Genomic DNA, 56809 nt, shown 5'->3' with positions numbered 1-56809 from the left:
GGCTGTCGCTGAAATTCCGGCCGGTCAATGCCGTGGTCCGCTCCGACCGGACGCTGCTGCGCCGTATCCTGCAGAATATTCTGTCCAACGCGCTGGGCTACACACGTTCGGGGGGCGTCCTTGTCGGCACACGCCATCGCGGCGATACGATCCGCATCGATGTCGCCGATACAGGCTGCGGCATTCCCGAGGATCAGCGCGAGGCGGTGTTCGAGGAATTCCATCGCGGCACCTCGCAGGCCGGTGCCGAATTCGACGGCGGCGGGCTTGGGCTCGGCCTGGCCATCGTGCGCCGCATGGCCAGCGCGCTTGGCCACCCCGTGACATTTTCATCGAAGGTCGGACGCGGCACCATCTTCCATATCGATGTCCCCGTCGGCATCGGCGCGCCGGCCGACGCCATCGCCAGCGCCGCCGGCCTGGAGCGGCCCCGCGGCTACGGCCTGTTCGGGACCAAGGTGCTGCTGGTCGAAAACGACACCGAGGTACTGGAGGCGATGACCTTCCTGCTCGAGCGCTGGCAATGCCTGGTGCGATCCGCGACCTCGACCGATGACGCGCTCGACCTGCTCGGCGACACCGACTGGGTTCCGGACATCATCATCGCCGACCAGCATCTCGACGGCGGCGATCTCGGCACCGCCACCATATCGGAGGTCCGCGACTATCTTGGCCGCGCCGTGCCGGCGCTGATCGTCACCGCCGACAGTTCCGAGGACGTTGCGAAGGCGGCCAAGGCAGGCGGCATCGAATTGATGCGCAAGCCGCTGAAGCCGGCACAGCTCAGGGCGCTTCTGGCGCATCTGCTGGCTTAGCTCCCTACTCACCCTCGATGGGAGGATCGGCGCATAGCTCCGGGGGATGACGACATTGCGCCGCGTGGCACTCCCACCCCGCTCTGCTTCCCGGATCGGCCCTCCCCATGAGTGGAAGGGTGAAGACTAAAACCCCGCCTGATCGCGAAACAACTCCGCATTGTCGAGCTTCGACACTTCGATCACCGCTTGCGTGCGGCTATAGACATTGAGCTTGCGCAATATCTCCGAGACGTGCGCCTTGACCGTGGTCTCGCCGACCTGCAGCTCGTAGGCGATCTGCTTGTTGAGCAGGCCCTGGCGCAGCATCTGCAGCACCCTCAACTGCTGCGGCGTCAGCGTCGACAGGCGCTGGACCATGTCGGCGCGGTTGCTGCTGTCGGCGTCCCGCGGCTGGCCCTCATAGGTTTCCGGCACATAGATCGCGCCGTCCATCACCGAGCGGATAGCATTGGCCAGGTCGCTCTTGCGCGCCGACTTCGGAATGAAGCCGGCGGCGCCGTAGGAGAGTGCCTCCGAAATGATCTTCGGCTCCTCATAGCCCGATACGATCACCACCGGCAGGCGCGGATGGCGGGTCCTGAGTTGCAACAGCCCGTCGAACCCGTGCACGTCGGGCATGCTGAGGTCGAGCAGCGCCAGATCGAACGGCTTTGCGTCGGCCAGAAGATCGAGCGCTTCCGAGATCGAGCGCGCCTCCACCGTGTCGACCTCGGGATAAGCCATCTGCACGGCGCTGTGCAGCGCCTCGCGAAACAGCGGATGATCGTCGATGATCAGAAATCGGGCGCGATCAGTGGCTGACGTCATGGCGTTGGTTTCGAGCCCCGTTCAGTTTGCGGCATAAGGTAGCCCCGCGATCGCGAGCGGATTATTGCCAAATAGTATACCGCCGCCATCTGGATTCCTTGTACGACCTTTTGCGAAGTGCTGCCGCGCCAAATGCGGCGCTTGCCCGGCTCTCGAAATCGGCCGAAGGTGCCGCCTTCCTACATCTATTTTAGAGTTCAACATGACCGCATTCGTTCTACCCGTGCCGCCAACGCCTTCTGTCGCCGTCAGTGGCTCAGCCCAGCGTTTTGCCGTGCGGCGCATCTTTTGCGTCGGCCGCAACTACGCCGCGCACGCCCGCGAGTTCGGCAATGACGAGCGCGATCCGCCCTTCTTCTTCACCAAGCCCGGCGATGCGGTCGTTGATTCCGGCACCGAGATCCCTTACCCGCCGCTGACCGAAAACCTGCATTTCGAGATCGAATTGGTTGTCGCGATCGGTGTAGCTGGTTCTTGGATCGCCCGCGACAAGGCGCTGGACCATGTCTGGGGCTATGGCGTCGGCATCGACCTCACCCGCCGCGATCTGCAGGATGCCGCCAAGAAGGCAGCGCGGCCATGGGACTGGTCGAAGGCCTTCGACCGCTCCGCGCCCTGCGGCCCGCTGGTTCCGGCGCAGAAATCCGGACACCCGGCGAAGGGTCGTATCTGGCTCGCTGTCGACGGCACGGTGAAACAGGATGCCGATCTCGCCGAACTGATCTGGCCGGTGACCGACATCGTCTCGATCTGCAGCGAGGCAGTCGAGCTGCAACCGGGCGACCTGATCTTCACCGGCACGCCCGCCGGTGTCGGCGAGGTCAAGCCGGGAGAGACAATGACCGGCGGCGTCGACGGCATCAGCACGATCGAGATAACCATCGGCCAGCCGAGATCATGAGCGACATCGTCCTGCACAATTACTATCGCTCTTCCACCTCCCACCGGGTGCGGATCGCGCTGGAGATGAAGGGGCTGAGCTATGACTACGTCCCGCATCACCTGCGCCACGGCGAGCATCTGGAGCCCGCCTATCTCGCGCTCAATCCGCAGGGGCTGGTCCCGACAATCGTATGGAACGACGGCATGATGCTGACGCAATCGCTGGCGATCATCGAATTCCTCGACGAAACGCAGCCCCATCCGCCATTGCTGCCGAAGGATCCGTCGGGCCGGGCGCGTGTCAGGATGCTGGCGCAGATGATCGCCTGCGACATCCACCCGGTGAACAATCTGCGCGTGCTGACCTCGCTGCGCACCCTGTTCGGCGCAGGCGACCAGGACATCACCAACTGGTTCCGCCACTGGGTCAACGAAGGCTTCCAGCCGCTTGAAAAGATTCTGGCTTCCTCGCCGTGGACCGGAACATTCTGCCATGGCGAAGCGCCGGGGCTGGCCGACATCTGCCTGGCGGCACAGGTCACCAGCAATGCGCGCTTCGGCGTCGACCTGGCGCCCTACCCGACGATCGCGCGCATCAACGCCGCCTGCATGGCGCTGCCCGCGTTCCAGAAGGCTGCGCCGCAGAACCAGATCGATGCCGAATAGGCAAGCCTGAGGAATTTGCTGCCGCTCTGGCGGAATCGATTTCCGCTTGACCGGCCAGGGAATCGGCTATCGGTTCTGAAGTACGATCCGTGCGAGAGGTTGCCAATGAAAGCCGTCGTCTTCGAGAAATTCGGCGAAGCACCGACGATCCAGACCGTTCCCGATCCGAAGCCGACAGCCGACGGCGTCGTCATCAAGGTCGAGGCGACCGGGCTCTGCCGCAGCGACTGGCATGGCTGGATGGGTCATGACGCCGATATCCGCCTACCGCATGTACCGGGCCACGAATTGGCCGGGGTCGTGGTTGCCGCCGGCAAGCATGTCACCCGCTGGAAGGCGGGCGAGCGCGTCACGGTGCCGTTCGCCGTCGGTTGCGGCCATTGCTTCGAATGCACGTCGGGCAATCACCAGGTCTGCGAGCATCAATCGCAGCCCGGCTTCAACGCGTGGGGTTCCTTCGCCGAATATGTCGCCATCGAGCATGCCGACACCAACCTAGTGCGCCTGCCCGACGAGATGGAATTCACCACCGCCGCCAGCCTCGGCTGCCGCTTCGTTACCTCGTTCCGCGCCATCGTCGATCAGGGCCGGGTGAAACCGGGCGAATGGGTGGCCGTGCACGGCTGCGGCGGCGTCGGCCTATCGGCGATCATGATCGCCAGTTCGATGGGCGCCAATGTCATTGGCATCGATCTCTCCGACGAGAAGCTGGACTTCGCCAGGAAGATCGGCGCGGTCGCCACCATCAACGCCTCGACGACGCCGAATGTGGTCAAGGCCGTCAAGCAGATCACCAATGGCGGCGCGCATATGTCGATGGACGCGCTCGGCCACTCGACCACCTCGTTCAACTCGATCGCCAATCTGCGCCGGCGCGGCCGCCACGTGCAGGTCGGCCTGATGCTGGGCGAGCACGCCCGCCCGCAAGTGCCGATGGACAAGGTAATCGCCTTCGAGCTCGAGATCCTCGGCAGCCACGGCATCCAGGCCTATCGCTACCCAGCACTGATGGAGATGATCCGCACCGGCAAGCTCAAGCCCGAACTTCTGGTCGGCAAGAAGATCAGCCTTGACGAAGCCCCGGCGGCGTTGATGGCGATGGGCGGCTTCGAGGGTATTGGGATTGGGGTGGTGACGAAGTTCTAGTCTAGGTGCGGGAATCTCTTCCCGAACTACCGCGCAAATTTCTTCGCCCCGAACACACACGCCACGACGCCGAGCGTGACGACGATCATCAGCGGGCTGACCTTCTCGTGCAGCAGGGTCGCCGCCAGCGCAAGGCCGAAGAAAGGCTGCAGCAGCTGCAACTGGCCGACCGCCGCGATGCCGCCTTGCGCCAGGCCGCGATACCAGAACACGAAGCCGATCAGCATACTGAACAGCGAGACATAGGCGAGACCAATCCAGGCGTTAGAGCCGACACCGGCGAAGGATGGCGGCAGGGTCACAAAGGTCAGCAGCAGCATGATCGGCAGTGACAGCGCCAACGCCCAGCAGATCACCTGCCAGCCGCCAAGCCGGCGCGAAAGTGCGGCCCCTTCGGCATAGCCCAGCCCGCAGACGATGATGGCGGCCAGCATCAAACTGTCGCCGACCGGTGAAGCGGTCACACCCTGCACCAGGGCGAAACCCGCGACCAGCGCGCTGCCCAGACATGAAAACAGCCAGAAGGCCGGGTGGGGACGGTCGCCGCCGCGCAACACACCGAAGATCGCGGTCGCCAACGGCAGCAGGCCGACGAAGATGATGGAATGCGCGGAGGTGACGTGCTTCAGCGCCAGCGCGGTCAAGAGGGGAAAACCGACGACCACACCGAACGCGACGATCGCCAGGGACAGCAAGTCGCCCCGCTCGGGTCGCTTCTCGCGAAACAAGAGCAGAAGCGCCAGACCGAGCAGGCCGGCTATGGCGGCACGAGACGAGGTCAGGAAGATCGGATCGAAATCCATCACCGCCACGCGTGTCGCCGGCAAGGATCCGCTGAAGATCAACACGCCGATGAAACCGCTCACCCAGCCGCTCGCAGCCTTGTCCATGAAAAGCTCCTTCTGTTGTGCCTTCTATCGGGCTCACCCGATGGCGCCACCAGAGACAATGCAGTACAATTCCACAAAACTGTAATGGCCACACGAGGAGTACAGATGGACGAGCAGACCACAAGACTCGATGGCGGCGCGACGCTGGTCGAAAGCGTCATGGCGACCATCCGTCAGCGGATCGCCGCGCGCAGTCTGACACCGGGAGCCAGACTGCCCTCGATCCGGGCCTTCGCAAAGTCCATGCAGGTGTCAAAGTCCACCGTCGTCGAAGCCTATGAGCGGCTCGCCGCCGAGGGCGCGATCCGCTCCCAGCCGGGCTCCGGCTTCTACGCCGCCGGATCGCTGGCGCCGCTGTCGCTGGCCGAGATCGGCCCTCGGCTCGACCGCGCCGTCGATCCGCTCTGGGTCTCGCGCCAGTCGCTGGATGCCAGCGGCGAAACCCTGAAACCCGGCTGCGGCTGGCTGCCAGCCTCCTGGATGCCCCAGGCCGGCTTGCGCCGCGCCCTGCGCACGGTTGCGCGTGCCGAAGATGTCGCGCTTGCCGATTACAGCACCCCGCTTGGCCTGCCGCCGCTGCGGCAACTGCTGGCGCGGCGCATGGCCGGGCATGGCATCGAAGCCTCCCCCGAACAGATCATGCTGACGGAATCGGGCACGCAGTCCATCGACCTCCTGTGCCGGTTCCTGATCGAACCTGGCGACACGGTGCTGGTCGACGATCCCTGCTATTTCAATTTCCACGCTTTGCTGCGCGCCCATCGCGCCAAGGTCGTCAGCGTTCCCTATACGCCGTCAGGACCAGATATCGAGCTGTTCGCGCAGGCGCTGGCCGAACACCGGCCGCGCCTCTACATCACCAACTCCGCCATCCACAACCCGACCGGTGCGATCCTGTCGCCAGTCACCGCGCATCGTTTGCTCAAGCTCGCCGACCAGTCGGACCTGACCATCGTCGAGGACGACATTTTCGCCGATTTCGAACACACCCCTGCCCCGAAGCTGGCGGCGTTCGATGGTCTCAGCCGCGTCGTCCACATCGGCAGTTTCTCCAAGACGCTGTCGGCGTCGATCCGCTGCGGTTTCATCGCCGCGCCCCGCGACTGGATCGAGGGCCTGACCGACCTCAAGATCGCCACGACCTTCGGCGGCGGACGGCTGGCGGCCGAACTGGTGCTGACCCTGCTGAAGGATGGCAGCTACCGCAAGCATATGGATTTGCTGCGCGCGAAGCTTGCGCGCGCCATGGTCGAGACCGGCGCCCGGCTGAAGGCAATCGGCATCACGCCCTGGATCGACCAGCCGGCCGGCCTGTTCCTGTGGTGCGGCCTGCCCGATGGCGTTGACGCAGCCGAAGTCGCACGCCGCGCCCTGGCCGACAATGTCGTGCTGGCGCCAGGCAATGCGTTCAGCCTGTCGCAGACAGCGAGCCGTTTCCTGCGCTTCAACGTCGCCCAGTGCGGAGACGAGCGGATTTTCAAAGTGCTTGAAAGGGCGATGGCGCACTGACCTGGCTGCTTCGCTCAGCGGCCGGCGCAGACCTCCCGCACGCACTCACGCAACCAGCGTTGCGCCGGATCGGCATCGAGACGCGGGTGCCAGAGCATGGAGATGGTGACTTCCACGGTGGCGACCGGCAGCGCAAAACTGTGCATCCCGGCCCGCGCGCCGGCAGTGTGCCGCTCGGGCACGCTGGCGATCAGGTCCGAGGCGCGTGCCATCGCAAGTGCCGCCGAGAAACCCGAGACCATGCACACGACCGTCCGCTGCAATCCAAGTACGCCCAGGGCCTCATCGATCGGCCCCTTCTCGCGGCCACGCCGCGAAACGCTGATGTGCCGGCCAGCCGCATAGCGCTCGGGCGTCACCGTGCCCTCGCCCAGGGGATGGCCCGCTCGGACGGCACCAATGAAGCGGTCGCGAAACAGCGCCTGGATGCGCACTTCGGGTCCGGTTTCGCCGGCAACACCGATTTCCAGGTCGATCGCCGCGTCGCGCAGCGACATTGCATCCTTGTCGGACTTCGCAGCGAAACGCAACCGCACCCCAGGCGCATCGGCTTCGACGCGGGCGACGAGACGAGGCCCGAACTCCTCGACGAAACCCTCATTGGTACGCAGCGTGAAAACCCTGTCCAGGCGCGGGAGATCAAGCAACTCGGCAGGACGCAGCAGCGCCTCCGCGTCCTGGACGGCACGGCCGACCTGCCGCCGCAACTCCTCCGCCCGCGGCGTCGCCACCAGGCCGCGCCCGGCGCGGACCAGAAGAGGATCGGCCGTTGCCGCCCGCAACCGCGCCAGCGTCCGGCTCATCGCCGAGGGACTGAGCCGCAGACGGCGCGCGGCCCGCGCCACGCTGCCTTCCGCCAGCAAGGCGTCGAGGGCGAAGAGCAGATTGAGATCGGGCGACGTCATCAATGGCGCATAACATGATGTGGCGTCTCATGCACGAATATCATGCAAGTGCTGCGCCTTCCGCCATATCAGCCACAAGACTAGATCTCCAACAGCTCCGGTTCGGAGCGAGCACAAAGGAGATCGCCATGACAGTCGCGGAGCAAAATCGGGATGGGCCGATATCAACTTCACAAAAATCCGCCGGCTGGGCGCTGGCAAGCCTGTCGCTCGCCACGCTGCTGTCATCGTTGGGAACAAGCATTGCCAGCGTCGGGCTGCCCTCGCTGATGCAGGTGTTCGGCGCGCCATTTCAGGCCGTCCAATGGGTGGTTCTCGCCTATCTGCTTGCCATCACCACGCTGATCGTCAGCGCCGGGCGGCTGGCCGACATGTTCGGGCCCCGGCCGTTGCTGCTTGGCGGCATTGCGCTGTTCACATCGGCATCGGTGCTCTGCGGGCTCGCGCCGACGCTCTGGCTGCTGATCGCCGCCCGTGCCGTGCAGGGACTTGGCGCGGCGCTGATGATGGCGCTCACGCTGGCCTTCGTCGCGGAGACCGTGAGCAGGGAAAGGACCGGCAGTGCCATGGGCCTGCTTGGCGCCATGTCCGCGATCGGCACCACACTCGGCCCGTCGCTCGGCGGTCTGCTGATCGCCGGCCTCGGCTGGCGGGCGATCTTCCTGGTCAATGTCCCGCTGGGCCTGCTGACCTTCGCCCTCGCCTGGCGCGCGCTGCCTGCCGGCAACAAGGCAGCCCAACAAGGCAAGTTCGACGCGACAGGCACCGTCCTGCTGGGCTTGACGCTGGCCGCCTATGCGATGGCCATGACGCTTGGCCGGGGTAATTTCGGCGTGCTCAATGTCGGCCTGCTGGCTGTCACCGCCCTCGGTATCGTGCTGTTCGCTGTCGCACAGAGGAGCGTGAAGAACCCTCTGGTCCAGCTTGCCAGCTTCCGGGATCTGCGGCTCAGCGCCAGCCTGGCCATGGGCTTCATCGTCGCCACGGTGATGATGGCGACCCTGGTCGTCGGCCCGTTCTATCTGTCGCGGGGGCTGGGACTTGATGCCGCGACGGTCGGCGTGGTGCTGTCGACCGGGCCGCTCGTCTCGACCCTGTCGGCGCTGCTGGCCGGGCGCCTTTCGGATCGGCTTGGCGCCCACAGGATGATGGTCGCCGGCCTGATCAGCCTCGCCACGGGTACAGCCCTTCTGTCGCTCGCCATGACGACGCTCGGCATTGCCAGCTATGTCGGTCCGATCACCGTCACCTGCTTCGGCTACGCCCTGTTCCAGACATCCAACAACGCGGCTGTCATGAGCGGTGTCGGCGCCGGCGAGCGTGGTGTCATATCGGGGTTGCTCAACCTGTCGCGCAATCTAGGCCTCATCACCGGCGCTTCCCTGATGGGCGCAATATTCGCGGTCGCATCGGCCGGTGCTCGGCAAGGAACAGGTCAGGACGTGGTGAATTCCGCCTCGGCCGCCCGGGGAATGCAGGTCACCTTCGAGACGGCAACCGCCCTGGCGCTGGCTGCACTGTTGCTTGCGCTCTTATCGTTGCGCATTTCCGGCCGTCCGCAGCCCGGGATTGCGTGACCTGCGGGGGGCTTTGGGCGGACACCGCTCAGGCCCCTGCCCGTTTACGGCGCTCATAGAGCATGACCAGCGTCTCCGCCGTCAAGGCGGGCTTCTCCTCACCCTCGATCTCGACCGTGTTGGCGGCCTTCATCAGGTATTGGCCAGGCCCCCTGTCTTCCATGGAAAGCAGCGTGGTGCGCAGCCGGATGCGCGCACCGACCTTGACCGGTGCCAGGAAGCGCACCTTGTCGAAGCCGTAATTGAAAGCGGCCTGCGTATTTTCCGGCACGATGCCCATACCGAGCGCCAGCGCGCCAATGATCGACAGCGTCAGATAGCCGTGCGCGATCGTCGTGCGAAACGGGCTTTGCCGCCGCGCGCGTTCGGGGTCGACATGGATCCATTGATGGTCGCCGGTGCATTCGGCGAACTGGTTGATACGGTTCTGGTCGACCGTGGTCCATTCCGAGACGCCGAGCTCCTGCCCGGACATCGTCCTCAACTGCTCGTAGGTCGGCGGCGTTTTAGGCCGTATTTCAGTCATTCCTGCTTTCCCGATAGCTTGCAGCGCCTCCGGACCACGAACTGACTGCTTCTGTCAATTCGTCGCGCATGATTCCGTTCCGCTGAATTCCGGCCGATTCGTGCCATGGCTTGCCTTGCAATGGCAGGTCGAATTCGGATTTTCTGACTGTCAAGAACGGGCGTGAGCGATAGCGTTGCGCTGGTGCAACTATGCGCAAGGTTGCGGGATTGCGAACCGGCGCCCCCGGCCGAAGGCAGAACCGCAGCCCATCGAAGCCTTACTTCTGCCCATAGCCGGCGCGGATTTCCTCCATCGCCTCCTTGATGCGCGCACGCAGGATATCGATCGATTCGGTGCCCGATTCCCTCGCCAATTCGGCCACTTCACCGGCATTTTTCAGGGCGGCCTCGAAGGATTTCCTGGCGAACTCCGTCTGCTTGGCCAGGAGTTCTTGGGGGTTCCCCGGCGCCCGGTAGCTCTGCGCCATGTCGGCAACCTCGCGCAGCGTGTCCTGCAGCATCTCGCGTTGTCTTGACAGCAGCGAGGACGCTCCGGCGGCACTGACGCGCGCCGATTTCTCCAAGGCTTCGAGGTTCTTGCGGTGATGGGCGAGGATCGCCTCGACATCGACATTGGGCACCTTCAGGTCACGGCCGAATCTGCCGAACATGTCCATGAAGGAATCGGATTCCGGTTGCTTTGCCATGAGTGTCTTCTCCCCTGTTGCCGCGGATGCGGTGCCCTCGTCGGGAGAATAGCACTGGGCTGCCGTATGTCCATTTCGAACACAGGCCTGGCGAGCGAGGCGCATCAATTGACCGGGAGCAGCAGCTCGATCGTGTAGAGCACGATGCCCGCCAGTCCGCCGATGATCATGCCGTTAAAGCGGATATATTGCAGGTCCCTGCCGATGTTCATCTCGATCAGCCGCGTCAGTTGCGCCAGGTCCCAGCGCTTGACCTGATCGGCGATGAATTTCGACACGCCGCTCTTCTGGCTCTCGACGAAGGAGGCCAGCGCCACGACGAACCCCTGGTTCATGTCGGCCCGGATCTGCGCATCGCCGGCAAGGTGCCGCCCGACCTCGACGAACATGTTGGCGAGATGCGCGCGGATCACCGAATTCGGCGCCTTGGCGTCCTGTTCGATGAACAGGCTGAGGCTCTCCCACATATCGCCGGCCAGCGCCCTGACTTCCGGTCTGGCGAGGAAATCGTGCTTCATCTTCTCGGCACGCCTGGCATACTGCTTCGACGTCCGCAGCCGCTCGACGAAGCCTTGCGCGAATCGGTCGAACTCGGCGCGCATTGGATGGTTGGGATCGGCCCGGACCTCGTCGAGCAGGGAGCCCGCGGAGGCGACGATCTTCTTCAGCAGATAGGCGTCGGCCCTGAACAGGTTGAACAGCGATGGCAGTTCCTCGCGGATCTTCTCGCGCATCGTCGCCAGCGCCTGCTCATCGTTGAGGAAACGGCCGATCACCTTGATGAATTCGTCGAACAGCTTCTGGTGTCGGCGGTCATCGGTGAGTGCCGACAACAGTTCGGCGGCCAGTGGCGCCAACGGCACCTTTTCGATCTGCTCGAGCATGCGGCTGGTGACGAAGCCGCGCAATCCGGATTGCTCGACGGCGGCAAGCGTCTGCGGCACCAGCCGCACGACGAAGCGCGACAGGCCGGCGGCGCGCTCGGCGTCGGCCAGCCAGTCGGCGACCAGCGCTGAAAAATCGACCTCGGCCAGCTTTTCCCGCACCGGTTCCGGCGCCAGGAAGTTGACCTCGATGAAGCGGCCGAGATTATCGGCGATGCGGTTCTGGTTTTCCGGAATGATGGCGGTGTGCGGGATCGGCAGCCCGAGCGGCCGCCTGAACAGCGCCACCACCGCGTACCAGTCGGCGAGGCCGCCAATGGTCGCCGCCTCGGCGAAGGCAGCGACGAACCCCAGCCACGGATAGGTGCCCTGGAACGACTTGGCCAGCGCAAACACCAGCACGCAAAGCGCCAGAGCGGCCGTGGCGATGAATTTGGTTCGCCGCAGCGCGGAGAGTTTGGCGGCCGCGTCGGTGTCGAAACGGACGGGCGCCAGGGACTGGGCCGATTGAGACATGATGAACCGCTCCTCGTCGATCCCAGCCTATCTAGTGCTTCGGCCGCCAAAATGCCCGCGACGACCGTTTTCCTAAGCTTTTCGCTCCACTGCGCACATAAAGTTGACGAGAATATTCATCTATCAAACGATGCCAGTCTGGAATTATTCCAAGGTATAAGCCATATTCGGATCGAGGCCAGCGTGGCGAATTCGAATTCCGGATGGGAGCCGCGCGGCAAAGTTTTGGAATCTGGCGTGGGTTGCGCCAGCGCCTAGCGAGGACAAGATGCGGCTAACGCGCCAAACCAACTATGCCATGCGCATCCTGATGTACTGTGCCGCCAACAATGACCGGTTGAGTCGCATTCCAGAGATCGCGGCCGCCTATTCCGTATCGGAGCTTTTCCTGTTCAAGATCCTGCAGCCGCTGGTCGAGAACGGCCTTGTCGAGACCGTGCGCGGCAGGAATGGCGGGGTCCGGCTTGGCCGGGCTGCCGAGGCGATCAGCCTGTTCGACGTCGTGCGCGTCACCGAGGAAAGCTTCGCCATGGCAGAATGCTTCGAGAACGACGCCGCCGAATGCCCGCTGGTCGACAGCTGCGCGCTGAATTCGGCGCTGCGCGAGGCGCTCAACGCCTTCTTCGCCGTGCTGGCCCGCTACACGATCGCCGACCTCGTGGCGGCGCGGCCGAATGTGCGCAACCTGCTCGGCATCGACATGCTGGAGCGCCGCGCGCCGGCCGCGTAGTCCACAACGCGGCCTTAGCGGCTCGATTCTTCGTCATTCCAGGGCGGAGCAAGGAGCGAAGCGACGCGCGTAGACCCTAGAATCCATGCCGTAACGTTCGAGCGCCGCTACGATGAAAAACTAGCGACACAGCGCCAGCTCTTCTTCCGGACCGCTGCATTCTTCGTTTGATGTAGCGGCATGGATCCTCGGGTCTCCGCGTCCGCTACGCTCCCGCTCCGCCCGTGGATGACGAGTGAGAGGGTTGGCAAATGTTTCCTCAGGCCGAGCCTAAACCGCCGATTGCGGCAATACGAAAGGCACGCTTCCCGCAGGCAACGCGCCGGTATCCAGTTCTACGGCACCTATGCGGAGGGCTATCGCTCACCTTCGATGACGGAGACATTGATCAGCGGCAACCATCCCGCAGGAGTGAGCTTTCCGTTCCTGCCCAACCCAAATCTGCGCCCCGAAACCGGCAAGACGACCGAGTTCGGCGTCAACTACAAGCAGAACGACATCATCGAGGCCGGCGACGCGCTTCGTCTCAAGGCGGCCTATTTCAACAACAATGTCGACGACTATATCGACGGCGTGACGCTGTCGCCGTTCGCTCCGGGCAGCGGCTGCCCGTTCGGCCCCGGTATCCCGATCTGCTTCAGTATCAGAACTTCGCCAAGGCCGGGATCGACGGCTTCGAACTGGAAAGTGTCTATGACCCGGCCTGGGGCTATGCCGGGCTCTCGGCATCGTTCGTCGATGGTCACACCATATCCTACATGGGCGCCGAGGCCGATCTTGCGACGATCCCGTCCTCGCAGGTGACAGCCCAGCTAGGGCTGCGCTTCCTCGAGGACAAGCTCACCGTCGGCGTCGAAGTGCAGTACAATGGCAAGCCGAAGGGCAATGTGGTGACCAGGGATTATACGCCGGTCAATGCCTTCGTCAGCTATCAGGCGACCGACGCTCTGAAGGTCGATTTCCGCGCCGACAATCTGTTCGACGTCAAATACGCCAACCCGCTGAACGGCAGCACGACAGCCGCGGTCTATGAACCGGGCATCACGCTGAAGCTGGCCGCAACGATGCGGTTCGGTGGTTGATGATCGTGACGCGCTTGACGGCACCCCTTGGTTTGCTGACCTCGACGCTGGGACTTTCCGTCGTCGAAGGCGCCTGACCACGGCAATGCCATGGAGGCCAGCCGCGCCGGCTCAGGCCGCGGCGAGCAGGCTCGCATTGCCGCCCGCCGCCGTGGTGTCGACGCAGACAGCCCGCTCATGCGCATAGGCCGCCGGATTGAGCACCTCGCTGACCAGCGGCACGATCGGCCCGCCGCGCTCGGCAATCACCTTGCGCACGATGCGCGCCGCCTCGGGCGTTCCGGAAAAGGCGACGACATCGACGCGTAACGAGCGTGCCTCGACCGGATCGGGCCGGCCATCGATCGCCGCCAAAGGCAAGCCCTTCCCGGTCAATGCGGACAGTGCGGCGGGAGCTCCCGGCGCCACGGCCAACACCGCATTGCCGGCGGCAAGCGCCTGGATGGTCTGGGCGAGCAGCGTATCGCCATCTGGACCGAGGCACAGCACCCGCCCGCGCGGCGACAGCGACAGCGTGTTGGCCTCACCGGTCGGCCCCGGCAGATCGACCTGGCCGAAGTCGATGCTGGCGGCGGCAGCGATCGCCGCCGCTCCCTTACCGCGCAGATGCTTGCGCAGGATGGCGATGCGGTCCGGCCGGGTCGACCAGCCGCCAAGCGCCGAATCCGGCAGATTGTCGGCCAGTTCGGTCGCCGTCACCTTGTGGCCGTCCTGCACATGCGTGCCGGCCTCGGGGCCTTTGCGGAAGCGTCGGAGATAGTGCGGCCCGCCGGCCTTTGGTCCCGTACCGGACAGCCCCTCGCCGCCGAACGGCTGCGATCCCACCACGGCGCCGATCTGGTTGCGGTTGACATAGATGTTGCCGGCATGGATGCCGTCGACGAAATGCTGCACGCGGCCTTCGATACGGGTGTGCAGGCCGAAGGTCAGGCCATAGCCCTTGCGATTGATCGCCGCGATCACCGCATCGATCTCGTCGGCGTCGAACGTCGAAACGTGCAGCACCGGCCCGAACACCTCGCGCTCCATCTCCTCGATGCCCTTGACCCGAAAGACGTGCGGCGCCACGAAGCGGCCGTCCTTCGGAGCTTCGAGCTTGGCGATCAGCCTGCCCTCGAGGCCCTTCTTGGTACAATAATCGCTGATCGAGGCCTGGGCCTCGTCATCGATGACCGGACCGACATCGGTCGAGATCAGCCAGGGATCGCCGACGTTGAGCGCTTCCATCGCGCCCTTCAGCATCTGCAGCATCTTCTTCTCGACGTCCTTCTGCACATAGAGCACGCGCAGCGCCGAACAGCGCTGGCCCGCACTCTGGAAGGCCGAGGCCAGAATATCGCGCACCGCCTGTTCCGGCAGGGCCGTGGAATCGACGATCATGGCGTTGAGGCCGCCGGTCTCGGCGATCAGCATGGCATCTGGCGCGGCGGTCTCGGCCAGCTGCTTTTCGATCAGCTTGGCGACCTCGGTCGACCCGGTGAAGCAGACGCCGGCAATGCGCGGGTCGGCGGTCAGCGGTCCGCCGACCGACGGGCCATCGCCGGGCAGAAGCTGGATGACATCCTCCGGCACGCCGGCCTCGCGCAGCAATTCGACGGCGCGGAAAGCGATCAGCGGCGTCTGCTCGGCCGGCTTGGCGATGACCGAATTGCCGGTGACGAGTGCGGCCGCGATCTGACCGGTGAAAATGGCGAGCGGGAAATTCCACGGCGAAATGCAGACGATGGCGCCCCGCGCCTCGGTGCCCGCCTCGGCATTGGCCGCCTCAGTGGCGTAGTAGCGCAGGAAGTCTACGGCCTCGCGCACCTCGGCGATCCCGTCGGCCAACGATTTGCCGGCTTCGCGGGTGGCCAGCGCGAAAAATTCGACCGCATTGGCTTCATAGAGATCGGCGGCGCGGTTGAGGATGGCGGCACGTTCGGCGACTGGACGTCTGGCCCAGGCCGGTTGCGCTTCCACCGCGATGCGCACGGTGGCCGCGACCTGCTCGGCGGTGGCCTCATGAACCGTGCCGACCACCTCGTCAGGCTTCGCCGGATTGACGATCGGACGCTGCTTGCCGTCGCCGGCGGCGCGCGTGATCGGCTTGGCGTGCCAGCGGTCCGGCCCGGCAAAGGCCGCCCTGGCCTTGTCGATTGCCGCGAGCGTCACCGTGTCGGTGATGTCGAATCCCTTCGAATTGCGGCGGCCGGTTCCGAATATCTGGGAAGGCCGGGCAATCGCCGGATTGGCGGCCGGCCCTTGGTGCTCGATCGTCTCGAGCGGATCGCGGGCAATGTCCTCCGGCTCGACATCCTCGTCGGTGAGTTGATGCACGAACGAGGAATTGGCGCCGTTCTCCAGCAGCCGGCGCACCAGATAGGCCAGCAGGTCGGAATGCGCGCCGACCGGCGCATAGATGCGGCAGCGCGTGCCTTCGGCCTTGCGCACCGTCTCGTGCAGTGCCTCGCCCATGCCATGCAGGCGCTGGAACTCGAAGGAATCGCGATCTCCTGCCATGGACAGGATGGCCGCGACGGTGTGGGCGTTGTGCGTGGCGAATTGCGGATAGATGCGGTCGGTCATGCCAAGCAGCTTCTTGGCGCAGGCTATGTAGGAGACGTCGGTGTTGGCCTTGCGGGTGAAGACGGGATAGCCCGACAGTCCCAGCGTCTGCGCCCGCTTGATCTCGGTGTCCCAATAGGCGCCCTTGACCAGCCGCACCATGATGGTGCGGTCGTACTTCTTCGCCAGCGCGTAGAGCCAGTCGATGGCAAACGCGGCGCGCGGCCCATAGGCCTGGACGACGACGCCGAAACCATTCCAGCCGGCGAGTTCCGGCTCGGCCAGCACCCGCTCGATCACGTCGAGCGACAAATCGAGGCGGTCGGCCTCCTCGGCATCGATGTTGAGGCCCATTCGCGAATGGCGCGCTGCGAGCGCCAGCGACAGCAGCCGCTCGGCCATGATGGGCAGCATCTCTTCCCTCTGCGCCACTTCGTAGCGCGGATGCAGCGCCGAGAGCTTGACCGAGATGCCGTGGTTCTGGCGGATGTCGGGGCCGTTGGAGCCGGAGTCGAGCGAGGAAATGGCATCGGCATAGGCCCTGTGGTAGCGCAGGGCGTCGGCCTCGGTGCGGGCGGCCTCGCCCAGCATGTCGAAGGAATAGAGATAGCCCTTCTGGATCATCGGCCGGCCGCGCTTGACGGCTTCCGCTATGCTACGGCCGAGCACGAACTGCTCGCCCATCTCGCGCATGGCGGCGGCCACCGCCTTGCGGATGACCGGCTCGCCCAATCGCCGCACCATCGAACGCAGCGTGCCTTCGATGCCGCCCTCGCCCTCGTCGAGGACACGGCCGGTCAGCATCAGCGCCCAGGTCGAGGCGTTGACGAAGATCGAGCTCGAACCGCCGGAATGCGCCGACCAGTCGTGCGGCGCGATCTTGTCGGCGATGAGATCGTCCATCGTCTCGGTATCAGGCACGCGCAGCAGCGCCTCGGCCAGGCACATCAGCGCCACGCCTTCCTTGGTGGAGAGGCCATAGGCGGAGAGGAAGACCTCCATGAGCCGTGGATCCGACGAGCCGCGCACCGCCCGCACCAGGTCGGCGGCGCGGGCCGAAATCGCCCTGCGGTTCTCGGCCGAGAGCCCCGTCGTCTCCGCCAGACGCTTCAGCGCCTCGTCTTCGTCGGGCAGGTAGTTGGCGCGGATCTGCTGGCGGATAGCGTCGAGTGGCATGGCGGTCCTATGAGCAAGCATAAGGGAGCGGCCCGGCGGTCACCGGACCGAATGGCGCAAGCTAGCACAGGCGCGAATTTTCGTCGGTCCAAAGAAATCGACATTTTAGCCCATCTGATCTATCATAGCGCCATAAATTCATTAAATGGACTATGCTTTTCATGACAGAAGACCAATTGGACCGGATCGACAGGAACATCCTGTCGGCGCTGGCGAGCAACGGCCGGCTTTCCATGTCCGAACTGGCGGCAAAGGTCGGTCTTTCCAAGACACCCGTGCAGGCGCGGGTGAAGCGGCTGGAGAAGGATGGCTATATCAGGGGCTACCAGGCGATCATCGATCGGGAGCGCATGGGCGAAGGCCACGTCGCCTTCGTCCAGGTGAAATTGTCGGACACCCGCTCCGCCGCGCTCGACGCTTTCAACCGCGCCGTTCAGGGCGTGCCGGAGATCGAGCAGTGCCACATGATGGCATCGAGCTTCGATTATCTGCTGAAGGTGCGCACCAGGGACATTGCCGCCTATCGCCGCGTGCTCGGCGAGCGCATCTCCGCCCTGCCCCATGTCGCCCAGACCTCCACCTTCGTGGCGATGGAGACGGTGAAGGATCGATGACCATGATCCCGAAAAGCGGACGCCGGTTTTCGGACGAGATCATGGTCAAACAAGAAAACAGAGCCTATTCCGAAAGCGTCTTCAGGAACGCCACCAGCGCGGCGCGCTCGCGATCCGATAGCTGCAGCGGATGGATTTCGGATACGCCTTCGACGCTCGGTGCAGCCTTCGCGTAGTGCGCAACCACATCGTCCAGCGACGAGAACTGCCCCGCATGCATGTAGGGCGGCCGCGTGGCTGCGCCGCGCAAGGACGGTGTCTTGTAGGCGCGGATCAGTTCCGGTGCATCCTTGACCATGAAGCGCAACTCGCCGCAGGCGCTGACGTCGCCATCCCGATACGCGCCGAAGCAGTTGAACGGGTCAGCCTCCACCTGCGCCACGGCGTCGATGCGCCCGCGATCCGGCGGCAGGCCTGCGACAGGCGGCACGCCGGTGTTGTGGAAACCATTGTCGGTGAAGCGCGGGCCGTTGTGACAGGTCACGCAATTGGCTTTGCCGATGAACAGTTTCAGCCCAAGGATCTCCTCCCTGGAAAAGGCTGCGTCGTCTTTCGGCTCGGCGCCGGTGACGAGGTCCAGCGCGAAGCGGTCGAAGCGCGTCTGTGCCGGTTCGATCGAGCGTTCGAAGGCCGCGATCGCCTTGCCTATGTTGGCATAGACGCGGTTGACGGCGTCGCGCTGCGCGTCGCTCATCGCATTCCAGGCAGCCTTCTCGGAATCAGTTCCAAGCGGGCTGGCATTGAGCGGTATGCCGGAGAAATCGGGCAGCGGCCCGAAGATGCGCTCATAACGTTCGCCGAAGCGCGCCTTGATGTAGTGCGCATAGGCGGCGCGGTTTCCCGCCTGCTCCAGCGGGTTTTCCAGTGGCGTCAACGCTTGCGCCCACAGGCTGTCGCGACGGCCGTCCCAGAAGAACCAGGGGTCGCGCGCCACGCCGGCCAGAGGCATTGTGCGGCGGTTGGTGCGGCCGACGCCCACCGCCTGCGGCAGGTCGTCCTGGAACTGCCGGTCGATCTTGTGGCAGGTCGAGCAGGACACCGTGCCGTCGCGGCTCATCCCGACGTCGAAGAACAGCGTCGAGCCAAAAGCCGCGGCCGCCGGCACGTCGGCAAAGCGGTTGGTGGTGTCTGGCTTCAGAAGCGGCAGCGTGTTCAACGCCAGGGAGGCGATGGTCTTTTTCTCGGCGTCGGAGAAATCCGGTTTGCCGCAACCGGCGAGGATGACCGCCACCGTTAACGCCAGGAAGCAGAGAAGGCGCTTCATCGGTCGCTCACAGCACCACGTTGAACAGCACCGTGTCGGATCCGGCGGTGGCCGAGATGGCAAAGTGCAGCTGCCACCAGCCGCTCATGGTGAATTTCACCCCTTCGATGCGATAGCGCCCGTCGCCGAGATAGTCGGTCGCCTGGGGGCTGGTCGGCAGCCCGTGATTGTGCTGCGGCATGCCTCCGGAGATGGCGATCGCAGCCCCCTCCACCGGCTCGCCAGCCTTCGTCTTCAGGGTCAGCAGCCACGATTCCAGCTCGCCCTGCCGCACGACGCCCCTCTCCGGCGCGAAGCTCACCACGAACAGCCCGTTGTCCGTGGTCTTTGTCCGCGAGACATCCGGGCCGACGGGCTGTGCCGATTGCGGCGCGGTCAGATAGACGATCGCGAGAACGCCGACCAGCAGAGCAGCCAGACCAAGACCTGCCAGGAGATAACGCCATAACGATGCCAAACCGGTTCCTCTTCTGCGGACAACGTTCTGCCGGATGGATCGCATCCCGCCGGCCTGTGGGAAAACGCTGTGGCGGAAAAAAGCCTCCTTGCCAAGCATGGCGCTGTCGCCGGCAAAAAGCTACAGCACCAAAATCACTGGAGGATTGCAGATGGCGGGAAACGGCGTCGCCTCGATCGGCGAATGCATGCTCGAACTATCGGGTCAAACCGGCCCCAACTGGCGCATGGGTTTTGCCGGCGACACGTTCAACACACTGTGGGCGCTGCATGCGTTGAGCGGGGACCGGCCGGCAACTTATGTCTCGGCCTTCGGCGACGATCCCTTCTCGCAGGGCCAGATCGGCTTCTTCGCCGAAAACGGCATCGGCATCGGCTCCAGCCCAGTGATACCGGGAGCGCGCCCCGGCCTCTATGCGATCACGTTGACCGGCGCCGAGCGTTCCTTCACCTACTGGCGCGGCGATGCCGCCGCACGGCAGCTCGCGTCGGACGCTGAGGCACTGTCGAAAAGCCTGAAAAATCAGTCGCTCGTTTACTTCAGCGGAATCACTTTGGCAATTCTGGACGAGGCCGCGCGCAAAACACTGCTGTCGGCCGTGGCCAGGGCGCGGGCGGCTGGCTCGCTGATCGCCTTCGATCCCAATTACCGGCCACGGCTCTGGCGCAACCGCCAGGACGCGCAGGCGGCGATCATCGAAGCGCTTGATGTCACCGATATCGCGTTGCCGACCTTCCCCGACGAGCAAATGCTGTTTGATGATGCATCGCCACGGGCGACCGCCGAACGGCTCGGGCGGCAGGTCGGCGAAATTGTCGTCAAGAATGGCGAGCAGCCGGCATTGGTTGCCGAAAACGCGACAGTGGAGGATGTGCCCGCGATTCATGTCGCAGCCCCCACCGACACCACCGGCGCCGGCGATTCCTTCAATGGCGGCTATCTCGCGGCGCGTCTTGCCGGTCATGGCCCTCGGGAAGCCGCCCGCCGGGCCCATCGTGTCGCCGCCGCCGTGGTGCAGGTTAGCGGCGCGCTGGCGCCATTCGAGACTCTGCAAACTGCGTTCGACGGCCTAGGTCCAGCCTGATTCTCGGAGATTTAAGGCAGGTGGAAACGGTATTCCGTCACATGGTGGTAGATCGCCCCGGGCCACAGCGTCGCCTGCGGGAAATACGGCCGGTTCGGTGCATCCGGCCATGTCTGCGGCTCCAGGCAGAAGCCGCAGAAAGGCTTGTAGCCGCGCCCCTCCAGCCCGGTGCGCGGCGTCACGTACTGACCAGTGTAGAGCTGAATACCGGGCTCCGTGGTCCAGACCTCCATTTCGACACCTGAACTCGCCCCTTGCGTCCATGACGCCTGCTTCAGCGGCCCGCGCGTCGAGGCAAGGCAGAAATTCCGGTCGTAGGGAAGCTGCTCGCCCTCGGTTTCCATGCGCAACGGCCGTGCCTGACGGAAATCATAGGGCGTGCCGTCGACCGGCTTGACCACGCCGGTCGGGATCATGTCGCCATCGACCGGCAGATAGGCGCCGGCATTGAGCATCATCCGGTGGTCGAGGATGTCGCCGGCGCCGCCATCATCCAGGTTGAAATAGGAGTGCTGGGAGAGATTGCACAGCGTCGGCTCCTCGCAGGTCGCCGTCAGTTCGACGCTAAGCGTGCCGGGGATCTTCAACCGGTAGGTGCAAGTGACGTCGAGCGCGCCGGGAAAACCCATCGCACCGTCCGGATCATGCAGCGTCAGCGTGACGAAGTCCCTGCCATGCAGCGAAACCGCCCACGGCCGATGCGAATAGCCTTGCGAGCCGCCATGCAGCGTATGCTTGCCGAGGAAGTTGCGTTCCGTCTGGTAACGGTTGCCGCCAATCGTGAAGCGGCCGTCGGCGATGCGATTGGCATAGCGGCCAACCACCGCGCCGAAGAAGGCAGTATCGGTTTCATAGGCTTCCAGATTGCCGTAGCCGAGCACCAGCGGTGCATCGTGCCCGGTCAGGCGCAAATCCTGGACGATGGCGCCAAATCCGATGATGTTGGCGGTGAGGCCGCCGCCTCTGATCGTGAAGCGGCGCACCGGCTCGCCTGCCTGAGTCCTGCCGAAAACCTCGCCGTCCTTCATCGCCATGCCCGCAAACGCCAGTTGATCCAGAAAAGTTCGGCTGGTCTTCCATGAGAGATGGGAAGGCCAACGGCCTTCCCATCCGGGAAGCTCTATCAGAGGCCGAGGCCGCCGATGCAGACATATTTGGTATCGAGGTAATCCTCGATGCCCTGGTGTCCGCCTTCCTTGCCCAGGCCCGATTCCTTGACGCCGCCGAACGGCGCCTCCGGCGTGGTGATGAGACCTTCGTTGACGCCGACCATACCGTATTTCAGGCCTTCCATGACCCGGAAAGCGCGGCCGAGATCGCCGGTGTAGAAATAGCAGGCAAGGCCGAACTCGGTGTCGTTGGCGAGCGCGACCGCCTCTTCCTCGGTCTCGAATTTGAACACCGGCGCGATCGGGCCAAAAATCTCTTCCTTCATGAAGCGCATCTTGGGCGTGGCATCGGCGATCACCGTCGGCTGGAAGAACGAACCGCCAAGCGCATGGCGCTTGCCGCCGGCAACAACCTTACCGCCCTTGGAGGTGGCGTCGGCGATGAATTCCTCGACCTTCTCGACCGCCTTCTCGTCGATCAGCGGTCCCTGCTGCACGCCCTCCTCAAGGCCGGAACCGACCTTCAGTCCGTTGCTGGCCGCGGCCAGCTTCTCGACGAACCTGTCATAAACGCCCGCCTGGACGAGGAAGCGGTTGGTGCAGACGCAGGTCTGGCCGGAGTTACGGTACTTGGCAGTGATGGCGCCCGTGACGGCACGGTCGATGTCGGCATCGTCGAAGACGATGAACGGCGCGTTGCCGCCAAGCTCCATCGACACCTTCTTGACCGTGGTCGACGATTTCTGGATCAGGATCTTGCCGACCTCTGTCGAGCCGGTGAAGGTGATCTTCTTGACCAGCGGATTGGCGCAAATCTCATCGCCGATCTCGCCGGCGGCGCCGGTCAGGATGTTGACAACGCCCTTGGGGAAGCCGACTTCCTCGACGAGCGCCCCCCAGGCGAGACCCGAATACGGCGTCTGCGAGGCCGGCTTGACGACGGCGGTGCAGCCGGCGGCCAGGGCCGGACCGAGCTTGCGGGCCAGCATCGAGGACGGAAAATTCCACGGCGTGATAGCGGCGATGACGCCGACTGGTTCCTTGGTCACCAGGATGCGGCGGTCCGCCCACGGCGACGGTACGATGTCGCCATACGCGCGGCGGCCTTCTTCGGCAAACCACAGGATATAAGCAGCGGCCGAACCGATCTCGCCCTTCGATTCGAATAGCGACTTGCCCTGCTCGATGGTCAAGAGTTCAGCCAGCACGTCCTGATTGTCCATCATCGCGTCATGCAGCTTGCGCAGCAGCTTCGAGCGCTCGAGAGCGGTGGTCTTGCGCCAGGTCTTGAATGCCTCATCGGCGGCTTCGATGGCGCGGCGCGTTTCGGCCTTGCCCGACTTCGGCACCGTGCCGATCTTGAGACCGGTGGCCGGGTTGGTGACGTCGACCGTCTGCCCGCTGTCGGCCGGGACCCATTCGCCATTGATGAGATTGGCCTGCCGCATGAAATGGCTGGTTTTCTGAAGCATGGTCTATCCTCCGTTCGGCGCGCTAACGGGCCGGTCTGTGAATTCTGCGTGAAGCGTGCGCATGACTGGAACCTGCTCTTTACCTAGGGCAAGGCCCGCAAGCAATCGCAAGATGGCATATAGGGCTTGGGCCAGCCCATAACGAGAGCAACCGTGGTTCGCTGTGTGTATCGACACATCCTACCCAAAGACATGCAAAACAATCGTCAGCCAGAAGGCCGCGGTAACGGCGGCAAAGGCGGTGGCGATCGTCATCTGGTTCGATGCCAGCGCCTGGCCGGTGTTGAACTGCACGGCGATAAGATAGGAATTGATGCCGGACGGCAGTGCCGCCACCACGACGGCCACCTTGGCCGTCAAGGGCGGCAGGCCGAGCAGCCAGACGAAGCCCAGAACCAGCGCCGGCATCAGGAACAGTTTCAGCGCCGAAAGCGCCAGTGCCGGCCGCACATTGCCCGATATGCCGAAGCGGCGCAGGCCAAGCCCCATGGCGAACAGCGCCACCGGCCCGGCGGTGTTTGCCAGGGCCTCGACCAGCCGCGTCACGAGGGCCGGCAATGGCACGCCGCCGAGCCGCCATGCCAGCCCCAGGAGAATGCCGATGATCAGCGGGTTGATGAACAGCCGCTTCAGGAAACTGTGCAGGACCCGCAGCGGATGCACATGCTCGCCACTGCCGCGGCCGAACATTTCGAACAGCACGATCGACGCCATCATCATCATCGGCAGGTGCACGCAAACCAGCAACGACAGAACTTCGAAGCCACTCGGGCCGAATATGCCGAGGATGAAGGGAGCGCCGAGCAGCACGATGTTGGAAAAGGCTGACGAGACGCCTCCGACGACGCCGGCGCGGGCATCGCGTCCGAATATCCGCGTGATGACGACATGGCCGGCGGTCCAGGTGATCGCCGCCGCTGTGAAGTAGGCGCCCCACAGCGGCCAGGGCGCCACGCCGTGGAAATCCGCCTTCACCATGGTCTGGAACAAAAGCAGCGGCATCGCCACCGAAACCGCGAAATCGGATATGCCCTCGCCGCTCGCCGGCCTGAGATAGCCGGTAAGCCCGGCGAGATAGCCGAGCGCGACCAGGCTGAAGACGAAGAGGACGGTTTCTGTGAGCGGAGACATTTTTCAGGGATAGGCGAGCCATGCCCGGGGCGCAATCGCGGCAATATCCACAGTAGCTGCCCCAGCGATGACCACCGGAATATCTGAAAGTCGGCGAACTCTTCTGGAAACGCAACGTGTGGTTTGTCATCTTGCCGGCCAGAAGATCGATCTGGTTAGGAAGCAACTCGCTAAAAAGTGAGGCTCGGAACGCGGCCGGTTCTTGGCTTGTCTTTGTGTCTGCCTTCCAATGCCTATATGCGAATCGTCGGAGGCCGATGCCGGGCTCCTGGAAGGTGACGATGTTCCGATTGGCCTTGGCGTTGTTCCTGCTTGTTGTGCCTGTGGCGGCCCACGCAACGGATGCCGGGTGGGCGCTGCTGCGTGACGGCGGCCATGTGGTTCTGCTTCGCCACGCCATGGTCACCGGCACCAGTGACCCCGCCAATTTCGACATCGACAACTGCGGCACCCAGGTCAACCTGTCGGCGCGCGGCAAGCAGCAGGCGAGCAGGATAGGCGCCCTGTTTGCCGCCCGCGCGGCGCCCGTTGAGCGCGTGCTCTCCAGCCGCTACTGCCGCTGCCTCGACACAGCGCGCATCGCCTTCGAGGCCGAGCCGAAACTGTTCGCGCCGCTCGACCTCTTGAAGGGCGACGATGGGCAGAAGGCCGCGCAGATCGCCGGCATCCTGAAGGAAATCCGCGCTTATTCCGGCTCCGACAATCTGGTCATGGTCACCCACCTGGAAAACATCGTCGCGCTCACCGGCATCTCGCCGCGCGAGGGCGAGGCCGTGGTCGTCGAGCCGCAGGGCGACGGCCTGCGCGTGCTCGGCCGCGTCACTTTCTGAGGACCGGCCCGAGGACCGGCAAGACGGCGGCGATTTGCCATCGCCGGCAGCTGCCGGAACGTCAACCGGCGGAACTGCCGCTTGACCGGCGGACCTTCTTGCGTTTCTTGGGCATGCTTCCCATCTGCGCCCGGCTCATCAGGCCTTTTCCTGCCGGGAAAAACCGATTAGACAGCGCCCAAACCAAGCTGCGGACAGATTCCGCCCGCAAAGAAGGAAAAGCCCTTGTCCACCACGTTCGACAAAGTCGCCAAGATCATTGCCGACACCAGCGAGATCGATATCGACACCATCACGCCCGAAAGCCACACGATCGACGATCTCGGTATCGACAGTCTCGACTTCCTCGACATCGTCTTCGCCATCGACAAGGAATTCGGCATCAAGGTGCCGCTGGAAAAGTGGACCCAGGAAGTCAATGACGGCAAGGCTTCCACCGACGATTACTTCGTCATGAAGAACCTGTGCGCCAAGATCGACGCGCTGGTTGCCGCCAAGACCGCCTGACGTCAGTTGAGCGCCGCGACCTTGACGCGCTCCGCCGCCTGACCCACAAAGCCGCTCATGAGCAGCCCCCGCGACGTCGTCATCACTGGAATCGGCCTTGTCTCCTCATTGGGAGAAGGCCCGGAAGCCCATTGGCAGAAGCTCGCGCAACCAGGCCTGCAGCCGGTGCTCGAAGCGGCGCGCTTTGCGCCCTACACCATCCATCCGCTGCCGGAGGTCGACTGGAACCTCCAGATCGCCAAGCGCGGCGACCAGCGGCAGATGGAAACCTGGCAGCGGCTCGGCACCTATGCGGCCGGGCTTGCGCTCGACGATGCCGGCATCAAGGGCAATGATGATCTCTGCGCCACCATGGACATGGTTGTCGCCGCCGGCGGCGGCGAGCGCGACGAGGCGGTCGATGCCGCCATTCTCGCCGCTTCGGAAAGCCGCAACGACCGCGATGTGCTGCTCAATGAGAAGCTGACTACCGAATTGCGGCCTACCCTGTTCCTGGCCCAGCTTTCCAACCTGCTCGCAGGTAACATCTCCATCGTCCATAAGGTGACCGGCTCGTCCAGAACCTTCATGGGCGAGGAAGGCGCCGGCGTCGCCGCCGTCGAGACGGCCGCCGCGCGCATCCGCTCCGGCCAGTCGACACACATCCTGGTCGGCGGCGCTTTCCAGACCGAGCATTCCGACATGTTGCTCGGCTACGAATTGGCCGGCTATCTGCATCGCGGCCCGTGGATGCCTGTCTGGCAAAGGCAAGGGGCCGAGGGCGGCGGCGTGGTGTCTGGCTCCGGCGGTGCCTTCCTGGTGCTGGAGCAGCGCGAACACGCGATGAGCCGGGGGCGCAAGATCTATGCCGAGCTCGGACCGGTCGTTTCCGGCCGCGCCAGGCGGTCGCGCGGAGAGCTCGACGCCGAGATCGCCGCACTGCTCGCCCGGGCGAAGCTGCCGAACGGCGAGTTGCTCGCCATGTCGGGCGCGTCCGGCGCGCATGCGGCAACCACCGCCGAAAAAGCCGCTCTCGATGCCAATCCGGCAATCGCCGCGCGCGGCTTCTCAACGCTGACCGGGCACATGAAGGAAGCGCAGTTTCCGTTCGCCGTCGCGCTGGCCGCATTGGCCGTCGACCGCAAGGCCGCCTACCCTGTCTTTGATGCCGCCGCCGAGAAGCCGTTCGAAGGCATTCCCGGAACCGTCCTTGCAACGGCGATCGGCTATCACCAATTCGAGGGCATGGCACTGGTCAACGCTGCGTAAGGCGGCATTGTTCGGCGATGCTGTAACGATAAAAGGTTGAGGGCTTCCGATGGCCAATCTCAGAGATCACATGGGCAGGCCGATCGTCGCCGTCACCGGCATCGGCGTGGTGACCTCGCTTGGCGTCGGCAAGGCCCATAATTGGGCGGCGCTGACCTCGGGCAAATCAGGCATCCACCCGATCACCCGCTTTCCGATCGACCACCTCAACACCCGCATCTCCGGCATGGTCGATTTCCTGCCGTCGAGTTCGAAGGGCGCCAGCCCCCTCACCTACGAACTGGCCGAGACCGCCGCGCAGGAAGCCGTGGGCGAAGCTGGCCTGAATTCCGGCGATTTCGGCGGGCCGCTGTTCCTCGCCTCGCCGCCGGTCGAGCTCGACTGGCACGAACGCTTCTCGCTCTACAATTCCGACAAGGACGACGTCGGCGCCGAAAGGCTGCTGCGGGTGGCGCGCGGCCTGAAGGAACTCGACATTTTCGAAACCACCCAGTTCGGCTCGATCGCGGACCGGCTCGCCGACCGGTTCGGCACGCGCGGGCTGCCGATCACGCTGTCGACCGCTTGCGCCTCCGGCGCCACCGCCATCCAACTCGGGGTCGAGGCGATCCGTCGCGGCGAATGCGACCGGGCCCTGTCCATCGGCGCCGATGGTTCGGCGACCGCCGAGGCGTTGATCCGCTTTTCGCTACTGTCGGCGCTGTCGACCCACAACGATATTCCCGAAAAAGCCTCGAAGCCGTTTTCCAAGGACCGCGACGGCTTCGTGCTGGCCGAGGGTTCCGGCGCGCTTGTGCTGGAATCGCTGGAAGCAGCGCTGGCCCGTGGCGCGACCGTTCTTGGCATTTTGCGTGGCTGCGGCGAAAAGGCGGACGATTTCCACCGCACCCGTTCCAAGCCGGACGGTTCGCCGGCGATCGCGGCCGTTCGCGCTGCCCTTGCCGATGCCGGCCTGGGCGAAGACGAGATCGACTACGTCAATGCGCACGGCACCTCGACGCCGGAAAACGACAAGATGGAGCATCTGTCGCTGTCGACCGTGTTTGGCGAGCGGATCGGCTCGATGCCGATCTCGTCGAACAAGTCGATGATCGGCCACACGCTGTCGGCGGCGGGCGCCGTCGAGGCCGCGTTCTCGCTGATGACCATGCGCGAAGGCGTCATTCCGCCGACCATCAATTACGACAATCCTGACCCCGCGATCGTGCTCGACGTGGTGCCGAACAAGAAGCGCAATGCCGAGGTTCGCAGCGTTCTGTCGAACTCCTTCGGCTTCGGCGGCCAGAACACCTGCCTTGTCATGGCGCGGGAACCGGTCTAAGCGACCTTTTTCAGTCCCACTGAACCGACAGGCTCCATGCGCGCATTGCAACTTATCGAGGACCGCCGTCTTGAAACGGTGGACCTGCCGCCTCCCCCGCCGCCCGCACTCGGCGAAGTCACGCTGCGCGTCAAGGCGGTGGCGCTCAACCATATCGACGTCTGGGGCTGGCGCGGCATGGCCTTCGCCAAGCGCAAATTGCCGTTGGTCGTCGGCGCGGAAGCCTCCGGCGAGGTCGAGGCGGTCGGCCCAGGCGTCTCCAGCCTGCTGCCCGGGCAATTGGTGTCGATCTACGGCGCCCGCACCTGCGGCCTTTGCCGTGCTTGCCGCGAAGGCCGCGACAATCTCTGCGAACATGTTTCCGGCGTCCACGGCTTCCACCTAGACGGTTTCGCGCAGGAGAAGATCAACCTGCCGGCGCGCCTGTTGGTCCCAGCGCCGCCTGGCGTGAGCGACATCGGCGCCGCGGTGGCTCCCGTCACCTTTGGCACGGTCGAGCACATGCTGTTCGACAATGCGAAACTTCAGCCCGGCGAGACCATCCTCATCCATGCCGGCGGCTCCGGCATCGGCTCGGCCGCGATCCAGCTGGCCAAACGCATGGGCTGCACGATCATCACCACGGTCGGGTCGAACGACAAGATCGAAAAGGCCAAGGCGCTTGGCGCCGACCATGTCATCAACTACCGCGACGACCGTTTCGAAGGCGTCGTGCGCAAGCTGACGAAGAAGAAAGGCGTCGACGTTGTGTTCGAACATGTCGGCGCCGATACCTTTGCCGGCTCGATGCTGTGCCTGAAGCGCGGCGGCCGCCTGGTGACCTGCGGCTCGACATCAGGCGTGTCGACGCAGATCAACCTGATGCAGTTGTTCCAGCAGCAGTTGAAACTTCTGGGATCGTTCGGCTGCCGCATGGAGAACATGGCCAACGCCATGCAGAAGATGGCGGCCGGACAGGTCGCGCCGGTCATCGACACCGAGGTTGGCTTCGACGATATCGATGCAGCGCTGAAGCGCATGGAAGGCCGCGACGTCTTCGGCAAGATCATCCTGCGCGTGGCCTAGGCCCTGATTTCCGTGCTCAAGAAGCTTCGCCGCGACCTGAAGTTCCGCTATGGTCGGCAGCTGCGCCAAGTGAATTACTGGCTGGTTGCACGCGCCGCGATGATCATCATGTCGATGCTGCGCCTGCTGCCGGTCGACAGCGCCCTGAATTTCGCCGACCGCGTCGCACGCCTCATTGGTCCAAGGGTTGGGCGTCACCAGGTCGCCATCGACAATTTGCGCAAGGCCTATCCGGAAAAGAGCGAGGGCGAAATCCAGGCCATCGCTTCCGATATGTGGGGCAACATGGCCCGGCTTGCCGCCGAATACATTTTCCTTGACGCCCTGTTCGACTATGACCCGGCCGCCAGCAAGCCCGGCCGCATCGAGGTCAGGGGCACTGAACACTTCATCGAGATCGCGGCCGAAAAGCAGCCGCATATCGTCTTCACCGGCCATCTCGGCAATTTCGAGCTGCTGCCGGTAGCGGCGGCCACCTTCGGCATGAACATCACGGCGCTGTTTCGCCCGCCCAACAACCCCTACCTCGCCGACTACATCCTTTCAACGCGCCGCTCGACCATGGGATCGCTGCTGCCGTCGATGGCCGGCGCCTCGTTTGCCTTGGCCGGGGTGCTGGAAAACGGCGGCAACATTGGCGTTCTCGTCGACCAGAAATTCTCCAATGGCCTGGAGACGACCTTCTTCGGCCGTCCCTGTCAAAGCAATCGCGTGCTCGGCACCCTTGCCCGCCACTACGATTGCGATGTCTATCCGGCGCGCTGTGTCAGGCTGCCGGGCAACCGCTTCCGCCTCGAAATCGAGGACAAGCTGGTCTTGCCGCGCACGGCCGATGGCAGCGTCGACGTCCCCGCCGCCACCCAGATGCTGAACGACGTGGTCGAGCGTTGGGTGCGCGAGGATCCTGGCCAGTGGATGTGGTTCCACAAGCGCTGGGAGATCAGCAACTGGCGGCGCAAACGGCGGCCCAAGCCAGCTCCCGTCTCAGACGCTTGAGCCAGCCGCCGGCGAGAACGCGAGTTCTACGCCGGCCGACGAAGCCGATTTGGACGACATTAGTTGCTGACGACAATGCGTGTGTTGCCGAGGCCCACTTCCCGCACCATCGTATAGAAGGTCGCGGCATTGGTCGTGTGCAGCCGCACGCAGCCATGCGAAGCCGGGCGGCCGAGTTGCCTGACGGCGCCCGTTCCATGGATGGCGTAGCCACCGCGGAAGAACACGGAATAAGGCATCGGCGACATGTCGTATTTTCGCGAATACCACATCCGCGCGGTCCGCTGCGGCCGGTAAGTGCCGCGCGGCGTGAAATAGCCCGGACGGGCGGTGGACACGGCCCACCGGTAAACCGCCGAGCCATACCGGACGGTCATCGTCTGCGACGACACGTCGATATTCGCCACCAGCATCGCCGCCTGACTTGCGATCGATGTACCAAACAGCGCGGTTGCCAGCATCGCTGCCACGAAAAAGAACTTTTTCATACGATCAAACCCCTTTGATTGCCCCTTGCCTGCCCGCCATCACGTTGTTTTCACTTTTTTAATGGCGATGAACAGATAGCACATACTCCTTGACCAATTCGCCAATCCAACGCAGCGAATTTGAACGATTTCCCGCAATAGTTGCCGCAACGACGCGCCGCACGGCTCGATCGAGGGGCTTGCAAAACCACAGGGATCGCTGCTCAACTCGCGGCATGAACGAGCGACTCCTCGAGGCAATCGACATCAGGCGCGACGAGATGGTGGCGCTGACCGGCGACCTGATCCGTTTTCCAACCATCAATCCACCGGGCGAAGCCTACCGGCCTTGCGCCGAATATATCGGCGCGCGGCTGAAGAAGCGCGGCTTCGAAACCGAGTTCATCCGCGCCGAAGGCACGCCTGGCGACACCGATCGCTACCCGCGCGTCAATGTCGTGGCCCGTTTCGACGGAAGATCACCCGGCGCCTGCGTCCACTTCAATTCGCATGTCGACGTGGTCGAGGCCGGCGACGGCTGGACCGTCGATCCCTTTGCCGGCATCGTCAGGGACGGCAAGGTCTACGGCCGCGGCGCCTGCGACATGAAGGGTGGCCTGGCCGCCTCCATCATCGCCGTCGAAGCCTTCATGGAAGTCTTCCCCGATTTTCCCGGCGCCATCGAAATATCGGGCACGGTCGACGAGGAATCCGGTGGCTTCGGCGGCGTCGCCCATCTGGCCAGGCTCGGTTATTTCTCGAAACCCAGGGTCGACCACGTCATCATCCCTGAGCCATTGAACAAGGACCGCATCTGCCTTGGCCATCGCGGCGTCTGGTGGGCGGAGATCGAGACCAAGGGTGAGATCGCCCACGGCTCGATGCCCTTCCTCGGCGACAATGCGGTACGCCATATGGGCGCCGTGCTGCAGGCCTTCGAAGACGAACTGTTCCCGGCTCTCGACCGCAAGATGACGCGCATGCCCGTTGTGCCTGAAGGTGCCAGGCGCTCGACCATGAACATCAACTCCATCCATGGCGGCCAGACCGAGGATTTCCGGCCCGGCCTGCCCTCGCCCAACGTGCCCGATTCCTGCCGGCTGACCATCGACCGCCGCTTCCTGCTCGAAGAGGATCTCGCCACGGTCAAGGGCGAAGTGACTGATATTCTCGACAGGCTGAAGCGCGAACGCAAAAAGTTCGACTACGAGATCCGCGACTTGATGGAAGTGTTGCCGCTGATGACCGAGCGCGACGCGCCGGTGGTCAAGGCGGTGGCGCAAGGCATTCATGCGATCTTCGACCGCGAGCCCGATTACGTCATCTCGCCCGGCACCTACGACCAGAAGCACGTTGCGCGGATCGGCCACATCTACGACTGCATCGCCTATGGGCCGGGCATTCTCGACCTGGCACACCGGCCGGACGAGTGGGTCGGCATATCGGACATGGTGGAATCGGCCAAGGTAATGGCGATCGGCCTCAACGTGCTGCTGCGCGGCACGGCTGCATGATTAGGCCGCGGCGCAAAAACATTTCACTTCGCGTGACGCGACAGCACGAAACGCAATTTACTCCCGCGCGAAATCACGCTTCTATCCGCCGGCTTGAGCATCTGAGCACATGGGGAGTTCAGCGATGAAACTGTGGAAGACCCTACTGGCCGCTGCCGTGCTGGCGTTCGCAACCGCCACGTCGGCGTTTGCCGCCAGGACCGATCTGGTCATCGGCATTCCGCTTGAGCCTCCGCATCTCGATCCGACGGCAGGAGCGGCCGCGGCTATCAGGGAAGTCACATACGCCAACGTCTTCGAGGGCCTCACCCGCATCGGCCCGAACAGCGAAGTTCTGCCCGATCTGGCCGAGAGCTGGACCGTTTCAGACGACGGCAAGGTCTACACTTTCAAGCTGCATACCGGCGTGAAATTCCACGACGGCACCGATTTCAGTGCCGATGACGTGAAGTTTTCGCTCGACCGTGCCCGCGCGGAAAACTCCATCAACGCGCAAAAGCAGCTCTTTGCTGCCATCGACAAAGTCGAAGTGGTCGATCCCGCCACCGTGAAGGTCACGCTCGCCCACCCGCAGGGCTCGTTCCTCTACAATATGGGCTGGGGCGACGCGGTGATCGTTTCGCCGAAATCCGCCGACACCAACAAGGAAAAGCCGATCGGCACCGGGCCCTTCAAATTCGAGAGCTGGGCCAAGGGTTCATCCATCACCCTCGTGAAATCGGACCATTACTGGGGCGCCCCTGTTTTCCTCGAAAAGGCCGAATTCCGCATCGTTCCCGATGCCGCCGCCGCGGTGCCGGCGCTGCTTTCCGGCGACATACAGGCTTTCCCCTTCTTCGACCCCGACAGCGTTTCTCAGGTCAAGGACGATCCGCGCTTCAAGGTCGTGGTCGGCGCGACCGAAGGCGAGACCATCCTGTCCATCAACAACAAGAAGCCGCCCTTCGACAAGCTGCAGGTGAGGCAGGCGATCTCCTACGCGCTTGACCGCAAGGCGATCATCGACGGCGCCTCGGCCGGGCTCGGTCTGCCGATCGGCTCGCATATGTCGCCGGCCAACAAATATTATGTCGACCTCACCGGTCTCTATCCGCACAATGTCAACAAGGCCAAGGAACTCTTGAAGGAGGCCGGGCTGGAGAACGGCTTCAAGGCCACATTGAAACTGCCGCCACCCTCCTATGCGCGGCTCGGCGGCGAGATCATCGCTTCGGAACTTCGCGACGTCGGCATCAATCTCGAGATCATTCCGGTCGAATGGGCGCAGTGGCTGGATCAGGTGTTCACCAAGAAAGACTACGACCTGACCATCGTCTCCCACACCGAGCCGAACGACATCGGCATCTATTCGCGCAAGGACTACTACTTCAATTACGACAACCCGACCTTCGACAAGATCATCGCCGATCTGGATCTGACCTCGGATGAGGCCAAGCGCAAGGAACTGTATGCCGAAGCGCAAAAGATCCTTGCCGACAATGCCGTGGTCGGCTTCCTCTACGAATTGCCCAAGGTCGGGGTCTGGGACGCCAAGCTGCAAGGGTTGTGGGAAAACGCGCCGATCCCTGCCAACGACCTGACCAAGGTGAAATGGAGCGAGTGAGGCTCGCACAACGGTTCGTCATCCTAGGGCGGAGCAGATAGCGCAGCGAACTGCGTAGACCCTAGGATCCATTCCGTGACTTATGAGCGATGCTGCGACGCAGAACCTGGGGGAACGTGAGTTGGAGACAGAAAGAGGCAACGCTGGTTTTGGACCGCCGCGCTCTTCGACTTCTGTCACGGCATGGATCCTGGGGTCTTCGCGACGTCGCTTCGCTCCTGCTTCGCCCCAGGATGACGAAGTTGCGGTTCCCCACCTCCCATGACCGCCTACCTTCTCAAGCGCCTCGCAATAGCCATCGCCACGCTGGTGCTGGCTTCCATCGTGGTGTTCGCCGTGCTGGAAGTCCTCCCCGGCGATCCGGCGCGGCTGATGCTGGGCATGAACGCCAGCGCCGACCAGGTGGAGCTGTTGCGCAACCAGATGGGTCTCGACGCGCCGCTTGCCTGGCGTTACCTGCACTGGGCCGGCGGCCTGCTCAGCCTCGATTTCGGCCGATCCTACACCTATTCGGTGCCGGTCATCGATCTCGTGCGTGAACGGCTTGCCGTATCGCTGCCGCTGGCGCTGATCGCGCTGGCGCTCTCCACCATCATCGCCATTCCGGTCGGGCTGTTTTCCGCCAGCCGGCGTGGACGGGTCGGCGACACGGTGGCGATGGGCGCGGCGCAGCTTGGCGTGGCCGTGCCCAATTTCTGGTTCGCACTGATGCTGATCTATGTCTTCGCCGTCTGGCTGCACCTGGTGCCGGCCGGCGGTTTTCCAGGCTGGGCCGCCGGCGCCTGGCCGGCGCTGAAATCGCTGCTGTTACCGGCGGTGGCGCTTGCTTTGCCGCAGGCCGCGATCCTGGCGCGCGTCACCCGCTCGGCGCTGATCGAGGTGCTGAACGAGGACTATATCCGCACCGCCCGCGCCAAGGGCCTGCCCTACCGCGCCGTGTTGTGGCGCCACGCGCTGCGTAACGCCATGATCCCGGTGCTGACCATCCTTGGCCTGCAATTCGCCTTCCTGCTCGCCGGCACCATCATCATCGAGAATGTCTTCTACCTACCCGGGCTCGGCCGACTGGTGTTTCAGGCGATCACCCAGCGCGACCTGATCGTCGTCGAAAGCGTCGTCATGCTGCTGGTCGCCGCCGTCATTGCCGTCAACCTCGTCGTCGACCTTTCCTATGCGGTGGTCGATCCCCGCCTGAGAACCCGGCAATGACGCTGCGCATCGACATCCCCGAGGACACTTTCAGCGGCATCCTGGCCAAGGCGTTCAGGAACACCGCTTTCGTCAGCGGCTTCGTCATCACCGCGCTGATCCTGACGATGGCCATCGTCTCCTATATCTGGACGCCGTACGACGTGACGAAGCTGGTCATAGCGGACAAAACCCAAGGCCCCGCGCTGGCGCACTGGTTCGGCACCGACCATTTCGGCCGCGACATCCTGTCGATGATCATGGTCGGGGCGCGCAATTCGATTGCCGTGGCGTTGGTCGCGGTCGGCATCGGCATGGGTGTCGGCGTGCCGCTCGGCGCCTTTGCCGCGGCCCGCGGCGGCCTCATCGACGAAGCGCTGATGCGCATCAACGATCTCGTCTTCGCCTTCCCGGCGCTGCTGTCGGCCATCATGATCACCGCCATCTTCGGGCCGGGCGCGGTCAACGCCATCATCGCCATCGGCATCTTCAATATCCCGGTCTTTGCCCGCGTTGCCCGGGCGGGTGCGCTGGCGATCTGGCCGCGCGAATTCATCCTTGCCGCGCGCGCCGCCGGCAAGAGCAGCACGCAGATCACTGTCGAACATGTCCTGCCGAACATCGCTACGCTGCTCCTGGTGCAAGGCACCATCCAGTTCGCTCTGGGCATCCTGGCCGAAGCCGGGCTTTCCTATCTCGGCCTCGGCGCGCAGCCGCCAATGCCGAGTTGGGGCCGCATGCTGTTCGATGCGCAGACGCGCATGGTGGCGGCGCCATGGATGGCGATCTTCCCCGGCATGGCGATCGTCATCACCGTGCTCGGCCTGAACCTTCTGGGCGACGGCATCGCCGACATCCTCGAGCCCAAATCGCGGCGGCAGCGATGAGCCTGCTTGAGATCAACAATCTGTCGCTGACCATCGGCGATACGCAAATCCTGAAGGACATGGAGCTTTCCGTCGCGCCTGGCGAGGTGATGGGACTGGTCGGCGAATCCGGCTCCGGCAAATCGATGACCGCGCTGACAGTCATGCGGCTGCTCCCGCACACCGCACGTGCCACTGGGCGCGTCACATTCGACGGCATCGATATCCTTGCGGCGACCGAGGACCAGATGTGCGCGCTGCGCGGTGACGACATCGGCATGGTCTTTCAGGAGCCGATGACTGCCCTCAATCCGGTCAAGACCATCGGCGAACAGGTGGCCGAAGGCATACGCTGGCACACCAAAGCGACGCGCGCCGAAGCCGAGGAGCGGGCGCGAAAAATGCTCGACCGCGTCGGCCTTCCCTCGGCGAAATTCCCGCTGTCGCGCTATCCGCACGAACTGTCCGGCGGCCAGCGCCAGCGCGTCGTCATCGCCATTGCCTGCGCGCTGAAACCGAAACTGCTGATCGCCGACGAGCCGACGACGGCGCTCGATGTCGTGCTGCAGGCGCAGATCCTCGATCTCTTGCGCGGTCTCGTTGCGGAGAGCCGCATGGGTCTGCTGCTGATCTCGCACGATCTCGCCGTGGTGACCGAGATGGCGGATCGCATCACCATCATGCGCCGCGGCGAGGTGATGGAGGCCGGAGACACCGCGCGCACGCTGTCGGAACAGCTTCATCCCTATACGCGCCAGCTGGCGCAAGCCTCGATGCATGTACCGGCACGCGCTAGGCCACACGGCGCCGGGCTGGGCCAACCCATGCTTCAGGTTGAAGGCGTGACCCGCGACTATCCCGGCCGGCGTACTTCGCTGTTTCGGCGCGCGCCTGATATCCGTGCCGTCGACGATGTCTCCCTGTCGATTGCGCCCGGCCAGTCGGTGGCGCTGGTCGGCCGTTCCGGCTGCGGCAAGTCGACACTCGCGCGCATGATCCTGGCGCTGGACCGGCCGAGTTCGGGCACGATCCGGTTTCGCGGCGAAACCATCACCGGCAGGAGCAAAGCCGAGCTGAAGCCGGCCAGGCGCGATATGCAGGTTGTCTTCCAGGATCCCTATGGCTCCTTCGACCCGCGCCAGAAGGTCGAAAGACTGGTCGCCGAACCCTTGCATGTACTGGACAAAAAACCGACGCCCGCCGAGCGCCGCGAGATGGTCGCGCATGCGCTGCACGAGGTCGGCCTGGACCAGCGCGACATGGACAAGTACCCGCATGAATTTTCCGGCGGCCAGCGCCAGCGCCTGTCGATCGCTCGCGCCATCATCACCCGTCCCAAGCTGGTTGTCGCCGACGAGCCGGTTTCGGCGCTCGATGTGTCGATCCGTGCCCAGATCCTGGATCTGTTCGCCGGGCTCAACCAGAAGCTTGGCATCGCCTACTTCTTCATCACCCATGATCTGACTGTCGCTCGCGCCATCACCGACGAGGTGCTGGTCATGCATGAGGGCAAAATCGTCGAGCGCGGCAAGACGAGCGAGGTGCTGGATCACCCGCAATCAGAAGCCGCGCGAGCCCTGGTCACCGCTGCACCGGACCTGCACCGAGCGATCGCGCGAAGAATGCAGGAACAGGGGTGAGCAAGCCGTGCGACCTTAGTCTTCCGGCTGCACCACATCGACCGGGCTGATGTCGAGCAGGTCGAGCGTGCGGCGCAGCAGGCGCACCTCGGTCTCGGCCAGTTGCGAATCCGCCTTCGCGATCTCTGCCATGTGGCGGGCCAATTGCTTGCGTCGTTCGATGTCGAGATCGCGAAAAAGCGCGATAGCCTGCGAGCCATTGGTCTCGTAACCGAACTCATTGAGATATTCGATGACGTTGTCGATGCTGGTCTCGGGGATACCGAAAGCATCCTTGCAGATGCGCCGGAAGGCAATCATCTCGCTCTCGCTGACGGTGCCGTCCGCCAGGATCATGCGGAACAACATCAACAGTTCCGCCGAGAGGACCGGGTCGTCCGCCACCTTGCGCACGCCAGGGTCGCCGTCGAAGATAGAGCGTATCTGGTCCATCAATGCGAACGCCATCAGAGCCCCTTTCCGATTCCTCTTCAATAGTTAGCGCGGAATCAGCCTTGCGCAAACGGGATCGTCGTGGTCGAACGCCTGATATCTCAGCGAAGTGCGCTTTCTCATCTCGATGATCGACCTCAGCCTGCAGACTGTCGCCATGCTCGCTTTCGCCGCTTTTGCCGCGGGCTTTGTCGATTCGATCGCCGGCGGTGGCGGGCTGATCACCATCCCGGCACTGCTGCTTGCCGGTTTTTCACCGGTCGAGGCGCTTGGAACCAACAAGCTGCAAGGCATGTTCGGCTCCGGGTCGGCGACGATCCACTATGCCTCCAAGGGGCATGTCCACCTGCGCCGGCAATTGCCGCCGGCCCTGCTGGCGCTTGCCGGAAGCGCCGTCGGCGCCTTGCTGGCCACGATCGTTCCCGGCGACCTGTTGCGCGCCCTGCTGCCGCTGGTGCTGATCGCCATTGCGCTCTACTTCGCCCTGAAGCCCAACATGAACGATGTCGACCGCGCCGAGCGCCTGTCACCCTTCCTTTTTGGACTGACCCTGGTGCCGGCAATTGGCTTTTATGACGGGCTGTTCGGGCCTGGTGCCGGCTCCTTCTATATGCTGGCCTTCGTCGCGCTTGCCGGCTATGGCGTGCTCAAGGCGACGGCGCATACCAAGCTGCTCAACTTCGCCTCCAACATCGGTGGCTTCATCGTCTTCGCCGCCGTCGGCGTCATCTCCTGGAAGATTGGCCTGATGATGGGCGTTGCCCAGTTCCTCGGCGCCCGCCTCGGCGCCAGCCTCGCCATGCGCATCGGCGCCAGATTGATCAAGCCGCTGCTGGTGATCGTGTGTGTGGCGCTGGCGGCGAAACTGCTGGCCGACCCGGCCAACCCGCTGCGTGTCATGATCGGCGTTTGATAGACAGCCACTGTTCGAATAATGTTGGATTGGCCGGGCGGAAGGATGGCCAATGCCAATCGAGATGCAGCGCCGAACGGAACAGGACCGCTCCATATCTGGACGCTTCGAGATGCGCCGGCTTCTTCCCGGTCCCGCGCTTGAGGGCGTTGTCACCGACATTTGCGGCTACCGCGAAACCGCTGCCGGCCATTTTTGCAATGTCGAATACGCCTCGCTGACCGTGCCGCTGGTCATCAGCTTCGCAGAGCCCTTCGCCATCGGCCTTGGCAAGGCGCCTGATGACAATGACCGCTTCGCCAGCTTCGCCGCCGGCCTCTTCGCCGGACCTGTGATGATCGAATCCTTCGGCGCCGCCTGCTGCGTCCAGATCAATTTCACGCCGCTTGGCGCGCGCCGCTTCTTTCGCCTGCCGATGAGCGAACTGACCGACAGCATGGTCGTGCTCGACGACGTGCTGGGCATTGAGGGCATGGCGCTGCGCGAACGGCTTGGCAACGCGCCGAACTGGACGGCGCGTTTCGATCTTGCGGAAGCCTTCGTCACCGCCCGTCTTGCGAGCGCCGCCGAAACGCCGCCGGAGATCGCGTGGGCCTATGACCGCATCGTCACATCGGGCGGCCGGACACGGATTGCGTCGCTCGCCGAGAGACTGGGCTGGAGCCGCAAACATCTGGCTGGCAGCTTTTCCAACGCCATCGGCATCGGCCCCAAGACGATGTCGCGCATCGTGCGCTTCAACCGCGCGCTCGGCCTGTCGCGGCAGCAAACCGCTGACTGGGCCGACATTGCCGCCGATTGCGGCTATGCCGACCAGGCGCATCTGGTGCGCGAATTCCGTGAGCTGGCAGGCGAGACGCCGACGGCGCTTTCGGTCAGGTAACATTTCTTCAAGACGCTGGAACGGCCTTCGCCCAGACTGGGTATCGACCAACCCAACCGAAGGAGATCGACATGAACAGCAGCACTGAAGCACCACGGCTCTACCCTGCCCTGCGCTATCGGAATGCCGCGAAAATGATCGACTGGCTGTGCGAAGCCTTTGGCTTCAGCGTCCGTGCCCGCTATGGCGAAGGCGATGTCGTTCATCATGCCGAACTGGTGTTCGGCTCCTCCATGATCATGCTGGGCACGGTGCGTGATGACGACTACGGCAAGATGGTCGGGGAGCCAGGTTCGGGCGGCGGCAAGTCGATCTATATCGCCGTCGACGATGCCGATGCCGCCTACGCCAGGGCAAAGGAAGCCGATGCCACGATCATCCAGGAACTGACCGACCGCGACTATGGCAGCCGTGAGTTCATCTGCCGCGACCCGGAAGGAAATGTCTGGTCCTTCGGCACCTATTGGCCGAAGACCGGCAAGAAGGCCTGAGCCAATAGCGCCATATGGCTGACGACGCCCAGCTTCGTCATCCCTGCGCGAAGCAGGGCTGACGAAGCTATGGATGTTCCAGCAATTACCAGCGCCGCGAGATCAGCGCGCCATCGCGAAAATCGCGTCACAGTCGAGATGGCCCTCCAACTCGGCGGCGACCTCGTCCAGGGCCCGCTCGACCTCGGCCCGGTAATCGATGCCGCCACCGCTGATCCCAAGGCTTTCAAGGAACTTTCCTCGAAAGCCGTCGGCGCCGAACAGACCGTGCATATAGGTGCCGATCACTTTGCCATCGGCCGAGATCGCACCATCCTCGGCGCCGTTGATAATCGCCGACGGTCGCATAGTATCCGGCCCGGTGGTGCGGCCGAGATGGATCTCGTAACCTTCGAGCGGCAGGTCGAACGGGACGGATCGCGCGCTGACATTGCGCACGGTCTTCTCCGGCTCCATCACCGTTTCGACATCGAGCAGGCCGAGCCCTTCGGTCTCGGTAACGCTGCCTTCGATGCCATCGGGATCGCGCACCAGACGGCCAAGCATCTGAAAGCCGCCGCAAATGCCTACGATATGGCCGCCCCGCCTGCGGTGCGCCAACAAATCGCGATCCCAGCTATTCTCGCGGAATTTCAGGAGATCGCCGATCGTCGATTTCGAGCCGGGGATGACCACCAGCCCGGCATCGGCCGGCAGCGGTGTACCGGGCGGTACGAACACCACTTCGACCTGAGGTTCGGCCTTGAGCGGGTCGAGATCGTCGAAATTGGCGATGCGGCCAAGCATCGGCACCGCCACCTTCAGCGCGCGCGCCTCGCCGGACGCAAGCCGTTCCAGCACCACCGAATCCTCCGAAGGCAACCTTGCCGCCGCCTTCAGCCATGGCACGACGCCAAAACAGCGCCAGCCGGTGAATTTTTCGATCGCTTTCAGACCATCATCGAACAGCGAGACATCGCCTCGGAACTTGTTGATGAGGTAACCCACGATCATGCGTCGGTCCTCTTCCGGCAGGATAAGATGGGTACCGGCAACCGAGGCGATGACGCCGCCGCGGTCGATATCGCCGACCAGCACAACCGGCACATTGGCACGCGTGGCAAAGCCCATATTGGCGATGTCGCGGCTCCTGAGATTGATTTCGGCCGGCGAGCCGGCACCCTCGACAATGACAAGGTCCGCGTCCTCACCGACCTTCGCCCAGGAATCGAGCACCGCGTCCATCAGCCGGCCCTTCAGCGCCTGGTAGTCGCGCGCCCTCGCCTCGCCGAACACCTTGCCCTGCACGATGATTTGCGCGCCGACATCGGTCTGAGGCTTGAGCAGCACCGGGTTCATGTGGACTGACGGCGCGACGCCGCAAGCGATTGCTTGCAGCCATTGCGCACGGCCGATCTCGCCGCCGCCACGTCTGTTGTCGCCGGGAATGTCGGCGACCGCGGCGTTGTTCGACATGTTCTGCGGTTTGAACGGCCGCACCTTCAGGCCGCGTTTTTTTGCGACGCGACAGAGGCCGGCAACCAGCACCGTCTTGCCGACATCCGAACCCGTGCCTTGCAGCATGATTGCCCTGGCCATCAGTTCCGGCCCTGCGTCGCGGTTCCGGTGATCGTGGATTTCTGCGCCAACGGCCCGCCGCGCCAGATGTAGAGCGCCAGCAGCGGCTCCTTGCCCGTTCGCATGGCGTGATTGACGTTCGAAGCGTGGTGGACGACCTCGCCGGCCTCCCGCTTGCGAAAACCGCCCTCGCCCATGCGCCACTCTGTGCCACCGGTCAGCGGAATATAGATCTCCTCGGCGACGTGATGGTGGTCGGGATAGACGATGTCGGGTCCGAGGATCAGCAGCCCGGCCGCCACCTCGTCATTGGCGAAATGGCCACGCGTACCGAACATTTCCAGCCAGCCGTAATTGTCGATGAAGGCCTTGCCGAAATCAGCCTCCGTATAGGTCTGCCCCCAATGCAAATCGTTGCGCTGCCGCGCCAGCAATTGCACCAACGGCTTCGCATCCGGCGGCGTCAGTTCGGCGGCGCGATCGAGATGGCGCAGACAGCCGAGGGTATGTGACTCCAGTGCGCGGGCCGGCATGTCCCAGCCAATGCGCGCCACGGCGTCTCGCACCAGGGCATTGTCCACCGAAGCGAGATAGGCGCGGAACTGTTCGAGCAGTTCGTCGAATTTTGTCGTCACATCTGGCTCCGAACACGCATTGATGCACAGCCGCTCCGCGAACGGTTGGGTTGCGCGGCGGCATCATTGGTCTAGATTGGTGCGCGCGCAAAGCCAAAAACGACAGGCCAGCGGGCTAGCTGGCCAGCACACAGGGAGCACGCCATGGACGCCGCGGTCGATGCGAGCACCAGCCAGTTCGAACTCAACGAGGAACAGCGCGCCATCCAGGAGATGGCCCAGGCCTTCGCCACCGATCGCGTCGCGCCGAATGCGCTCGACTGGGACCGCAGGAAACATTTCCCCGCCGACGTGATCCGCGAAACCGGGCCGCTCGGCCTCGGCGGCATCTATATAAGGGACGATGTCGGCGGCTCCGCGCTCGGCCGACTGGATGCCGTGCTGATCTTCGAGGCGCTGTCGCACGCCGACCCGGCCTTTTCGTCCTTCATCTCGATCCACAACATGGTGGCCTCGATGATCGACCGCTTCGGCAATGAGGAGCAGCGCCAGCGCCTCCTGCCCAAGCTGACCTCCATGGAATCGCTGGCGAGCTACTGCCTGACCGAGCCGGGCTCCGGATCGGATGCCGCGGCGCTGAAAACGCGCGCGGTGAAAAGCGGCGGCGACTACATTCTCAACGGAGCCAAGCAGTTCATCTCGGGCGCCGGCGACAGCGATGTCTATGCCGTCATGGTGCGTACTGGCGCGGACGGGCCAAAGGGCATTTCCACCCTCATCGTGCCGAAGGACGCGCCCGGCCTCTCCTTCGGCGCCAACGAGCACAAGATGGGCTGGCACATGCAGTCGACGCGCCAAGTCATTTTCGAGGACTGCAAGGTGCCGGCCGAAAACCTTCTGTCGGGTGAAGGCGCCGGCTTCGGCATCGCCATGGCCGGCCTCGACGGCGGCCGGCTGAACATCGCCGCCTGTTCGCTGGGTGGCGCGCAGTCGGCGCTCGACAAGGCGCTGTCCTACACGGCCGAGCGCAAGGCCTTCGGCTCGAAAATCAATCAGTTCCAGGCTTTGCAGTTCAGGCTGGCCGACATGGAGACAGAACTGCAGGCCGCGCGCATCTTCCTCTATGCCGCTGCCTCCAAACTCGACCGCAAGGCGCCGGATGCCGGCAAATGGTCGGCGATGGCCAAGCGCTTCGTCACCGACACCGGTTTCAACGTCGCCAACGATGCGCTGCAACTGCTCGGCGGTTACGGTTATCTGCATGGTTACGGCATCGAGAAGCTGGTGAGGGATCTGCGTGTCCACCAGATCCTCGAAGGCACCAACGAGATAATGCGCGTCATCATAGCGCGCGCCTTGATCGGAAGGTGAAACTAGGCAGTAGGCAGTAGGCAGTAGGCAGAGATGACCGGCAAGATCAATTCGTACAAGGATCTTATCGTGTGGCAGCAGGCCATGGACCTGGCCGTCGCTACCTACTCGTTGACCAAGACGTGGCCAAAAGAAGAATTATATGGGCTCACCAGCCAGATCCGTCGTTCAGCCAACTCCATTCCTGCGAACATCGCGGAAGGGTACGGCCGAGACAATAGAGGCTCTTATCAGCAATTTCTCAGGATTGCCCAAGGCTCCCTGAAAGAGTTCGAGACGCACCTCCAGATCGCCGAACGAATCGGCTTAGCCACGCACGATCAAACAAATCAGATGCTGTTAGCGACCGAGGGCATCGGAAAAATGCTTCGCCAACTTATCATCAAACTTGCACCCGAATAGTCGCCTACTGCCTACTGCCTACTGCCTACTGCCTACTGCCTACTGCCTAAAGGCCTCACCCCAAATCAAGGAGCGCCCCTATGACCACCATCGCCTTCATCGGCCTCGGCAATATGGGCAATCCAATGGCCGCGAACCTGGTCAAGGCAGGGCATACGGTGCATGGCTTCGATCTGGTGACGGAGAACCTGACCGTCGCGAGGGAACACGGCGTCATCGTCATGGCCAACGCGCCGGCCGCAGTGAAGGACGCCGATGTAGTCATCACTATGCTCCCCGCCGGCAAGCACGTGCTGTCGGTCTATGAGGACATCGCCTCCAAGGCAAAAAAAGGCGCGCTGTTCATCGACTCCTCGACGATTGACGTCGATTCGGCACGCAAGGCGCATGCCATCGCGGCGAAACACGGCCTGCTGTCGATCGACGCCCCTGTTTCCGGCGGCACCGGCGGCGCCACCGCCGGCACGCTGACCTTCATGGCCGGGGGCTCCGACGATGCATTCGCCACGGCCGAACCAATCCTCAAGCCGATGGCCGGCCGCATCGTCCATTGCGGCGGCGCTGGCGCCGGCCAGGCGGCGAAGATCTGCAACAACATGATCCTCGGCATTTCGATGATCGGTGTCGCCGAGGCCTTCGTGCTGGCGGAAAAGCTCGGCCTGTCGCATCAGGCGCTGTTCGACGTCGCCTCGACCTCTTCAGGCCAATGTTGGTCGCTGACCACCTATTGCCCGGTGCCCGGCCCGGTGCCCACCTCGCCCGCCAACAAGGACTACAAGCCGGGCTTTGCCGCCGCCCTTATGCTGAAGGACCTGAAACTGTCACAGGAAGCAGCACTTGGCGCGGGCGCGGTGACGCCACTTGGTGCCGAAGCGGCACAACTCTATGCCCTGTTCAACGCCCAGGGGCATGGCGGCGCCGATTTCTCCGGTATAATTAATTTTCTGCGCGGCGCCCCTGCGTAACCAACGGGTTTGATGGGCTTTTTCCTGGTTGGCCCGGCAGGACGGCCGCAAATTTAGATTTGTTTAAGCTCTCGATAACTCCGCGGTAACGATGTCCCTATAAAACGGATTGCGAGGCGGACATATCGCATCCGCCCGGCGCTCCGGATCAGGTCTCGCGTACCGGAGCCCTTCGCCAAGTGTTGAGTAGCGAAACGCCATGCGTATCTGGCAAAGCCGCGTTCCCGACGGAGCGCGGTTTTTGCATTTCCGCCGCGCCCGATCCGGGCTGGAGCCTATATTCCGATCGCGGCGTTCGGGATCGGCACGTGATCTTCATTGGTCAACACGATCGGCGCATCGAAACCGTCCACCCTGATCACGAGCAGGCGCATGCTCCATGTGCCTGCATTGCGAACCAGGTGGGAAAATACGGTCCCTTTACCCTTGGCGCCGTGAACGGGAATGCTGAACTGGGCATCGCCCGCGCCATTCGCATTGACGTTGAGATGCCCGCCGACCCAGAAATTGTCGGTCACATCGTCACCAATGGCGGCTTTCACACGGCTGTCGGCGCGAATGGCGTCCATGGTCATGTGATAGGCACCATTACCTTTGAGCATAAATGGACGCTGCCGACCATCGTCGCGCAGCCGCCTATACTGACCACCCAGACGGAAAGGCCCGCGATTGCCCAGTTGCGCTGCGTCCTGCGGAATTGTTCGGCATCGCGCCAGGTCCTGTTCTGCCAGGCCCAGCGGCTGCCGCGTGCTCCAAGCACGAAGATCATGATGAGGTTGACGACCGGGATCAGCGCCAGCAGCGCGATGAAAGTGTTGTTGCCGATGCCCCAGATCCAGTTGAGGAAAAAGGCGCCCCAATTCCAGCGATCTAGCTCGGCCGGGATTTCGGCTGGCTGATTGAGCGGTTGTGCTGCCATGCTGCCTCCCGTCGGTGCGTATACCGATCGGTTTTAAAGCAACTCCAGAAAAAGTGTGAAACGGTTTTCCGCCCGGAATCGGGCCAACCCGAAAATCAAAGTTCCGCGGCACCCATTTCAAGCCTTTGACGAAAGCCGGCGAAAATTCGCCTTCACAGCCCGGCTGGCCGGCTTCAGCGCGGCGCTGATCGACCGTTCAGCCGCGACGCCGTTGAGCAGCGACGGTGTCTGGCCGGAAAGAACCTCCGGCCAGAAACGGGCCGCCGACTGCAGAAACGACATTTGCGCCGCAACCGCGCCCTCGGCCATCGCGACGGTCTTCTCGCTGACCGCCCTTGCCGTCTCCGCACTCCAGGGCTCGCCGCTCCGGGCCTCCATGGCCATCAGTGGCAGGCGCATCATCGCCACCATCGGCGCCAGCATCAGGCCCGCGCCGATGCTGTTCGCTTCCTGCACGCGTCGACGTCTGGTCTTTCTCATGGAACCCCCTTCGCGGCCGGATCGACCGCCGCTCACACTACGCGCCAAAGGTGGGATCGTTCCCTGGCCAGGATGGTATCTTCTCGATACCGAGCGTCTCCTGAAGAAACGCCCGGTCGAGCTTCGCCTACCGCTTGCGCAGATCCGCCTGTGCCAAATCCAGCGCTTTGCCGATACGTTCGCAGGCCATGTCGATCGTATCGCGGGTCCAGATCAGCGGCGGCGACAGGATCATCGTATCGCCGGTGGCGCGCAGCATCATGCCGTTGGCGATCGCATGATCGCGGACCGTCACCGCGGCACTTCCTGACGGCAGGAACCGTTCCTTGGTCCCCTTGTCCTTGACGATCTCGATCGCACCCATCAGTCCGATCGAGCGCACTTCGCCAACCAGGTCATGCCCAGCAATGCGCTCTTGCAGGGCCTTGGCGAAATACGGCCCGGTGTCGTTCCTGACGCGGTCGACCAGGCCTTCCCGTTCGATGATCTCCAGGTTCTTCAACGCCACGGCGCAGGCCACGGGGTGACCCGAATAGGTGTAGCCATGGTTGAACTCGCCCCCCTTCTCGACCAGCGTCGAGGCTATGCGATCGCCGACCAGGAGTGCCGACAACGGCTGATAGCCCGAGGTCAGCGCCTTTGCCGTGGTGATCGTGTCGGGCTCGATGCCGAAGGTCTGCGCGGCAAACCACTCGCCGGTGCGGCCATAGCCGGTGATGACCTCGTCCAGCATCAGCAGCACGTCGTATTTGCGGCAGATGCGCTGCACTTCGGGCCAGTAACTGGCCGGCGGGATCTTGACGCCGCCCGCGCCCATCACCGGCTCACCGATGAAAGCCGCGACCTTGTCGGCGCCGGCCTCGAGGATGGCATCCTCGACCGATTTGGCCGCGCGCAGGCCGAACTCATGGTCGCTCTCACCCGGCAGCGCCAGCTCATAGGCATAGGGCATCATCACATGGACGATGTTGGGCACGGCCCCGTTGAGTTGCTTGTGCATGGCATCCATGCCGCCGAGCGAGGTGCCGGCGATGGTCGAGCCGTGATAGGCCATCTTGCGCGAGATGACGCGGTTCTTTTCCGGCTTGCCTTCCAGCACCCAGTAATGGCGCACAAGACGCAACGCGGTGTCGTTGGCCTCCGAACCGGATGACCCATAGAACACCTGGTTGACGTTACGTGGCGCGATTTCGGCCAGCTTCTTCGACAACAGCACCGGCGTCGGCGTCGAGCATTTGAAGAAGGAATTGTAGTAAGGCAGTTCCTTCATCTGGGCATAGGCGGCCTCGGCCAGTTCGTCCCGGCCATAGCCGATGTTGACGCACCACAGGCCGGCCATGCCGTCGAGCAGCTCCGCCCCTTCGGAATCGTAAATGAACGGGCCATTGGCATGAGTGATGACGCGCGAGCCGGCCTCGCGCAGTTCCCTATGGTCGGTGAAGGGATGCAGGTGATGCGCGGCGTCGATCTGCTGAAGCTGCTTCAGCGAATAATTTTGATAGGTCATGTCTGATCTTTCCTCTGGATTCAATCCGGCTGCGCCGGGGCGAATGCATCAGAGGCAGGCAGGTGGCGAATAGCCGATGCGGGCGCACAGCCGCAAAAGCTCGGCGCGCAGCGTGCGCGGTGACGGTGTCACTGCGACCCTGAACGCGCGAGCCCCAACTGCGCTGACCAATATCCTGACGAGAGCCATGGTCGGTACCTTAGAGCAAAGGCTGGTCGACGTGAACCACCCTTCGCTTGGCCCATGAGGGAATGTGTCTATGGGTTGGCGCTCAGCGCCCTCTGCAGGAACACGTATTTCATCGCCGTCTGCGCGGCCTGCGGCCGGCGGTCGCCACGCCCGCCATGTCCGCCCTCGGTTTCCTCGAAGAACAGCGCCTTCGCGTGCCCGGCCTCCTGGAGGCGGGCCGCCATCTTGCGCGCGTGGCCGGGATGAACCCGGTCGTCGGCGGTCGAGGTGGTCAAGAGCACCGGCGGATAGGCGGTATCGGCAGTGACATGTTGATAGGGCGAATAGGCGGATAGCCATTTCGCGTCTTCCGGCTTCGACGGATCGCCATACTCTGCCATCCACGAAGCGCCCGGCGGCAATTCGGTGTAGCGCAGCATGTCGAGCAGCGGCACCTCGACGACGACGGCGCCAAACAGTTCCGGGTGCTGCGTCAGGGAAACGCCGGTCAGCAGCCCGCCATTCGAGCCACCCTGGATGCCGAGCGAGGCAGCCGTGGCGATGCCGCGCCTGACGACGTCCTCTGCCACCGCGGCGAAGTCATCGAAGCCGTTCTGGCGCTTGCCCTTCAATGCGGCCTGGTGCCAGGCCGGCCCGAACTCGCCGCCGCCGCGAATACAGGCCTGCACATAGGCGTTGCCCTTCTCCAGCCACAGCCTGCCTCGCACACCGGCATAGCCCGGCAGCAGCGGCACTTCGAAGCCGCCATAGCCGTAGAGCAGCGTCGGCACCGGCCCCTTCTGGTCGCGACGCCGCACGACGAAGTATGGGATCATCGTACCATCCTTCGAGCGCGCCTCGAACTGCTCCGAGATCAGCGGCGAGGCATCGAAACGCGCCGGCTGCGACTTCACCGTCGCAAGCGTCTCACCATCGTCATCGGACCAGATGATTGAACTCGGCGTCAGGAAATCAGTGAAGGAGAAGGACACGCTGGAGCCGAAATGCTCGGCATGGCTGATGCCGACAGTGCCGTTTTCGGGCAGTGCGACGGGCTTCAGCGACCAGGCGCTGTCCTTGCGCTGGCAGACGAGCACCTTGCCACGCACATTGTCCATCAGGCTGATGAACAACCGGTCCTGCGTTCTGGCGAGCCCGGCAATCGACACGTGATATGCCGGCGCCAACAAGGTTTCGATGGCGCCAAAACCGCCGGTTTCGATCCAATGCGCGAAATCGAGCGAATAGAGTCCATCAGGCTGGCACGCCGTGCCGTCCGGCGCCGTCCAGGGGGTGCGCACCCCGAACACCAGTTGATCCTTGAAAAGCGCTGTGTCGGTGACGTCGTCGGGCAGCGGAATGCGCCTGTTTTCGCCTGATGGCAGATGCAGGAAACTGTGCGATGCGAAGAAATTGAGCGTTCGCGCCAGGAACAGATGACGTTTCTCGCCGTCGAATTCGACGCCGGCGCCGACAGCGAGGTCCTCGGTCTTTCCCTCGAAGATCGGCGTGGCGTTTTCGAGTTTCGTGCCGCGCTTCCACAGCTTGACCACGCGCGGATAGCCGGATTCGGTCTTGTCCGCGTCCTCGAGGGCCGCCGAGACGATGACCGTGTCCTTGTCCAGCCAGCCAAAACCCGACTTGGAGGCCGGCGCACGGAATCCGTTCTCGATAAAGGACTTGGTGTCGATGTCGAACTCGCGCATCTCGCTGGCGTCGCCGCCGTCCGGGGACATCGAGAGCAGGCAGCGGCTGAAGTCCGGATAGAGCCGGCTGGCGCCGCTGAAGACCCATTTGATCCCCTCTTTCGCCGCGAGCTGGTCGAAGTCGATGATTGTCTCCCACTCGGGCTTGTCGGTCTTGTAGGAAGCGACGGTCGTGCGGCGCCACAGGCCGAGCGCATTGGTCTTGTCCTGCCAGAAATTATAGACATGACCGGCAATGGCCGCACCGACAGCGATGTTGTCCTCCGCCGTCATCAGGTCGAGCGCCGTCTGGAACGACGCCTGATAGGATGGATCGCCCTGCAGTTCGCCAACCGTGATCTCGTTCTGGCGGTGCACCCAGTCGAGCGATTGTTCGCTCGTCCTGTCCTCTAGCCAGAGGAAGGGGTCTTCATGAGCGGATTCTGGCTTGGCGATGGGCTTGGTCATGGAATCTCCGATTGCTTCGGCATGCAACATCGACATGCGATCTCCGATATTCAATAGCTGCGGCATCTGGGCAGAGGATTCAGGCCTTCCCGCGACTTCATCCGAACCCGCCACCATCACGCCTTGCCGCTCTGGCGCACGGACGAGCGATAGAGCGCGAAGATGACCAGCACGGCATCAAGCCCTGCGATCACCACAGGCAGCCCCAGCGGGCCGATGCCCTGCATCAACAGGCCGGCGCCGGGCGGGCCGACAATGCCGCCAACGCCCCACAGCAAGGCGAAAGCCGCATTGCCGGTGACGAGCAGCGTGCCCTTGAAGCGGCTGCCGAGTTCCACCAGCGCCATCGTATAGACGCCATAGCCGACCGCGCCCATCACCAGCAGCACCATCCAGATCAGCGGTGTCGTTATCGTGAGCGGCAGCAGCGCCGCGCAAACTGCCGTCGCCATCGCGCAGGCCAGGATCATGGGGCGGCCGCCGAAGCGTTCGGCAAGCAGGCCAAGCGGGATCTGCAGCAGGATGTTGCCCAGGGACAGCGCCATCACCAGTGCTGCGAGCACGGCCTCCGGCAGGCCGTAGTCGGCGCCGAAGACGGGAACCAGCGCATAGGTGCTTTGCTGGACGGCGGCCGAGACCAGCACGGCCAGCAGCAGCGCCGGCGCCAGCCGGGCAAAACCGGCAAAGCTGCCGGCCGGCTGCCCATCATCCTCGAAACCGGTGAGCTTCGAAGAAACAAGGCGCAGGATGACGGCGCAAAGCACGAAGCCGCCAATGCCGACGCTGAAGGAAGCCCAGCCCTGCGTACCGACCAGTGTCAGGGTGAACGGGCCGGCGGCGTAGCCGGCGCCCATCAGCGTGTTGAACACGCCCATCACCCGGCCGCGCCGCGAAGGCGGCGCCAGCGACAGCGCCCACACTTCGCCAAGGATATAGAGCGGATTGATGACCACGCCGATTAGAAAGCGGATCACGTACCAGGCTACCCAGTTCTGCAGATAGCCGATGGCCAGGAAGCACAGCGCTCCGATCAGCGAGCAGCCGACCGCCAGCGTGCGCGCACCGACCAGGCGGACAGCCGCCGGCACGAATGACGCCGACAGGATCAGCCCGAGCGGCATCGTCGCCGCGGACAGGCCGATCAACCCTGGCGACATGCCTTGCTTCTGCATCAGGAGCGTGAACAGCGGCGAGCTCAACCCCTGCGCGGCGCCGAACATGGCAAGTGCCGCGGTGACGCCGGCGAGCGCTGCCCACTGCGTCCGCGCTTCGCCTTCGCTCGAGCCGGTTGCGACCATGCAGTCAATCCATGTGAAGTGCCGGCTGACCTCCGCGCGGCAGGCGTCATTAGCTACCGGTACGATCGGGGGAAGGAAAGGGCCGGCAAGCGAAATCCGCTTGCGCCAATCGGCCTGTGCGCCCGATCGTGGCCGAGCGGGCCTGGATCGGATGAGCCTGAGATGCGCGGCAGGCCACGCTACGGGAAATAGCGGGCGATCGCGCCCTTCTTGCCGTCGGCGTAAGGCTTCAGCCACTGGTCGTCGATGGAAAGTCCGTCATCGTCCGAAGGCCCCTTGCCGATCGTCCTCCGCCAAGCGCGAAACTTGTAGTGGTCGAACACGTCGAGCATGTGCACCGCGTAGGCGGCCGCGAAGGTCTTGTCGCCTTCGACGATCACAAGGTTCTCGTCATTTTCGTAAGAGGCCTTGTAACCGAGATTGTGGCTGCCGGTGATGACGGTGGCGTTCTCCTCCATCGGATCGATGATGACGATCTTGTCGTGCACGATCGCATGGCCGACGGTCAGCACCTCGGCCTGGAAGTCGCGGGCGATGGTGGCGCCGGTCAGGTTCGCCGCCCGCACGACGGAGACGTTCGGAGCCTCCCAGATCTTTTCCGGATAGACGAAGGGCGCCTTGCCGTCCTTGTTCGACTTGTGGGTGACCGGATCCTTGGTCGGCGCGACATAGTTGGGCATGGCGGTTTCGTCGCTTATCGCGCCCTGCACGATCAGCTTCGGATCGGCCTTCGCCGCCGCGACGGCCTGGTCGACGATCGAGTTTTCGCCGAGCAGCGAGGGATTGAACACCAGAAACAGCACCGCCCGCTTCGCAGCCTTGATGCGGGCGAAGACATCCTCGAGATCCACCGGCCGCACCGAGATGTCCTTCTTGTTGCGGTCGGGATCGTTCGGCGAAAACCAGATCGTCATGCCGTCCAGCACCGCCGTGGTGCCGTTCAGAGGGTTTGGCATGTGGTTCTCCTTGCGAAACGGCACGCCTTGCGTCTGTGCCACGCGGCCGGCAGCGCTTTCCGAGGCCGGCGGCGGAAACACGTCGGCCTTCATGCGATCCCAGTAGGCGTCGAAGATTTCGGCCATTGCAGGATCGTCGCGGATGAAGGCGTTGTTGGACTGCCCGCAAATGCCCGTCGACGTCCAGTTGGTGCTGCCGGTCATCACCGCTTGCGGCTTCCCCTGGGCGTCGCGGTAGACGGCAAACTTGTTGTGGCCGATGTGGTTGTTGTTGAAGAGGCGATCCGTCACCACCACGCCCGCGTCGTGCAGGCGCTTCCTGTAGGGCGCGTTGCCGGCGTCCCACGCCTTGGTCTGGTCGTCCTTGCCCGAATTGGAAAGAATGACCTCCACGACATCCTTCGCGGCGAGGATGGCGTCGCACAGCTCGTCGTCGCCAAGCTCGTAAAGCGCGAGCCGGACGGTGCCGCCGTCCGTCTTGGCCCGTTTCAGCAGGCTGGTCAGCACGTCGGGCACATCGCCATGCAGGTAGGCGCGTATCTTGCTGGTCGGATCCTGCAGCACCGCCCTGATCTTGTCGCGCTGCCCGACCTTGATGCCGGCTTCCGCCAGTGCATGCGACATCCATTGCGTCGACAGCACGCCATTGGTGAAGGCCACACGCGCCTTGCCGAACATCTGCCCCAGGAAGATCGGTGGGCTGACCGCACCCCGGCCGAGATAGCCCAGCGGCCGCGCCGGCCCGGTGTAGGCGGGCTTGCCGTCGACGACCTGTTCGGGTCGCACCGGCACTGGATCGAGGCCGGGCTTCATGTCGCCTACCGGGCGCACCCGATAGGCAATCAATTCACCGTCAGGTCTGACGTCGATGCTGTCGCGGCGCCGCCGCACGGTGAGATCGCGCCAGAAGGTCTTCTGCACCGGCCAGACGCCGGTATCCTGGGGAATCCAGTCCTTGTTGCTCTGGCCCTTGAAGGGCACCCAGGACGCCAGGCAACGCTCTTCGCCTGTATCGGGATAGAGGCGCACGATCTCGAAGCCCAGGCAGTCCGGGATCATCCCGTCTATGTCCCAGGAAAGGAACGCGACTTCGTTGTTGGTCGCGGCACGCACCTTGACGACATCAGGCATGGGGCTGTCCCTCCAAAGACGTTCAGCCCGCAAGTATATCAGAAGTAAAAGACGGTACTGTAACGCGCGCGCCGTCGGCATCCATTCACTCGGCCGCGCTCAGCACTTGCTGGCGCGTCATGGTGACAAGGTGAGGTCCCCGCCATGCAACTGCCGTTCCGGCATGTCGCTTCCCTCGCTCTAGTGGTCGCCGCCTCCGCAATGGCCGGACCGCCGCCGGTCCATTATGCCGCCCACTTTCGCATCCTACGAGGCTCCTCATGACCGCCGCCCTTCAACCCGCCGAACCGGCTCCGGCAACCGATCGCGCCCGTCGGGGCGGCCGCGCCGGAAAACGCGCCGGTGGCTCGGCCGCGTTCGAGCAGCCTGCCTTCCGCCAGCTGAAAAACCCGTTGCAGCCGACCAGGCTGGTATCCGAGGACGAGCTGGAATCGATCCACCTCGCCTCCTTGCGCGTGCTCAGGGAAATCGGCGTCGACGTGCTGCACGACGAGGCCCGCCGCATCATGAAGGCGCATGGCGCCGACGTGCGTGAGGGCAGCGAGCGGGTACGCTTCGACAGCGACATGATCCTCGAACTGGTCTCCCATTGTCCGTCCGAATTCACCATCCATGCTCGCAATCCCGCGCACAATGTGCGTTTCGGCGGCAACAATCTGATCATCTCGATGATGGCGTCGGCGCCCAACTGCTCCGACATCGATCGCGGCCGCCGGCCCGGCAACCAGCAGGACTACCGCAATTTCCTGCGCCTGGCGCAGATGCACAACATCTTGAACTGTACCGGCGGCTATCCGGTCGAGCCGACCGACATCCATCCGTCGGTCCGTCACCTCGAATGCGTCCGCGACCTCGCCACGCTCACCGACAAGGTGTTCCACATCTATTCCCTCGGCAAGGAGCGCAATGTCGACGGCATCGAGATCACTCGCATCGCGCGCGGCATCAGCCGCGAGCAATTGATGGCGGAGCCGTCGGTATTCACCATCATCAACACCAATTCGCCGCTCAAGCTCGACGTGCCGATGATGGAAGGCATCATCCAGATGTCGAGCATGGGCCAGGTCGTCATCGTCACGCCGTTCACGCTTTCGGGCGCCATGGCCCCGGTCACCATCGCCGGCGCGCTGGTGCAGCAGAATGCCGAGGCGCTGTCCGGCATCGCTTTTGCCCAGATGGTGAAGAAGGGCGCACCGGTCGGCTATGGCGGCTTCACCTCCAATGTCGACATGAAGTCCGGTTCACCTGCCTTCGGCACGCCGGAATACATGAAGGCGCAACTCGTCGGCGGTCAGCTTGCCCGCCGCTACAAGATTCCCTACCGCACCTCCAACACCTGCGCCGCCAACACGGTCGATGCACAGGCGGCCTATGAGAGCGTGTTCTCGCTGTGGGGCGCGGTCCAGGGCGGCGGCAACCTGATGATGCATGCGGCCGGTTGGCTCGAGGGCGGCCTGCGTTGCTCCTACGAGAAGACCATTCTGGACATCGACCTGCTGCAAATGGTGGCCGAATTCCTCACCCCGCTCGACCTTTCCGACGAAGCGCTCGGCTTCGACGCCATCCAGTCAGTCGGCCCCGGCGGCCACTTCTTCGGCACCCAGCACACGCAGGACCGCTACAAGACCGCCTTCTATTCGCCGATCCTGTCGGACTGGCGCAATTTCGAAACCTGGGCGGAAGCCGGATCGCCGACAGCGATGGAAAAAGCCAACAAGGTGTGGAAGGAACGTCTGGCCTCTTACGACGAACCCTACATGGATCCAGCCATCCGCGAGGAGCTCAACGCCTTTGTCGCGAAGCGCACGGCCGAAGGCGGCGCGCCGACGGACTTCTGACCAATGTTGTTGACGAACAGTCGACCCCCACTCCGTCGAGCTGCGCTCGACACCTCTCCCCCGATCGACGGGGGAGAGGAAGGGTGCGCGGCGATTCCAGCCGGCGCCTTTCCTCTCCCTCCGGAGGGGGGAGAGGTGGCGCCGCGAAGCGGCGACGGAGTGGGGGAAACCATCCTTGCCGCGCTTGACGGCAAGCTGACCGAAAACATCGCCGTATCCGATTTGCGCTTTGTTTTCACGCCCTGCTCTCTCGATTAAATCTCTTCAAAGATGGACCTATCTTCATGAAATCCCATGTAAAAGCGGTTGTTATTGGCGGCGGCGTCGTCGGCTGCTCGGTTCTTTATCATCTGGCCAAGGCCGGCTGGACCGACATCATGCTGATCGAGCGTTCGGAGCTGACCTCCGGCTCGTCCTGGCACGCGGCGGGCGGCTTCCATACGCTCAACGGCGATCCCAACGTCGCCAAGCTGCAGGCCTATACGGTCCAACTCTACAAGGAGATCGAGGAAATATCCGGCCAGTCCTGTTCGCTGCACCTGACCGGCGGCGTGATGATGGCCGATACGCCCGAGCGCATGGATTTCCTGCGGCTCGCCCACGCCAAGGGCCGCTATCTCGGCATGGACACCGAGCTGATCACCCCGTCCGAAGCCAAGGCGATGTTCCCGCTGATGGACGAGACGAATTTCGTCGGCGCCATGTGGGACCCGGTCGAAGGCCATCTCGATCCCTCGGGCACCACCATCGCTTATTCCAAAGCCGCGAAAAAACTAGGCGCAGAGATCGTGCTGCGCAACCGCGTCGTCGACCTGACTCAGCAGCCGGACGGCACCTGGAACGTCGTCACCGAGCAGGGCACGGTCCATGCCGAGCATGTCGTCAACTGCGGCGGGCTGTGGGCACGCGAGATCGGCCGCATGGTCGGCGTCGAACTCCCGGTGCTGGCCATGGAGCACATGTACCTGCTCACCGAGCCGATGCCGGAGGTGGAGGAGTTCAACAAGTCGACCGGCCGCGAGATGATCGGCGTGCTCGACTTCAAGGG

General features: G+C 63.8%; 52 protein-coding genes and 1 pseudogene (1 of these 53 cut by a window edge). 30 read left to right on the top strand and 23 right to left on the bottom strand.

What is annotated here, in order from left to right; translation table 11 throughout:
* Positions 1-815, top strand: partial view of a hybrid sensor histidine kinase/response regulator gene (locus FJ938_RS13055; protein WP_140694270.1) — the 3' portion only. The gene continues 526 nt to the left of window position 1, outside the view; the window shows 815 of its 1341 coding nt (coding positions 527-1341); its start codon lies off the left edge, out of view; its stop codon occupies positions 813-815.
* A gap of 126 nt (positions 816-941) precedes the next feature.
* Here the strand turns inward: FJ938_RS13055 and FJ938_RS13050 are convergent, their stop codons facing one another.
* Positions 942-1625, bottom strand: coding sequence for a response regulator transcription factor (locus FJ938_RS13050; RefSeq protein ID WP_140607586.1), 684 nt, complete (start codon positions 1623-1625; stop codon positions 942-944).
* 202 nt (positions 1626-1827) lie between these two features.
* Between FJ938_RS13050 and FJ938_RS13045 the strand changes: the two genes are divergently transcribed.
* From FJ938_RS13045 to FJ938_RS13035, 3 genes are all read left to right on the top strand, one after another.
* Positions 1828-2526, top strand: coding sequence for a fumarylacetoacetate hydrolase family protein (locus FJ938_RS13045; protein ID WP_140694268.1), 699 nt, complete (start codon positions 1828-1830; stop codon positions 2524-2526).
* Positions 2523-3173 carry a maleylacetoacetate isomerase gene (gene maiA, locus FJ938_RS13040; protein WP_140694265.1) on the top strand — a complete coding sequence of 217 codons (651 nt, stop codon included), beginning with the start codon at positions 2523-2525 and terminating at the stop codon, positions 3171-3173. Before FJ938_RS13045 ends, maiA begins: the two co-directional genes overlap by 4 nt.
* 105 nt (positions 3174-3278) lie before the next feature.
* The gene (locus FJ938_RS13035) at positions 3279-4319 is read left to right on the top strand and encodes a zinc-dependent alcohol dehydrogenase family protein (protein ID WP_140694263.1); all 1041 of its coding nucleotides are present in this window, start codon (positions 3279-3281) and stop codon (positions 4317-4319) included.
* Between the two features lie 26 nt (positions 4320-4345).
* Here the strand turns inward: FJ938_RS13035 and FJ938_RS13030 are convergent, their stop codons facing one another.
* Positions 4346-5209, bottom strand: coding sequence for a DMT family transporter (locus FJ938_RS13030; protein ID WP_140694260.1), 864 nt, complete (start codon positions 5207-5209; stop codon positions 4346-4348).
* Between the two features lie 105 nt (positions 5210-5314).
* Between FJ938_RS13030 and FJ938_RS13025 the strand changes: the two genes are divergently transcribed.
* A complete protein-coding gene (locus FJ938_RS13025; protein WP_140694257.1) occupies positions 5315-6718 on the top strand; it encodes a PLP-dependent aminotransferase family protein in 1404 nt (467 codons plus the stop codon).
* Positions 6719-6732: 14 nt separating this feature from the next.
* Here FJ938_RS13025 and FJ938_RS13020 read toward each other — a convergent pair whose 3' ends face one another.
* A complete protein-coding gene (locus FJ938_RS13020) occupies positions 6733-7623 on the bottom strand; it encodes a LysR family transcriptional regulator (protein WP_140694254.1) in 891 nt (296 codons plus the stop codon).
* Positions 7624-7751: 128 nt separating this feature from the next.
* Between FJ938_RS13020 and FJ938_RS13015 the strand changes: the two genes are divergently transcribed.
* Positions 7752-9200 carry an MFS transporter gene (locus FJ938_RS13015; protein WP_140694252.1) on the top strand — a complete coding sequence of 483 codons (1449 nt, stop codon included), beginning with the start codon at positions 7752-7754 and terminating at the stop codon, positions 9198-9200.
* A 28-nt stretch (positions 9201-9228) separates the two neighbouring features.
* Here FJ938_RS13015 and FJ938_RS13010 read toward each other — a convergent pair whose 3' ends face one another.
* The 3 genes from FJ938_RS13010 to FJ938_RS13000 form a co-directional block, all read right to left on the bottom strand.
* Complete coding sequence (locus tag FJ938_RS13010; RefSeq protein ID WP_140495716.1) at positions 9229-9726, bottom strand: MaoC family dehydratase; 498 nt, start codon at positions 9724-9726, stop codon at positions 9229-9231.
* Between the two features lie 259 nt (positions 9727-9985).
* Positions 9986-10414, bottom strand: coding sequence for a phasin family protein (locus FJ938_RS13005; protein WP_140694249.1), 429 nt, complete (start codon positions 10412-10414; stop codon positions 9986-9988).
* 104 nt (positions 10415-10518) lie between these two features.
* Positions 10519-11814, bottom strand: coding sequence for a DUF445 domain-containing protein (locus tag FJ938_RS13000; RefSeq protein WP_140607595.1), 1296 nt, complete (start codon positions 11812-11814; stop codon positions 10519-10521).
* Positions 11815-12082: 268 nt separating this feature from the next.
* Between FJ938_RS13000 and rirA the strand changes: the two genes are divergently transcribed.
* The 3 genes and pseudogenes from rirA to FJ938_RS29925 all read left to right on the top strand — a co-directional run bounded on the left by rirA (position 12083) and on the right by FJ938_RS29925 (position 13626).
* Positions 12083-12544 carry an iron-responsive transcriptional regulator RirA gene (gene rirA, locus FJ938_RS12995; protein WP_137934645.1) on the top strand — a complete coding sequence of 154 codons (462 nt, stop codon included), beginning with the start codon at positions 12083-12085 and terminating at the stop codon, positions 12542-12544.
* 180 nt (positions 12545-12724) lie between these two features.
* Positions 12725-13090, top strand: a pseudogene (locus FJ938_RS30380) (TonB-dependent receptor); the annotation flags it as partial.
* 59 nt (positions 13091-13149) lie between these two features.
* The gene (locus FJ938_RS29925) at positions 13150-13626 is read left to right on the top strand and encodes a TonB-dependent receptor (protein WP_246673300.1); all 477 of its coding nucleotides are present in this window, start codon (positions 13150-13152) and stop codon (positions 13624-13626) included.
* Positions 13627-13737: 111 nt separating this feature from the next.
* Here the strand turns inward: FJ938_RS29925 and putA are convergent, their stop codons facing one another.
* Positions 13738-17346 carry a bifunctional proline dehydrogenase/L-glutamate gamma-semialdehyde dehydrogenase PutA gene (putA, locus tag FJ938_RS12985; RefSeq protein ID WP_140694247.1) on the bottom strand — a complete coding sequence of 1203 codons (3609 nt, stop codon included), beginning with the start codon at positions 17344-17346 and terminating at the stop codon, positions 13738-13740.
* 161 nt (positions 17347-17507) lie between these two features.
* Between putA and FJ938_RS12980 the strand changes: the two genes are divergently transcribed.
* A complete protein-coding gene (locus FJ938_RS12980; RefSeq protein ID WP_140694245.1) occupies positions 17508-17960 on the top strand; it encodes an Lrp/AsnC ligand binding domain-containing protein in 453 nt (150 codons plus the stop codon).
* A 64-nt stretch (positions 17961-18024) separates the two neighbouring features.
* Here the strand turns inward: FJ938_RS12980 and FJ938_RS12975 are convergent, their stop codons facing one another.
* Complete coding sequence (locus FJ938_RS12975) at positions 18025-19224, bottom strand: cytochrome-c peroxidase (protein WP_140694243.1); 1200 nt, start codon at positions 19222-19224, stop codon at positions 18025-18027.
* Between the two features lie 7 nt (positions 19225-19231).
* Complete coding sequence (locus tag FJ938_RS12970) at positions 19232-19681, bottom strand: FixH family protein (protein ID WP_140694424.1); 450 nt, start codon at positions 19679-19681, stop codon at positions 19232-19234.
* Positions 19682-19832: 151 nt separating this feature from the next.
* Between FJ938_RS12970 and FJ938_RS12965 the strand changes: the two genes are divergently transcribed.
* Positions 19833-20765 carry a sugar kinase gene (locus FJ938_RS12965; RefSeq protein ID WP_140694241.1) on the top strand — a complete coding sequence of 311 codons (933 nt, stop codon included), beginning with the start codon at positions 19833-19835 and terminating at the stop codon, positions 20763-20765.
* An 11-nt stretch (positions 20766-20776) separates the two neighbouring features.
* Here the strand turns inward: FJ938_RS12965 and FJ938_RS12960 are convergent, their stop codons facing one another.
* The 3 genes from FJ938_RS12960 to FJ938_RS12950 form a co-directional block, all read right to left on the bottom strand.
* Positions 20777-21799, bottom strand: coding sequence for an aldose epimerase family protein (locus tag FJ938_RS12960; RefSeq protein ID WP_140694239.1), 1023 nt, complete (start codon positions 21797-21799; stop codon positions 20777-20779).
* A gap of 89 nt (positions 21800-21888) precedes the next feature.
* Positions 21889-23346, bottom strand: a complete 1458-nt coding sequence (locus FJ938_RS12955) for an NAD-dependent succinate-semialdehyde dehydrogenase (protein WP_140694237.1) — start codon at positions 23344-23346, stop codon at positions 21889-21891.
* A gap of 180 nt (positions 23347-23526) precedes the next feature.
* Complete coding sequence (locus FJ938_RS12950) at positions 23527-24477, bottom strand: AEC family transporter (protein WP_140694235.1); 951 nt, start codon at positions 24475-24477, stop codon at positions 23527-23529.
* A 281-nt stretch (positions 24478-24758) separates the two neighbouring features.
* Between FJ938_RS12950 and FJ938_RS12945 the strand changes: the two genes are divergently transcribed.
* The 6 genes from FJ938_RS12945 to FJ938_RS12920 all read left to right on the top strand — a co-directional run bounded on the left by FJ938_RS12945 (position 24759) and on the right by FJ938_RS12920 (position 30444).
* Positions 24759-25307, top strand: coding sequence for a histidine phosphatase family protein (locus tag FJ938_RS12945; protein ID WP_140607604.1), 549 nt, complete (start codon positions 24759-24761; stop codon positions 25305-25307).
* Positions 25308-25532: 225 nt separating this feature from the next.
* Positions 25533-25814, top strand: a complete 282-nt coding sequence (locus tag FJ938_RS12940; RefSeq protein WP_010909964.1) for an acyl carrier protein — start codon at positions 25533-25535, stop codon at positions 25812-25814.
* A 57-nt stretch (positions 25815-25871) separates the two neighbouring features.
* Complete coding sequence (locus FJ938_RS12935) at positions 25872-27062, top strand: beta-ketoacyl-ACP synthase (RefSeq protein WP_140607605.1); 1191 nt, start codon at positions 25872-25874, stop codon at positions 27060-27062.
* Between the two features lie 49 nt (positions 27063-27111).
* Positions 27112-28383: a beta-ketoacyl-ACP synthase gene (locus FJ938_RS12930; protein WP_140607606.1), complete on the top strand. Its 1272-nt coding sequence runs from the start codon at positions 27112-27114 to the stop codon at positions 28381-28383.
* A 36-nt stretch (positions 28384-28419) separates the two neighbouring features.
* Positions 28420-29448: a zinc-binding dehydrogenase gene (locus FJ938_RS12925; protein ID WP_140694232.1), complete on the top strand. Its 1029-nt coding sequence runs from the start codon at positions 28420-28422 to the stop codon at positions 29446-29448.
* Between the two features lie 12 nt (positions 29449-29460).
* A complete protein-coding gene (locus FJ938_RS12920; protein WP_181165527.1) occupies positions 29461-30444 on the top strand; it encodes a lipid A biosynthesis lauroyl acyltransferase in 984 nt (327 codons plus the stop codon).
* Between the two features lie 59 nt (positions 30445-30503).
* Here the strand turns inward: FJ938_RS12920 and FJ938_RS12915 are convergent, their stop codons facing one another.
* On the bottom strand, positions 30504-30932 hold the full coding sequence (locus tag FJ938_RS12915) for a L,D-transpeptidase (RefSeq protein WP_140694230.1): 429 nt from the start codon (positions 30930-30932) through the stop codon (positions 30504-30506).
* A 215-nt stretch (positions 30933-31147) separates the two neighbouring features.
* Between FJ938_RS12915 and FJ938_RS12910 the strand changes: the two genes are divergently transcribed.
* The 5 genes from FJ938_RS12910 (at position 31148) to FJ938_RS12890 (ending at position 37722) form a co-directional block, all read left to right on the top strand.
* Positions 31148-32425, top strand: a complete 1278-nt coding sequence (locus FJ938_RS12910; protein ID WP_140694228.1) for an acetylornithine deacetylase/succinyl-diaminopimelate desuccinylase family protein — start codon at positions 31148-31150, stop codon at positions 32423-32425.
* A 124-nt stretch (positions 32426-32549) separates the two neighbouring features.
* Positions 32550-34028 carry an ABC transporter substrate-binding protein gene (locus FJ938_RS12905; protein ID WP_140694226.1) on the top strand — a complete coding sequence of 493 codons (1479 nt, stop codon included), beginning with the start codon at positions 32550-32552 and terminating at the stop codon, positions 34026-34028.
* A 261-nt stretch (positions 34029-34289) separates the two neighbouring features.
* Positions 34290-35237 (top strand): ABC transporter permease, encoded by a 948-nt coding sequence (locus FJ938_RS12900; protein ID WP_140694224.1) that lies wholly within the window; start codon positions 34290-34292, stop codon positions 35235-35237.
* A complete protein-coding gene (locus FJ938_RS12895; protein WP_140694222.1) occupies positions 35234-36103 on the top strand; it encodes an ABC transporter permease in 870 nt (289 codons plus the stop codon). The genes FJ938_RS12900 and FJ938_RS12895 overlap by 4 nt, the downstream gene beginning before the upstream one ends.
* Positions 36100-37722 (top strand): dipeptide ABC transporter ATP-binding protein, encoded by a 1623-nt coding sequence (locus tag FJ938_RS12890; protein WP_140694219.1) that lies wholly within the window; start codon positions 36100-36102, stop codon positions 37720-37722. The genes FJ938_RS12895 and FJ938_RS12890 overlap by 4 nt, the downstream gene beginning before the upstream one ends.
* A 15-nt stretch (positions 37723-37737) precedes the next feature.
* On the opposite strand, the gene FJ938_RS12885 is transcribed toward FJ938_RS12890, so the two are convergent.
* A complete protein-coding gene (locus FJ938_RS12885; RefSeq protein WP_140694218.1) occupies positions 37738-38169 on the bottom strand; it encodes a TerB family tellurite resistance protein in 432 nt (143 codons plus the stop codon).
* Between the two features lie 112 nt (positions 38170-38281).
* Here FJ938_RS12885 and FJ938_RS12880 point away from each other — a divergent pair, with 112 nt between their 5' ends.
* From FJ938_RS12880 to FJ938_RS12870, 3 genes are all read left to right on the top strand, one after another.
* Complete coding sequence (locus FJ938_RS12880; protein ID WP_140694422.1) at positions 38282-39067, top strand: TSUP family transporter; 786 nt, start codon at positions 38282-38284, stop codon at positions 39065-39067.
* 52 nt (positions 39068-39119) lie between these two features.
* Entirely contained in the window at positions 39120-39950 is an 831-nt protein-coding gene (locus FJ938_RS12875) for an AraC family transcriptional regulator (RefSeq protein ID WP_140694216.1), read from the top strand.
* Between the two features lie 71 nt (positions 39951-40021).
* Positions 40022-40441, top strand: a complete 420-nt coding sequence (locus FJ938_RS12870; protein ID WP_140694214.1) for a VOC family protein — start codon at positions 40022-40024, stop codon at positions 40439-40441.
* Positions 40442-40543: 102 nt separating this feature from the next.
* Here FJ938_RS12870 and FJ938_RS12865 read toward each other — a convergent pair whose 3' ends face one another.
* Entirely contained in the window at positions 40544-42019 is a 1476-nt protein-coding gene (locus FJ938_RS12865) for a cobyric acid synthase (protein WP_140694212.1), read from the bottom strand.
* A complete protein-coding gene (locus FJ938_RS12860; RefSeq protein ID WP_140694211.1) occupies positions 42019-42633 on the bottom strand; it encodes a dimethylsulfonioproprionate lyase family protein in 615 nt (204 codons plus the stop codon). The genes FJ938_RS12865 and FJ938_RS12860 overlap by 1 nt, the downstream gene beginning before the upstream one ends.
* A gap of 144 nt (positions 42634-42777) precedes the next feature.
* Here FJ938_RS12860 and FJ938_RS12855 point away from each other — a divergent pair, with 144 nt between their 5' ends.
* From FJ938_RS12855 to mmsB, 3 genes are all read left to right on the top strand, one after another.
* On the top strand, positions 42778-43944 hold the full coding sequence (locus tag FJ938_RS12855) for an isobutyryl-CoA dehydrogenase (protein WP_140694210.1): 1167 nt from the start codon (positions 42778-42780) through the stop codon (positions 43942-43944).
* Positions 43945-43977: 33 nt separating this feature from the next.
* A complete protein-coding gene (locus tag FJ938_RS12850) occupies positions 43978-44346 on the top strand; it encodes a four helix bundle protein (protein ID WP_140607621.1) in 369 nt (122 codons plus the stop codon).
* A gap of 80 nt (positions 44347-44426) precedes the next feature.
* Positions 44427-45311 (top strand): 3-hydroxyisobutyrate dehydrogenase, encoded by an 885-nt coding sequence (gene mmsB, locus FJ938_RS12845; RefSeq protein ID WP_140694208.1) that lies wholly within the window; start codon positions 44427-44429, stop codon positions 45309-45311.
* A gap of 275 nt (positions 45312-45586) precedes the next feature.
* On the opposite strand, the gene FJ938_RS29920 is transcribed toward mmsB, so the two are convergent.
* The 7 genes from FJ938_RS29920 to FJ938_RS12805 form a co-directional block, all read right to left on the bottom strand.
* Positions 45587-45886, bottom strand: a complete 300-nt coding sequence (locus FJ938_RS29920; protein WP_246673294.1) for a cytochrome c oxidase assembly factor Coa1 family protein — start codon at positions 45884-45886, stop codon at positions 45587-45589.
* Positions 45883-46230 carry a hypothetical protein gene (locus FJ938_RS29915; protein ID WP_246673292.1) on the bottom strand — a complete coding sequence of 116 codons (348 nt, stop codon included), beginning with the start codon at positions 46228-46230 and terminating at the stop codon, positions 45883-45885. Before FJ938_RS29915 ends, FJ938_RS29920 begins: the two co-directional genes overlap by 4 nt.
* 117 nt (positions 46231-46347) lie before the next feature.
* Positions 46348-46710: a hypothetical protein gene (locus FJ938_RS12830; protein WP_140694205.1), complete on the bottom strand. Its 363-nt coding sequence runs from the start codon at positions 46708-46710 to the stop codon at positions 46348-46350.
* Positions 46711-46837: 127 nt separating this feature from the next.
* Positions 46838-48217 (bottom strand): aspartate aminotransferase family protein, encoded by a 1380-nt coding sequence (locus FJ938_RS12825; RefSeq protein WP_140607625.1) that lies wholly within the window; start codon positions 48215-48217, stop codon positions 46838-46840.
* A 257-nt stretch (positions 48218-48474) separates the two neighbouring features.
* On the bottom strand, positions 48475-50538 hold the full coding sequence (locus FJ938_RS12815; RefSeq protein ID WP_140694203.1) for a prolyl oligopeptidase family protein: 2064 nt from the start codon (positions 50536-50538) through the stop codon (positions 48475-48477).
* A gap of 116 nt (positions 50539-50654) precedes the next feature.
* The gene (locus tag FJ938_RS12810; RefSeq protein ID WP_140694201.1) at positions 50655-51836 is read right to left on the bottom strand and encodes an MFS transporter; all 1182 of its coding nucleotides are present in this window, start codon (positions 51834-51836) and stop codon (positions 50655-50657) included.
* Between the two features lie 179 nt (positions 51837-52015).
* Entirely contained in the window at positions 52016-53923 is a 1908-nt protein-coding gene (locus FJ938_RS12805) for a phospholipase D-like domain-containing protein (RefSeq protein ID WP_140607629.1), read from the bottom strand.
* 260 nt (positions 53924-54183) lie between these two features.
* Here FJ938_RS12805 and FJ938_RS12800 point away from each other — a divergent pair, with 260 nt between their 5' ends.
* Complete coding sequence (locus FJ938_RS12800) at positions 54184-55761, top strand: trimethylamine methyltransferase family protein (protein ID WP_140694199.1); 1578 nt, start codon at positions 54184-54186, stop codon at positions 55759-55761.
* Between the two features lie 284 nt (positions 55762-56045).
* On the top strand, positions 56046-56809 hold a 764-nt coding region (locus tag FJ938_RS12790; protein WP_140573940.1), incomplete at its 3' end, for an FAD-binding oxidoreductase.

It is taken from the genome of Mesorhizobium sp. B2-4-14 (assembly GCF_006442155.1).
Lineage (GTDB): Bacteria > Pseudomonadota > Alphaproteobacteria > Rhizobiales > Rhizobiaceae > Mesorhizobium.
The sequence above is the reverse complement of the archived record's forward strand: the minus strand, read 5'-3'. Positions and strand labels throughout refer to the sequence as shown.

What these genes read in the sequence shown, in the direction of transcription:
- FJ938_RS13005 (WP_140694249.1), bottom strand. Translation starts at nt 10,414, where the DNA reads ATGGCAAAGCAACCGGAATCCGATTCCTTCATGGACATGTTCGGCAGA.
- FJ938_RS29920 (WP_246673294.1), bottom strand. Translation starts at nt 45,886, where the DNA reads ATGACCATGGACGCCATTCGCGCCGACAGCCGTGTGAAAGCCGCCATT.
- FJ938_RS12910 (WP_140694228.1), top strand. Translation starts at nt 31,148, where the DNA reads ATGAACGAGCGACTCCTCGAGGCAATCGACATCAGGCGCGACGAGATG.
- FJ938_RS12865 (WP_140694212.1), bottom strand. Translation starts at nt 42,019, where the DNA reads ATGGCCAGGGCAATCATGCTGCAAGGCACGGGTTCGGATGTCGGCAAG.
- FJ938_RS13000 (WP_140607595.1), bottom strand. Translation starts at nt 11,814, where the DNA reads ATGTCTCAATCGGCCCAGTCCCTGGCGCCCGTCCGTTTCGACACCGAC.
- FJ938_RS12800 (WP_140694199.1), top strand. Translation starts at nt 54,184, where the DNA reads ATGACCGCCGCCCTTCAACCCGCCGAACCGGCTCCGGCAACCGATCGC.
- FJ938_RS12955 (WP_140694237.1), bottom strand. Translation starts at nt 23,346, where the DNA reads ATGCTTCAGAAAACCAGCCATTTCATGCGGCAGGCCAATCTCATCAAT.
- FJ938_RS12945 (WP_140607604.1), top strand. Translation starts at nt 24,759, where the DNA reads ATGTTCCGATTGGCCTTGGCGTTGTTCCTGCTTGTTGTGCCTGTGGCG.
- FJ938_RS12905 (WP_140694226.1), top strand. Translation starts at nt 32,550, where the DNA reads ATGAAACTGTGGAAGACCCTACTGGCCGCTGCCGTGCTGGCGTTCGCA.
- FJ938_RS12885 (WP_140694218.1), bottom strand. Translation starts at nt 38,169, where the DNA reads ATGGCGTTCGCATTGATGGACCAGATACGCTCTATCTTCGACGGCGAC.
- FJ938_RS12825 (WP_140607625.1), bottom strand. Translation starts at nt 48,217, where the DNA reads ATGACCTATCAAAATTATTCGCTGAAGCAGCTTCAGCAGATCGACGCC.
- FJ938_RS12875 (WP_140694216.1), top strand. Translation starts at nt 39,120, where the DNA reads ATGCCAATCGAGATGCAGCGCCGAACGGAACAGGACCGCTCCATATCT.
- FJ938_RS13035 (WP_140694263.1), top strand. Translation starts at nt 3,279, where the DNA reads ATGAAAGCCGTCGTCTTCGAGAAATTCGGCGAAGCACCGACGATCCAG.
- FJ938_RS12850 (WP_140607621.1), top strand. Translation starts at nt 43,978, where the DNA reads ATGACCGGCAAGATCAATTCGTACAAGGATCTTATCGTGTGGCAGCAG.
- FJ938_RS12915 (WP_140694230.1), bottom strand. Translation starts at nt 30,932, where the DNA reads ATGAAAAAGTTCTTTTTCGTGGCAGCGATGCTGGCAACCGCGCTGTTT.
- FJ938_RS12900 (WP_140694224.1), top strand. Translation starts at nt 34,290, where the DNA reads ATGACCGCCTACCTTCTCAAGCGCCTCGCAATAGCCATCGCCACGCTG.
- FJ938_RS12870 (WP_140694214.1), top strand. Translation starts at nt 40,022, where the DNA reads ATGAACAGCAGCACTGAAGCACCACGGCTCTACCCTGCCCTGCGCTAT.
- FJ938_RS12830 (WP_140694205.1), bottom strand. Translation starts at nt 46,710, where the DNA reads ATGAGAAAGACCAGACGTCGACGCGTGCAGGAAGCGAACAGCATCGGC.
- FJ938_RS12965 (WP_140694241.1), top strand. Translation starts at nt 19,833, where the DNA reads ATGGCGGGAAACGGCGTCGCCTCGATCGGCGAATGCATGCTCGAACTA.
- FJ938_RS12925 (WP_140694232.1), top strand. Translation starts at nt 28,420, where the DNA reads ATGCGCGCATTGCAACTTATCGAGGACCGCCGTCTTGAAACGGTGGAC.
- FJ938_RS13030 (WP_140694260.1), bottom strand. Translation starts at nt 5,209, where the DNA reads ATGGACAAGGCTGCGAGCGGCTGGGTGAGCGGTTTCATCGGCGTGTTG.
- FJ938_RS12810 (WP_140694201.1), bottom strand. Translation starts at nt 51,836, where the DNA reads ATGGTCGCAACCGGCTCGAGCGAAGGCGAAGCGCGGACGCAGTGGGCA.
- FJ938_RS12815 (WP_140694203.1), bottom strand. Translation starts at nt 50,538, where the DNA reads ATGACCAAGCCCATCGCCAAGCCAGAATCCGCTCATGAAGACCCCTTC.
- putA (WP_140694247.1), bottom strand. Translation starts at nt 17,346, where the DNA reads ATGCCACTCGACGCTATCCGCCAGCAGATCCGCGCCAACTACCTGCCC.
- FJ938_RS12980 (WP_140694245.1), top strand. Translation starts at nt 17,508, where the DNA reads ATGACAGAAGACCAATTGGACCGGATCGACAGGAACATCCTGTCGGCG.
- FJ938_RS29915 (WP_246673292.1), bottom strand. Translation starts at nt 46,230, where the DNA reads ATGGCAGCACAACCGCTCAATCAGCCAGCCGAAATCCCGGCCGAGCTA.
- FJ938_RS13015 (WP_140694252.1), top strand. Translation starts at nt 7,752, where the DNA reads ATGACAGTCGCGGAGCAAAATCGGGATGGGCCGATATCAACTTCACAA.
- FJ938_RS13050 (WP_140607586.1), bottom strand. Translation starts at nt 1,625, where the DNA reads ATGACGTCAGCCACTGATCGCGCCCGATTTCTGATCATCGACGATCAT.
- mmsB (WP_140694208.1), top strand. Translation starts at nt 44,427, where the DNA reads ATGACCACCATCGCCTTCATCGGCCTCGGCAATATGGGCAATCCAATG.
- FJ938_RS12805 (WP_140607629.1), bottom strand. Translation starts at nt 53,923, where the DNA reads ATGCCTGATGTCGTCAAGGTGCGTGCCGCGACCAACAACGAAGTCGCG.
- FJ938_RS13025 (WP_140694257.1), top strand. Translation starts at nt 5,315, where the DNA reads ATGGACGAGCAGACCACAAGACTCGATGGCGGCGCGACGCTGGTCGAA.
- FJ938_RS12975 (WP_140694243.1), bottom strand. Translation starts at nt 19,224, where the DNA reads ATGAAGCGCCTTCTCTGCTTCCTGGCGTTAACGGTGGCGGTCATCCTC.
- FJ938_RS12950 (WP_140694235.1), bottom strand. Translation starts at nt 24,477, where the DNA reads ATGTCTCCGCTCACAGAAACCGTCCTCTTCGTCTTCAGCCTGGTCGCG.
- rirA (WP_137934645.1), top strand. Translation starts at nt 12,083, where the DNA reads ATGCGGCTAACGCGCCAAACCAACTATGCCATGCGCATCCTGATGTAC.
- maiA (WP_140694265.1), top strand. Translation starts at nt 2,523, where the DNA reads ATGAGCGACATCGTCCTGCACAATTACTATCGCTCTTCCACCTCCCAC.
- FJ938_RS13010 (WP_140495716.1), bottom strand. Translation starts at nt 9,726, where the DNA reads ATGACTGAAATACGGCCTAAAACGCCGCCGACCTACGAGCAGTTGAGG.
- FJ938_RS12890 (WP_140694219.1), top strand. Translation starts at nt 36,100, where the DNA reads ATGAGCCTGCTTGAGATCAACAATCTGTCGCTGACCATCGGCGATACG.
- FJ938_RS12930 (WP_140607606.1), top strand. Translation starts at nt 27,112, where the DNA reads ATGGCCAATCTCAGAGATCACATGGGCAGGCCGATCGTCGCCGTCACC.
- FJ938_RS12895 (WP_140694222.1), top strand. Translation starts at nt 35,234, where the DNA reads ATGACGCTGCGCATCGACATCCCCGAGGACACTTTCAGCGGCATCCTG.
- FJ938_RS12855 (WP_140694210.1), top strand. Translation starts at nt 42,778, where the DNA reads ATGGACGCCGCGGTCGATGCGAGCACCAGCCAGTTCGAACTCAACGAG.
- FJ938_RS12880 (WP_140694422.1), top strand. Translation starts at nt 38,282, where the DNA reads ATGATCGACCTCAGCCTGCAGACTGTCGCCATGCTCGCTTTCGCCGCT.
- FJ938_RS12935 (WP_140607605.1), top strand. Translation starts at nt 25,872, where the DNA reads ATGAGCAGCCCCCGCGACGTCGTCATCACTGGAATCGGCCTTGTCTCC.
- FJ938_RS12960 (WP_140694239.1), bottom strand. Translation starts at nt 21,799, where the DNA reads ATGGCGATGAAGGACGGCGAGGTTTTCGGCAGGACTCAGGCAGGCGAG.
- FJ938_RS13020 (WP_140694254.1), bottom strand. Translation starts at nt 7,623, where the DNA reads ATGACGTCGCCCGATCTCAATCTGCTCTTCGCCCTCGACGCCTTGCTG.
- FJ938_RS13045 (WP_140694268.1), top strand. Translation starts at nt 1,828, where the DNA reads ATGACCGCATTCGTTCTACCCGTGCCGCCAACGCCTTCTGTCGCCGTC.